The following is a 57,671-nucleotide window of genomic DNA, read 5'->3' as shown; positions in this document are numbered from 1 at the left end:
TTAATAAACTGCCGCAATTTTCCGTTGAAGCAGGCTTTACAGATGCCGACTCGTTTATAAACCATCTGCAACACCACCCCACCGACCTTGCCATTACCGATATTCAAATGCCGGAACTGAACGGGTATGATTTTCTGCAATATTTAAAAAAGCCGCCGGAACTGATTGTTATTGCCGATACCATCGAGTTTTCCGTAAACGGATATGACCACAATGTCGTTGCGTATCTGCTAAAACCACTATCAGCAGCAAATTTGATAAAAGCTCTCCAAAAAACCGAAACCAAAATTAAAACACTTAAGCTCGCCGAAAAAAGACCGGAATCTCATCAATTCCTGTTCATTCGCGCGGAATACAAATTGATGAAAATTAACTTCGATGATATTCTTTACATTGAGGGGTTAAAAGATTATTCCAAAATATACACAAAAGCATCGGTGGGTAAAGCCATTATCACATTACAAAATTTAAAATCTTTTGAGGAGAAGCTGCCGGGCGAAGACTTTGTACGCATACACCGTTCTTACATCGTATCGCTTCACAAAATTGATATGATTCATAAAAACAGTGTGCTCATTGGTAAGAACGAAATTCCCATAAGCGACGGATTTAAAAATCAATTGCACAATCTTATTTCAAAATATACATAAAGTTCCCTACTTTTGTCCGCGAAATTATTTCATTAGTCGATACAAAAAACCTTATTATCAATAAAAACAAAGCGAAAATCCATTTTAACTAATAAAAGCACTTTGCAACAAATACTTTCACACTCCACTAAATATTACATAACCCAATCAGAATTATGAAGAAACTGAATTTGATAGTTTTAATAGGAGCGGCAGCGCTCTTTCTGGCTTCTTGTAACTCAAGTTCCTCGACAGACACAAGCACCGAAGGCAACTGGGTAAAAAGGTCTTCTTTGGATGGCGATGCGCGCTTTTACGCGACTTCTTTTGTTATCGGGAATTATGCTTACGTAGCTACCGGACGGGCAGTTAACAACTCCACTTATTATAACCTGGGCGATTTATGGAGATATGACCCAAGTTCCGATTCATGGACACAAGAGACTTCTTTACCAGACGGTAAAACACTCGAAGGGGGCGTAGGTTTTAGCATTGGCGATAACGGTTATGTAGGTACAGGTACAGATGGTAAAGGAAATTATTACAGCGATTTTTATCAGTACAGCAGCACATCCAATACATGGACGAAAATAGCAGATTTTCCAGGAACAGCAAGATTTCGTGCCACAGGATTCTCTGTGGGAGACAAAGGATATGTAGTTTTTGGTGCAGCCGGTTCTGCCTATTTCAAAGATATGTATGCTTACGACCCTAATTCAGACAGCTGGACAAATATATCAACTCCTTTCATTGACAAGAAATATGGCGGTACATCATTTGTTATAGGTGATGATGCTTATTTAGTTGGCGGCACTATCGGAGATGGTTCTGGTTCTGGTGAATTTTGGAAATACAATCCCTCTTCTGGCTTCACACAACTTCGCCGGGTAGAAAATGCTACCGACTCTTCTTTTGATGACGACTATGGCACCGTACGTGCATCCCTCATTTCCCGTACAGACGGCGTTGCATTTGCAATCGGTTCTAAAGGCTATATTACAGGTGGGAAATCCTCCGATGGCGGGTCATTCAGTTCGCAAACATGGTGCTATGACCCAACCGGAGACAAGGGACTTGGAACATGGGAACAAAGAACATCTTATGAGCGCCATTCTTTTTACGGTGGTGTAGGCTTCAATGTAAATGGTCGCGGGTTTGCAGGTTTGGGTTTCGCAGGAAGTTCATTGCCTTACGACAATTTAGATGAATTTCTTCCTACAGAAGACTATAATGTGAATGACTAATAATTATTTTAAAATAATGACTAAATTAAAAATGCCGGCTTACATCGCCGGCTTTTCTTTGTTAGCATTGTGCTTTAGTATTGCCTCGTGCAGAAATGGAAGCAGTAGAAAAACTGCGGGCTACAACGATTCTATGGTGCTTCTTACCATAAAACCAATACAGTTGCAAAACGGCTGGGGCTACGAAATTTTTGCTGGTAACAAACTCTTCATTAAACAAGACAAAGTGCCGCAGATAACAGGTACACACTATTTCCTATCCAGAGAAGACGCTAAAAAAGCAGCCAAGCTTGTGATTGAAAAATTGAAGAATAACGAACTTCCTTCCATAGATACTTTGGAATTGCAAAAAGCAGGCGCGAGATATAATTAAAATTATTGCTCATTTTCATAGTTCTTTTCCGCAGCCTGCGCCTTTTCAAAATCAAGCACCACACCGTTAATACAGTAGCGCAAACCTGTCGGTGGCGGACCATCCTCAAACACGTGTCCGAGATGCGAATGGCAACGACCGCATTCAACTTCGATGCGGTTCATCCCGAGACTTGTATCTCTTAAATAAATAACCGAAGTCTTGGAAATGGGTTCATAAAAGCTGGGCCAGCCGCAACCGCTTTCAAACTTTGTATCACTCATGAACAAAGGATTGCCACAGACTGCACAATAATATGTGCCAACCTCTTTTGAGGTTTCAAACTTGCTTGTGAATGGCCGCTCCGTGCCTTTTTGCCGAGCAACATAGTACACATTGGCTGGAAGCATTTTTTTCAATTCATTATCATCGACATCGATTTTCGAGGTATCAGTATGCGAATAATAAGATGGTTTGTTTTCTTCATTCATAGTTTGACTATTTATATCAGTAAAGTTACGATGCCTAGCGGAATGGAATGTGCAAAATTTGTAATTATATCATTTATAGTTTTACAAGTTTAATAAAGAGCATAAATGCTATAACTGATAATGCTTGCACGTATTCCGTAAGATGGAAGTTCATCCAAATCTTTAAAGGATTGCTCGCTCTTGAACAATCCTTTTTCAATATTATGTGCAAAGAGGAGGGGGTTAATTATGGTGTTCTAAAACCACTTTTGAGATACAAAAAAGAATACCTCTGAACTTGCACCATTTTTTGTACGTGCCAAAGATACCGGCGATTGGCAAGAGAAGACCGTTACTTCTGAACAAGTGATGTAATTATTAACAGAAAAAAATAGCATCTGTTTCATTTGCCGGCATAAAAGAAGACTGTTTATACCAAATGATGATAAATTAGCTATTTGGGACACACAATATTTTACGGATTTAATCAGTAAAATGAAGTTTGATTAATGATATTATTCCTTCATTGCAAGGTATTTGTGAATATATAAGCGTAGATACATCTGCGAATTGAAAAACAAAAATGAGACAATCCAATCTCCATTATATAAATGTATAAAGTCGCAAACAAACGGCTTATTTCTTATCCTGTTTATTACAGCTCTGATTTTGCAATCAATCAAAATCGTTGCTAAGTCATGAAGTTTACAACCAAATGAATTATCTTTAAAACTTGTTTACCTTCCACTAAAGTTTTTATTGAATGAAAAAAGCACTCTTTTATTTTATCGGCATCCTGTTGCTCGCGAGTTGTAACAATGCCTCTGATAATGAGGCTCGGGAAGCATACGTGAATATACCGGGCATTGATTCCTCTCTGAATCCGGGCGATGATTTTTTCAGGTATGTCAATCATATCTGGTATGACACGGCACAAATACCGCCTTCGCAGGCAGGCGTCGGTGCGTATATGTTTATGAATTATCCGCAGCGTCTGCGTCTGCAAGGCATATTGGACAGCGTATCAAAAGCAAATAATCCGGCAGGAAGTATTGAACAAAAACTTGGAGATTTTTACGCATCGGGCATGGATACAAATACCGTTAACCAACGCGGTTATGAACCTGTAAAACCCTTGCTGGCGCGCATCGATAGTATCAGTAATACAACTGCATTATTAAAATTTGTGGCAGATGAAGCAAAAGTCTATAACAATTCTATTATAGGTTTGTATGTAGGACCTGATAATAAAAACAGCAGCATGAATATTGCGCATGTTTCGCAAGCGGGAATCGGTTTGCCTCAGCGTGATTATTATTTCAGTACGGATTCGCAAAGCGTTGCTATACAAAATGCGTATAAAAAATATCTTTCAACATTATTTCAACTGACAGGAACTGACGCTGCGACTGCTGCGAAGAATGCTGATATAGTCTATGGAATCGAAAAACAAATTGCCGCATCTCATAGAACAAATATTGAACTGCGTGATATAAATGCGAATTACAACAAGATGCCTGTTTCAGCACTCGCGAAAAAAGAACCGAATATTGACTGGAATAATTTACTGAATAATCTCGGCGCTAAAACGGATTCGATTGATGTATCGCAACCTGCTTATTATGACAAACTCAATTCACTTTTAAAATCTGTTCCAACAAGTGATTGGAAAATTTATCTGAAAGCATTTACACTCAACAATTATGCGGATATTTTGAGCCAACCTTTTGTAGATGCGGGTTTTGAGTTTAATAAAGTAGTGAGCGGACAAGCAGTGCAAAAAACACGCGGCGAGAAAATAGCGAATGCTATTGACAATTCTTTGGGCGAAGCTTTGGGGCAATTGTATGTAAAAAAATATTTTACGGAAAGTGCAAAAAAGCGTGCGCTGGAACTGGTTAATAATATACAGAAGGCGTATGCCGTTAGAATAGATAAGCTCGACTGGATGAGTGACAGCACAAAGCAAAAGGCAAAAGAGAAACTCTTTGCCATTACCAAGAAAATCGGTTACCCTGATAAGTGGAGAGATTACAGTAAAGTAACTGTTGAAAAAAACAAATATTTTGAAAATACGGTTTCTACCGCTGCTGATAATTACCAATTCAACCTGGCAAAACTGAACAAGCCGGTGGATAAAACGGAATGGTTTACGACACCGTCCACCGTTACCGCTTATAATAACCCTTCTGCCAATGAGATTGTTTTTCCGGCGGCTATATTGCAACCGCCTTACTTTGACGATGCAGCCGATGATGCGCTCAATTACGGCGGTATCGGTATGGTAATCGGTCATGAAATGACACATACTTTCGATGACCAGGGCGCGCAATTCGATAAAGACGGCAATGTAAAAAACTGGTGGACAAAAGAGGATTACGCGAAGTTCAAAGCAAAGACACAGCAGGTAATTGATTTATACAGTTCGTTTACTGTATTGGACACTTTGCATATAAAAGGCGCTATGACTGTTGGAGAAAACACGGCAGATGTAAGCGGCGTTGCAGTAGCTTACGATGCTTTCAAAATGACCAAAGAAGGACATGATACGGCAAAAATCGGCGGTTTTACACCCGATCAACGATTCTTTATTTCCGTTGCGAAAATATGGCGCGTAAAAATGAAAAATGAGTTTCTGCGCTTATGGATAAACAACAACCCGCATTCGCCCCCGATGTGGCGCGTAAACGGACCTTTGATGAATTGTCCTTATTTCTATGAAGCATTTCATGTGCAGCCCGGCGATAAAATGTATTTGCCCGATGATGAGCGGATAAAAATCTGGTAGCGATAACCCGGCAACATCCGTTATTTGTAACGCCCGATTAAAAAAATTTATCCCATATTTTCATGTCTAAGACTTATACATGGGGCATTATCGGTCCCGGAAAAATCGCGAAGAAATTCGCAGAATCGTTACAACTAACAGAACGTGTACGGTTAAGCGCTGTTGCATCAAGGGATATCAATAAAGCAAAACAATTTGCTGCAACATTCAACTGTCCTACAACTTATCACAGCTACGAAGCGCTGGTGCAAGATCCGGATATTGATGTGGTTTATATTGCCACACCGCACGCGTTCCATTGCAAGCAAACTATTTTATGCCTTCAACATAACAAAGCGGTACTCTGTGAAAAGCCGATGGCGCTCAATGCAACGCAGGTACGCAAAATGATACAGGCTTCCAAAGACAATCAGTGTTTTTTAATGGAAGCTTTATGGACAAGGTTCCTGCCTTGGATGCAAGCTGTCAAGGAGATTACAGATAATGGCTTAATAGGAGACGTCAAATATGTTCGGGCGGATTTCGGATTCAAGGCGGAATATAACCCTGAAAGCAGATTATTCGATATTAATCTCGGCGGCGGTTCTTTATTGGACATCGGTATTTATCCTTTATTTCTCTGCCAACAGATTTTAGGCAAACCGAAACATATTGTCGTATCAGGAAATACAGACAAAGGCGGAGCGGATATATCCTGCCACGCCGTATTGCAATATGAGAACGGCGCTGCGGGTATTATTACCAGCATGCTGGATTGCGACACGCCCCAGACGGCAGAGATAGCCGGGACGGAAGGAATGATCCGCATTCCTTCGAGATGGCACAGAGTAAGTCAATTTGAATGGCGAAGAACAAACAAGGATTGGCAAACCGTAACACTGCCACAGCTTGTCAACGGTTTTGAGTTCCAGATAGCTGAAGTTGTCAAATGCCTTGATAACAATTTGATTGAAAGTCCTTCGCTTCCTCACGCTTTCAGTTTGCAACTCAGTGAAACCATGGATGAAATCAGAAAGCAAATCGGCGTTACCTATCCGGGAGAAAATTAATCGGTTGTTATTTTTACTGTTTCTTACCAATAACCATCCAATCCTCATTGCCGTGTCCTTCGGCAATTAATGTATCCATTCGTTTTGCAATGGCGGGAATTACCGTAAAGGATTGCCCTGCTTCATTAACTGCATTCATAAACAGTTGCGTATCTTTTCTCGCCATGTTCAACTCCCAGGAAGGATTGGAAAAATCTGTTCCGCTCATTTTCTTCAAGCGGTCGGGAATGCTTGAAGCCGCAGGATTCCATTCATTTAATAAGGATAAAATATCTTCTGTGGAAATATCTTGCGCTTCGGCTAAGCTGAGCACATCGGACAACCCTGCGGTAAATGTAATCAGGAATAAATTCCCGATCAGTTTCATGCTTGCCGCTTTGCCGACAGTTTCCCCGAAGTTGAGCAACTTACCGGTCATGGCAGACAAATCAGGTTGCAAATTTGCAATCAATTTCCGATCGCCCGACACCAGCATATAACCCGTTGCATCCAACGCATTCTGCGGCCCCATAAACACCGGTGCGTGTTGGTAAACAAATCCTTTCTCCTTCCAGTATGCGGTTCTCTTGACGGCACCTGAAGCTGAAGTCGTGGTATGATCGATAATGATAACTCCCTTTTTAAAAGCAGCAGATGCTTTCTCCAGGACTTCATCCACCGAAGCATCATCTTTTAATGTCAGATGGATAACCGAAGCGTTCTCTACCGCTTTGGTAACATCTTCAAAAGCTTTGGCACCGTACTGTTCCAAAGCAAAAGCTTTTTCGGATGTGCGATTCCACACCTGCACTTCCACACCTCTTTTCAACATAGCACGGGTAAAATTTGCGCCGAGTAACCCTGTTCCTAAATATGCGACCATGATTTTTATTTTTTGTAGGTTAAAGATAATAAGATGTTTTTTAAGGATAGCCCTAAAATGTGAAAGGGTGTAAATTTGAGGTGAATGCTGAAAAATAACAAGAACATACCGCTGAACTCAATGGCTGACGATTTCAGCCAAGGTATTGCTGTTGACAAAATCAGTATTAAACAATCCGACTATACAACCGAAGAACAATATGAACAAGCAATTCAATCGCATCGGGACGAGGGATATACGTTTCATATACTTGAAAAAGACTCTCTTGTTATTGAAATTGATTTTCAGAAATACAAAATCAAAGCCCCGGCAGTTGTTTATATGCATCCAAATCAAGTACATCGGATTTTAGACTTTACCAATATGGTTGTTTGTTCTTTGTTACTTTAATTAAAAAAGCCATTTTCTGTAATTATTTGGACTTTTCACGACACTGAATTTGGACTTCTTACGAAAGCTGTTGGGGAATTTTATGCTCAATTTTGCAGTACAAAAATTTCAGACAATGGAAAGTCAAAAAGCATACATCATCACGGGACCAACTTCGGGAATCGGATATGAAACTGCATTAGAACTTGCGAAACACGGAACTGTTATTCTTGTGGGACGAAATCGCGATAAATTAAATCAGGTACAAAAAACGATTGAGCAAAACGGACGAAAAGCAATATCTGTTGTTTGTGATATTTCCGATATTACAAGTGTGAAACACACTGCGCAACAAATCATTTCGCTTAATCTTCCGATTGCAGGCTTGCTAAACAACGCAGGCATTATGTCGCAAAAAGCAACCAAAAGTGCGCAAGGTTTTGATATGGTTTTTGCAACAAATTATCTCGGTGCGTTTGCATTCACAGAAGCGCTTGTACCGCATCTTCCAATCGGCGCAAACGTAGTGTTTATAGGCTCTGCTATTGAAGACCCCGAACGCAAACCGGCAAAAATGATGGGTATGAAAGGTGGTCGTTACATTTCTGCCGAAGCGAGTGCGCGTGGCGAATGGAAAGAAGGCGGCGCAAAAATGGCGGGCATTGATGCTTACGCCACTTCAAAACAATGCGTACTTGCTGCTGCAATGTTTCTTTCAAAAGAAAATCCGCGTTTGAATTTCAATGTGGTAGAGCCCGGAATTATGGGCGGCAGCACAAATCTCGGAAGCGACGCCAATATCAATCCTTTCGTGCGCTTTCTGATGAGCAATATAATGAAGCTGATGATGCTGCTGCCGGCTTTCTTCCGATTCAAAAGCACACCTCAAAAAGCCGCAAAAATTATCACAGAAGTTTTGACCGATACATCAGGAAAAACGGGAATCTATTTTGATGAAAAAGGCATGCCTATGCAAGGCTCCGAACTTGCACACGATGCAAAATTTCAGGAACGTGTTGCCACGGAAACACGTGCTTTATTAGCGAGGATTTGATAAAGTATTTTACCGGGCAATTATTAAATTTTATTCAATGGAATTATCAGACAGTACCATTTTAATCACGGGCGGAACAAGCGGAATCGGTTTGGAATTTGCGAAACAATTATTGCTGCAAGGCGCAAAAATTATTGTTACGGCTCGGGATATTGCGAAGCTGAACCAAACAAAAAAGCAATTTTCGCAAATCAATATTATTCAAAGCGACATTAATAATTTGAAAGATATTGAACAGCTTTATGAGCAGGTTACACAACAGTTTCCCGGCTTGAATATCATCATTAACAACGCGGGAATTATGCAGAATGCAGATTTGCAAAATCCGCATTTAGATTTAGAAAATTGTACACGAGAAATTGAAACAAATTTTGCAGGAACAGTCCGGATGATTCATCAGTTTTTACCGCATTTGCAAACCAAAAAATCTTCGGCAATCATCAATATTTCATCAGGCTTGGCATTCATTCCGTTTACGGTTTCGCCTATATATTGCGGCACAAAAGCGGGCATCCACATTTATTCACAGGCATTGCGTCTTCAATTAGAAAACACCAATGTGAAAGTGTTTGAAATTGCACCACCGAAAACCGATAACCCTATGCAAAAAGCAATTCCCGAAACCAACGGAAAAGGAATGATGAAAGTCGATAAAATGGTAAGTATTGCAGTCAAAGGGATATTGAAGGATAAGTTTGAAATAAGGCCGGGCTTAGCTAACATAATGAAATGGATGAGCCGGATTGCACCGGATTTTTTCGCAAAGCTGGTAGATAGAAATATTAAAAAGCGAAGGCAAAAGTTGATAAATTCGTTGCAGTAAAATGAAAGATTCTACAACACAAATGCACTATGTGGGCAAAGAAATTTCGCCCGAACAATTTATTGCGGAGCATACTTTCGCTTATGTGATAAAAGGAATAATGAATGTGTATGACGGAAGTAAAACCTATACATTCAAAACAGGCGATTGTGGACTTGCACGAAAAAATCGTTTGGCGCGTTACAACAAAGAAAAAGTGAATAACGAACTTGAAAAAGTATTTGTATTTTTCGATGAAATCTTTCTTAAACAATTTCAGAAAAAGTATAACATACAGGCGACAATATTCAAATCAAACGAAACATTGATTCCTATAAAGAAAAATGATTTACTGCCGAATTTTATTCAATCGTTATTACCTTATTACGACCACGCCAAAATCGCAAAACCCTTTGCTGACGTAAAGCGTGAAGAATTGTTGCTGATTTTATTACAAGCGCAGCCCGAACTCGCAGGTTTGTTTTTTGATTACGGCATTCCCGAAAAAATAAACCTTGAAGAATTTATGAACCGCAACTTTAAATTCAATGTGAGCGTTGCACGTTTCGCATATTTGACAGGACGAAGTTTATCTGCATTTAAACGTGATTTCAAAGAAACCTTTAATGAAACGCCAAATCGTTGGCTTGTGCGGAAACGCTTGCAGGAAGCCCATTTTCTTCTTGAAAAGAAAAAACAAAAACCATCAGATATTTATTTGGAATTGGGCTTTGAAACGTTATCACATTTTTCCTATGCATTTAAAAGGCAATTCGGACTGACCCCGACCGAACTTTCCAACTGAAAGACCAAGACCAATAACTGACAAACATCATCATTGCTTTACCCTCCTTTCTTAGAAACTTACAATTAACCGGTCCAGTTTGAGCAAAACGATTGTAAAGGATTTCAATTCGGAAATTTCAATTTCCGAGTCGAAGGTCAAAAATGGAAAATCCATTGAAATGCTTAAAAATTATACTTTTATGCATATTTTCACGAATAGCAAAATTTTATGCCGGATTATAAATCTTACAATGATATGGAGCTGTTGTCGTTCATTGCAAAAAATGATGAAACGGCATTTAATGAAATTTACAACCGGCATTGGGCTTCTATTTACGGCAATGCAATGAAAATACTTAAATCGGAAAGTGACGCAGAAGATGTTGTTCAGGAAGTTTTCAGCACTTTATGGCAAAAAAGAAATTCAATCGTAATAAAAAATACTTTAGCCGGATATTTATACATGGTTGCCCGTTATATCAGCTTACGGATTATTGAAAAAAATATAGAAAAATATACTGATATAACGTCAATGTCGGAGTATTATCAAAGCTCCATGATTACGAATGTTGAATCAAATATCGACTTAACAAAAATGGAATTTGCCATTGAAAAAGCAATAAACTCTTTGCCGAAGAAGATGAGGGAAATATTTAATTTAAGCAGAAAGAACAATCTGACCCATCGACAAATTGCAGAAAAACTCAATATTTCTGAAGGAACGGTAAAAAAGCAAGTTTATAATGCTTTAAAGATAATTAAAGAACATTTGAATGACAAAATACCTCTGATTTTAATCGTTTTTTATGTTTATGATATAGTATTTTAAAAAAGAATTAAATTTTTTCTACCACCAACTGCTGTTTTTCTACACTTATATATAGAACATATACGCTTTATGTTAAAAATAGATGAGATAAGATTGATGTTATACAAGTACCGTATGGGTATTTGTGATGACGCAGAAAAAGAAACCATAGAATCGTGGTATCAAAATGTATTGGATAAAACCGAATGGAATATTGATGAAGCTACCGCAGAGCTGATTAAAATAAATATTAAAAATAAGTTAGACCGGGAATTAAATCTGGGTAGTAAAACTAAAATTTTTAAAATCAATTGGTATAAAGTTGCAATATCAATTGCTGCATTGTTTATCATAATGTTTGGTATTCGCCAAGCGGTTATGCACCAAGCCGGAAAAAATGAAAAAGCAATAGCCGCGTCGGTAGCAGAACATGACATAGCGCCCGGTGGCAACAAAGCAATATTGACTTTAGCTGACGGGAGTAAGGTAATGTTGGATAGTGTCCGGAAGGGACTGGTAGTTAATCAAATTGGATGTAACATTGTAAAGACTGATAGCGGTTTATTGACTTATCAGCGTAATAATAAAGATGGAAATCTTGCTTCTGTGGGATATAATATTTTATCCACGCCGAGAGGCGGGCAGTATAAATTGATACTACCGGACGGTTCAAAAGTTTGGCTGAATGCAGCATCGTCTATACGTTACCCGGTTGCATTTGCCGGGAAAGAAAGAGTCGTGGAAATAACGGGCGAAGCGTATTTTGAAGTTATCCATAACGACAAATTGCCGTTTCGTGTGAAAACGGGAAATAGTATTGTTGAAGATGTGGGAACACATTTTAATATCAATGCATATTCAGATGAACCAAATATGAAAGTGTCCCTGCTCGAAGGAAAAGTGAGAATAAATACGAATAAAGCAAGCACAATATTAGTTCCCGGGCAGCAGGGGCAAATAAACAATATCGGCATTGTTAAAGTTACGACCGACACTGATATAGAATCTTCCGTAGCCTGGAAGAACGGCTACTTTGATTTTGAAGACGGAGAAAACCTGCAAGGCATTATGCGCCAAATCAGCAGGTGGTATGACGTGAATGTTGAATATGAAGGAAATGTCCCCGATATGCATTTCGGCGGAAAAATTACCCGGGATTGTAACTTATCCGAAGTTTTGAAAATATTGTCTTACAGCAATATTCGCTATCGTATGGAAGATAAAAATCTGATTATTATGAAATAGAAATACTAAAAAGTTATTTATAACAAAACCGCCCTGCGGTGAGAGGCAGAGCGGCAAATATGTTTGAATGACTTAAAAATACAAACGGTTAGAATGCTTTTTATTTATCACACAAACAATGCAAAACTATGCAATTAAATGCAACAAAACTCCCTGCCTTGCGGCGACGGTTACTGCTAAAAAAAATCCCGATATGTATTATGAAAATTATTACAACTATATTGATTATCGGTTGCTTGCAGGTAAGCGCTAAAGGATTGTCACAGACAATCACTTTATCTGTAAAAAAAGCTCCTCTGACCGATGTTTTCAGAAAAATAGAGGCCCAAAGCGGGTATGCATTTTTTTATAATTATGCCTTATTCAATAAGGCAACTCCGGTAACCTTAAATCTGAAAGAAGTTCCCTTAAAAAAGGCGCTGGACAAATGCTTTGCCAACCAACCGTTACAGTATAAAATTGTCAACAAAAATATTGTTGTACAACTTAAAGATGAGCATACTGAGATTCGAAAAGATGCAGTTGCAATTCAAAAAACATATCAGGTTTCTGTTCACGGTCATATAACCGATTCTGCCGGAAAACCACTGCAAGGTGTAAGTATTGTTATTGACAGGAAGGGTGAGTTTGAATCTGTCATATACACAGTGTCAAATGAAAATGGAGATTTTGAAATTGCTGCGCAAAAAGGCGAAAAACTATTATTTTCTTATATAGGCTATAAGCAAAAAATAATTGAAATAGGAAATGATTCTGAAGTCAATGTTGTATTAGAAGCACAGGTTCATGAATTAGAATCACTGTCAATAGGTTCGATAAATACAGGTTATCAAAGAATTAAGCCGGAACAAAGTACGGGTGCCGTTTCGCAAATAACCACAAAAGACTATGAATCGAGAATCAGTACGAGTTTTATAGACGGCTTGGTCAATAAAATACCGGGGTTAATGATTAACCCTAATGTGCAATTTAATTTTCAGGACGCGAATGGCAATCAATCTTCCCACAGTCTTTTCAATATTCGCGGCATTTCTACTATCTCTGCAAATTCGCAACCATTGATTGTGGTGGATGGCTATCCTACGGAACTTACGATGGACATGATTGATCCTAACGAAATCAAATCCGTTACCGTATTAAAAGATGCCGCAGCCGCAGCCATATACGGAGTGCGGGCTTCAAATGGTGTGATTGTGATAGAAAGAAAACAAGCGAAGGTTGGAAAACCTTTGATTTCGTTTCGTGCTACGGTAGGGATTACGCCTAAAGAAAATTATACGCGATACCGTTGGGCAGATGATGCTTCAGCTATTGTTACAAACTATCAGAAAAATAATTACGTAGTTAATGCTGACACATGGGGGCAACTTTCAACGAAAACGCGTAGTTCTTCTTTTTCTCCTGTGTATTATATTTTGGCGCAGCAGATGGCAAATGTAATTACACCTTATCAGGCCCAACAGTCGTATGCAGCACTTGAAGAATATAACAACGCCAAAGATTATGGAAAATATTTCCTGCGTACAGCCGTAACGCAAACTTATAATGTAGATGTTTCCGGCGGAAATCCTAATGCGCTTTATTATTTTACTGCAAACTATACAGGCAACAGAGCTGAACAAATTAAGAACAATGATTACAAGCTTTTGCTGACCGGACGAACAACCTTAAAGTTCTCCAAAAAACTTTCGTTGGAACTGACAACCAATTATCAGGAATCATATATCAATGGTGCTCCGGTACCTGATATCACTTCTCTTTATCCTTATGAACATTTAAAAGATGTAAACGGAAATCCATTGTCTGTTTCTCAGGGATCAAATGCGAATCCGTTTTATAATAATTACATAATGTCTTTAGGATTGGAAGACGCGCGTTATTATCCATTAAGTGAAATTAACGAAGTAACCGATAGAACACACACTATCAGCAATAGCGTTACTGCCAACTTTGATTATATTATTGGCAGCGGTTTTGATTTGTCTTTCGGTGGTATATATGAAAGATCCGTTACAGATATGAGACATTATGCTTCCGGAAATTCATCTGAGGCGAGACAATATATTAATAGTGCAGTTACTCAAGACAATACGGGAAAACTTACATTCAATATTCCGGAAGGAGGTTTTCTTAAACAACAACACGACAATCTTTCAAGTTATACACTCAGGGCCCAATTGAATTATAATAAGGTTATCGGTTCTCAACATTCTTTTAATGCAATATTGGGAACGGAGGTAAGACAGGTAATAGATGAGGGAAACATAGCTTCCTATTTCGGTTACGATGATCAAACATTGTTACAGCAGCCTGTTGATTACGGTGGCCTTTTTAGTGGAAATATAACAGGTGCGTTTTTCGGTTCCTCATTTGGTTCATACAATTATTCCGATTTTTTCGACCAGTCCTATTCAAAAGACAGGTATTTATCGGGCTATACCAATATTGTTTATTCATTTAGAAATACTTATTCCGTTACAGGAAGTGTGCGTATAGACCAGTCCAATCTTTTTGGCACAGATCCTAAATATAAATACAAACCTTTGTGGTCGGTTGGTGCAGCATGGAACATTAATAAAGAAAAATTTATGGAAAATGTTTCATGGATAAAAATGCTGAAGCTGCGCATAGCCGATGGCTTCAACGGGAATGTGGCAAAATCATCGCTGCCTGAGGTAATTGCAGAATCTCAAACAAATATTTATACATCTCCATATACTTCTTCCTTAGTATTGAAATCTAATGCCAACAGGAGTTTGCGTTGGGAGCAAACTAATAATTTCAATATAGGCCTGGACTATGCTTTGTTTAAACACATTTACGGAAGTGTAGATTTTTACAATAAAAAAACTACTGATGCTATGAGTAGTGCGCAGATTGACCCAACCATCGGCACCAGCCCTTCGATAATAAATAGTGCAGACATTAACAATAAAGGAATAGAAATAAGCTTACATGCCGACTGGATTAGCAATGAAAAATTTAACTGGAACACAGGATTTATTTTAGCGCGCAATACCAGTAAAGTACAGAAAGTATATCGGGATTATTTAATTCCGGGTCTTAACAGAAAGGAGTATTCTCCTATGGAAATCAATAATCTGGGCTTTGTGCAAGGAGCGCCTGTCGGAGCACTTTTTGCTTACCGTTATGCAGGCTTGGATAGTTTAGGATACCCGACCGTAAAAAATACAAAAGGAACAATATATCATACAGAAGATAATACAACGGGTTCTCCGACTTATTATACATTCAGTAACGATACATCAAATATTGTCCGAGACATGGGGTCATCCATTCCTACCATCAATGCGGGCATAAGCAATCGCTGGGATATAGGCAGCTTTTATATTTATTGCATGCTCAATTATTACGGCGGGTTCAAAGTATTTGTGCCACGTCCGAATCCTGCGGCAACAAGACCACTGAAAGGAGCCGGCGATTACTGGAAACAACCCGGCGACGAAACAAAAACAGATGTAATGGCATTGAGTGCTTATAGCAATTATTATGCAAACGGGGTGTACAACTATGCAGACAAATATCTGGTAAACGGGGATTATATAACGCTGGGAGATATAGTTGTTTCTTACAGCATGGATAAGAACAAGTTTATAAAGAAAATAGGATTCTCGCATTTTGAAATAAAGTTGCAAGCCTCTAATGTATGGACAGTCGGGCTGAACAAATATAATTATAGTGCGGCAACAGGCGGGTATCAAAAATCGTATGTAACACCTACCTATACCCTCGGGATATTTACCAATTTTTAAATTCAAATAACAATGAAATATTCTAAATATATTATAAACGCTTTGGTTATTTGTTGTGTATTACTTTCCGGATGCGACAAATATCTTAATGTACAGCCCAAAGGATATACCTTACTGAAAACCGCTAATGATTATGATTTGTGGCTGAATGATGTCTCACTGGATTATGGTATTGGCACTCTCGGATCTTATTTGGATATTTTTTCAGATTATACTGATTATCCCACCATTACTGTTCCTCCGTCGGCGGTCGGTGAACTTATGTTTACATGGGCGCCTCAATTCTCAACCGATTTAAGTATCTCTCCGCCCTTATGGGGGCAACATTATGCCAATATAAATAAATACAATACGGTATTATTGGGGATAGACAAAGCAACAAATGCTACTGATGAACAAAAAAGAAGCCTCAAAGCAGAAGCGCTCTTAGGGCGTGCGTTTGAATATTTTTACCTCGTAAATGAATACGGAAATGAGTACGACTCATCTACCGCTGATAAAGACCTGGGTGTTCCATTTGTTACATCAAACGATGTAAGTCAAAAAACTCCGGCACGAAGTACAATACAAGAAATTTATACTCAAATAATTTCCGATTTAAACGCAGCCATTCCCGATTTACCGGTTGATAACAGTAACAATCGTTTTCGCGGGTCTACTGCAGCTGCGTATAGTGTTTTGGCAAGAATTTATTTTTATGCCGGTAATTACACCGATGCGCGAAAGAATGCAGAGTTGGCTTTAGAAAAAAGCTCGGCAACCATGCTTGATTTTAACGGAGCACCGCCCACTACGGCTAACATCAGCATTCAGCCAGACGTTATTTATGGAAGAATGGTCATTGGTTATAATACTGCTGCGCTGGATTTTATGCGGTCTTTTGCTACAAATGATTTGCGTGTCAGTGAGCTTTATTACAGCACCGATGCTTATACCTATGCGATAAGAGGCGCTACATTATACTATCCTGCCGGTAGAACACCTTCTTTGCAATATGTAAACACAGGTACATCCGTACAAGAAATGAAATTAATAATAGCCGAAGCGGCAGCGCGTTCCAATGATTTATCTACCGCTTTGCAACAATTGGACGATATACGTAGAGACCGATTCTCGGCAAGCAGTTATGAACCCTATCAATCGGATAATAAAGACAGCGTATTGGAAAATGTTTTGGTTGAAAGAAAACATGAATTGGCATTTAGCGGATTGCGATGGTTTGATATGCGCAGGCTTGATAAAGAGGGTAGAATGGATACGGTGTATCGATACGACGCGCAAGAAAATGTTATCGCTACATTGCCGCCGCATAGTACAAAATATACTTTACAAATACCGGTGCAGGTATTGCAATTCAATCCCGGCATGCAACAAAACCCGTAATGATAAGCATTTGCTAAGAAAAAATTCAATTTAAATATTATTAAAATGAAATTACAATACAGGCTTTTATTTTGTTTACTCATTCTGTTTTCGGCATGTTCTAAAGACAATATAAAATCCGTTTTGCCGGCGGACAATATTTCTATACAAGCAAGTTCGGGAACCGATACACTTGTAACCGCTATGCCGGTTCTGAAAGATTCTGTCATCGTTGTAGGACTGAAGGCTAAATTATCCGGCGGCACATCAACCGGCGATCATTGGATTACCTTTGCTGTAGATACAACTAAGGTTAGCGACTATAATTCTACTTATGGCAATGGAACTTTATTGCCTTCAAATGCATACTTATTTTATAAACCTATGTGTCATATTGTTGCAGGTTCCGATATGTCGGACTCTGTACAAATTAATATAATACAAGAATCGAAGTTGGACGGCTATATCGATTATGTAGTTCCGATAGTAATTCAATCTATTGACGGCAATGTGCAAGATATAGCAAAAGAGCAAGTGTTTTATGTAGTGTTTAAAGCAGGTAAACCTACATTTATTCGTAAAACCAAATGGACTATCGCCGGAGTATCTTCAAGTTATAGCACCTATGTAGCAACCAATATATTGGACGACAACCCGGCTACCTATTGGACATCGAATATAACACAATCAATGCCTCAATGGATTGCCATCAATTTCAATCAGGAAATTTCATTTAGTGCTGTTACATATCGTTTACCTACAAGTTTGTATTATCCAAACTATGGCGGCTATCCTACTTCTATAAAAATTGAAACAAGTATGGACGGAACCAATTGGATAGATAATGGAACGTTTGCAGGAGATATTAGCAATAATATGCAGACACTCAATACAGGAGAGGTTACTGCAAACTATTTGCGCTTTACATCCTTGTCTTGTGTGCCATACGCAAGCGCATATAATGCAATATTTATTAGTGAAATTGGATTGGTACCATAAAATTTAAACCTGTAGAAAAAACAAATTATACGAATTATGAAAACAAAAAAAATAATATTCATTCTCTCACTCATTCCCTTTGGCGGATTTGCCCAAAAAGGTTACACTATTCAAGGGAAAATTCCGTACGTTCTAAAACAACCGACAAAAATTTTTCTTGAATATAGAGATGATACGACTCATGTTTTAGATTCCACAGTTTTGGATAACGGTAATTTTATATTTAAAGGACATTTATCTTCTCCCTCCGCAGTAACATTAACGGTTCAAAATAATCCGAACGAGCCTTTATATAAACAAAAAGACGGACTGTATTTTTATATAGAGAATTCAGATATTAGTATTGTTTCTCCCGATTCATTGAAAGACGCAATCGTAAAGGGATCGCAAACGAATGATGATGACATAGTGCTTCACAAAATTCAAAGACCCTATCGACAAGTTGCCGATTCTATTACAAAAGTTTATTATACACTTACTCCCGAGCAAAGAAAAGACAGCGCATTTAAGGCAAATGCGGGTAAGATAATGGCTATTACCCAGCATGACTATGACAGCGCCACCAGGAAATTTATTTACAGCCATTTAAATTCTTATGTATCACTGGAAGCTTTTAAGGAAGTAGAGCTTGCTTATAATTTTAATCCCGATACAGCGCAACCGAAATTCGACAAATTTTCTACTACACTTAAAGAATCTTCTTTAGGGAAAAAAATTCAGACCATTATTAATAAGAACAAAGCAACAATGATGGGCAGAATTGCTCCAGATTTTGCAGAAAAAGATACGCTCGGAAATCTTGTAAGGCTTTCCGATTTTCGAGGGCATTATGTTTTACTCGATTTCTGGGCTTCGTGGTGCCATCCTTGTCGCGCAGAAAATCCCAACTTAATAGCAGCCTATAAAAAATACAAGGACGATAACTTTACCATACTCAGCGTCTCCCTCGATGAAGCCAAAACTCGATCTGCTTGGGTAAATGCAGTTCGCTATGATAGTTTGCCTTGGACACAAATTTCCGAGTTGACAGGATTCAAAAGTAAAGCCGCTGTTTTATATGCCGTAGAAGCTATTCCTGTAAATTTTCTTTTAGACCCTTCCGGAAAAATCATTGCAAGAAATCTTCGCGGCGAAGGTTTGGACGAAAAACTGTCAACACTATTCATTAAAAAATAAGAAGCGATTTATTTATAAAAATTGGAATAAAAATCATATCATGAAAAGAATACTCTTTGTAATATCGGCAATATTAATTGTCACAACAGTCTTCGGGCAAGAGGAATTTGAAATTAAAGGAACTATACAGTCAAAAGACCCATCGGTAATGCTGTATTTAAGTTATCCTATCAATGAAAAAGAAATTCAAACGGACTCTATCAAGCCTCAAAACGGAAAATTTGAATTTAAAGGAAAACTTTACTCATCCCCCTCAAATGCAAGTATTCAAATGAGACACGCAGGAGACAAAGTAATAAGGTGGTATTTAAGGGATGATTTAAGCGTATATCTGGAGAATAAACCTATGCAAATAGTAGTAAAAGATTCGGTCAAATATGCGAAAATTTTAAATTCAAAAATAAATGCCGATAATGAACTGCTCGAATCGCGTATAAAGCCTTATAGAGATATTCTCAATTTTTATATAAGAAAATACGGACATTCATCAGACACTACTGATCCCGGATTTTTAAGAGCAAGGGACAGTTGTAAGGCTGGGATAGCGGCTCAAATGCAAATTCGTAAATCGTTTATAGATTCTAACAGAAATTCTTATATTTCTTTAGTGGCGTTTCAGTTAACTGATTTAGGGTATTCTTTCAATCCCGATACGGCTGAAAAAAATTTTGTAAAATTTACTCCTGAATTAAAAGAAACTAAATTAGGAGTAGCATATCGACAAAAAATCGATATCGCTAAGAAAAGGCAAGTGGGGCGGAAAGTAATGGATTTTATACAAAACGATACAGCGGGTCATCCAATAAAATTGTCTGACTTTCGTGGTAGATATGTACTAGTAGATTTTTGGGCAAGCTGGTGCGGACCTTGCCGTGCAGAGAATCCCAACCTTGTGGCTGCCTATAAGAAGTTGAGACAAAATAATAAAGACTTACAAATTATAAGTGTTTCACTCGACGAAAGTAAAGTATCATGGCTAAATGCAGTTCATCATGATAGTTTGCCTTGGACACAAGTAAGCGATTTGAAAGGATTTAAAAACGAAGTTGCTGTTCAGTATGGTATTGATGCTATTCCGCAGAATGTTTTGATAAGCCCGAATGGTACTATACTGGCAACTAATTTGAGAGGACAAGGGCTCTACGAAAAATTTTTACAGTATATGCGCTAAGTCTTATAAACCGGCTGTTTCGGTAAGCTGCTTTTTCCGGAATGGTCGGTTACCTGAATATTTTTGCATTTGGAATACGTAAAATAAAGAAGTAACTTTTTCTCTGTCTTATGTGATAGTATTTTATAGTGAACCAAGACTATCTGCTACTAATATCATAAAGGATTTTATTTCAATTGCTCATATTTCTTTTTTGAGAAAAACGAGCGTGATACCGTGAGGCGTACTTTGGACAAAATCAATATTTGCACACACTTTACCTGCCTTCAGCAGTGCTGTATTCTTCTTGATTTTCTTGTATTGCAATTTGAACAGCACATGTTCTTTTTCTTCGTCACTCAATGAAATGTGCATTGCAAAATTGTCAAGAATAAGCCCGTGCATTTTATCTTTATTATTGTTGAAGTAGTATCCTGGAAGTTAATTTTTTAAAAGGAGTCCAAGTTATTATAGATCCCTTTATTTTTTTGTACTATTATTGAACAATGATAAATGACAAATATTTTATGCGAGCTATAACATTATTATCTATTAGTTTATTCATTTGTTCAATAAGGTTACCTGCCCAGACGAACGACCATATATTTCCTGCTTCTACAGCAGCCAAGAAATATATAGACATGGATTCCCACGGATTTATCATAAACGGAAAACGGACGTTCCTTGTATCTGCAGGCTTAGAGTATGCACGTATGCCGAGGGCACAATGGAAGGACAGGTTGCTGCGGTTAAAACGCGGTGGTTTTAATTGTGTAGAGTTTTATACGTTCTGGAACTTTCACGAAGCGCAAGAAGGGAAATTTGATTTCAGTGGCGACCATGATTTGAACGCATTTCTCCAATTGGTAAAACAAATGGGAATGTATGCGATAGCTCGTGTTGGACCGTACTACTGTGCGGAGTGGGACTTCGGAGGTTATCCGCATTGGCTCAGGCAGAAGGAAGGAATGGTTGTAAGATATCCGGATACACAATTTGAACAATACGTGGACCACTTCTTTGGAAAATTGATTCCCATTATAGCGGCAAACCAAATCAATCACGGCGGCTCGGTAATTATGGTGCAATTGGAAAATGAACATCCTGCTTCTTGGGGCACATATATTCCGAATGAATATTTCAGCCACTTGCAAAGAACGGCTTTATCTCTTGGTATAGAAGTCCCCTATTTTTTTAGCGGACTGCACCATGGCAGCGATCCCGCCGGAAATACTCCGGAGCTCTATGATCCGAAAAGACCGAATCCTTGGTTTACTACGGAATTTTGGAGCGTTTGGTTTGACAAGTACGGTTCGGACCAGAAAGATGCAGACGAATACGGTCGCAGGACATGGAAAATAATTTCGCGCGGCGGTGGCGGTTATAACTATTACATGGCTTATGGCGGCAGCAACTTCGGCTATACCAATGACGATGAAGATGCCGCCTCTTATGACTACGGCGCTGCCGTAGGGCAAACAGGTGATTTACGTCCGCTTTATTATCAGTTCAAACGCAACGCGTTATTCGCAGAAAGTTTCCGGAATATTTTAGAGAATTGTACGACCACAGCCGCATACAATAATATTTCTACCGACAGTTCTATCCACATTAATGCACGTACAAATGAGCAAGGCACCCTTGTTTTTCTTGACAACAAAGGAAAAGAACCGAAAACAACGCAGATAAGAACTCATGATGGCATATTGCTGCCCGAAGAAGGAGGTATACATCTTGCATCCGGAGAGATCTTTCCTATTGTACACCGCTTCAAACTGACAAATGACGTTGCTATTGACTGGGCTATAACAAGAATATTGGGCATTGAACATTCAGGCATGGTTACAACGATAGTTGTGTATGGTAATGCGGCTACTCCGGGAGAAATATATTTTATTGCAAACCAAGATATGCGGGTTACAAAAGGGAAGGGAAATTTTGAGCAACAAGAGAAGAAACTCCGGCTTCATTTTTCTTTTGACGAAGCAACGCCCACCATATATGAATTTACATCGGATAATGAAACAATTCGTATAGTGGCCGTCGATACACAATTATCTGATCGGACCTGGTTTATCAATGAAAATAATATACATTCGGTTATCGTCGGACCTGAATACTTAGGAGATATCCAAAAAAGCGAAGAAGGCTATGCATTGAATACGGAACATTTTTGGACTCAAAAAAAGATATTTCCGCATATTTGGGCATTTGACGAAAAAGTGAAGGAAACTGATTACCAGGTTCCTGATGTTTATCATCCCGATTCATTAGTGTTTACGACAGTATGGCAAATGAAAGATGCTTCTATTGCGGCCGAAACAACGTTTGATGACAGTAAGTGGCTGAAAAGTGAAAATCCCTTACAAATGGGCGCAGATGGCGATACCACGGCTTATGCTTGGTACAGGACACGCATCAGTGCGCCGTTAGATGATATTTATTCTCTGGACATAAGCAAGGGCAACGGCAGGTATATTGTATTCATTGACGGGAAAAAAACAACTTCAGATAATATACACCATTTACAGTTTTCTCTTTCAAAAGGCGAGCACACATTAGCCATTTTTGCGACTCATGACGGAAGAAATAAATTGGTAAGTTATGTGGGCAAACTGGATCTGGACGAAAAAGGTATAGCGGGAGAAGCACTTTTGCACAAAGGTGTACTGCCAAACCTTAATCATTGGCAATTTGTAAAAGCTGAAAGTCCGGCAGACTCTGCAAATACTCCTTCTTTTGCCGATGGCAAAAACTATTTTGCAGGAGGGGATGCTTTTCACGGCGAAAAAGGTTTCGGATGGTTTCAGACAACGTTCCCGAAAGCAATTACGCCTGACTCGATTTACTTCAGCGATATAGACGACAATGCAATTGTGTATATCAACGGTGTAAGAGCGGGGGTACATAAAGGCTGGGGAAAATCTTTTTCCGTACCTTTTGTCAAAGGCAATGCCGACAGCAATATCATTACGCTTTTTGTAGAGAATACAGACGGGAGTGGTGGAATAGGCAAAATTGTAAAAGCCGTTTTTAACAATGATAAAAAAATCAAAGGATGGCGTATGAAAGGCGGTCTCCAGATATATAGCCTGAAAGGATGGACAAATGCAATTGCCGGCAATACGGGCGTACCGACATTCTTCAGAAATTACTTCACTATAAAAGACACTGCGCCGAATGTAAAAGCAATGTGGAGAGTATCTTTTAAAGGGCTCAGCCATGGATTTATTTGGGTCAATGGTCATAACCTCGGACGCTATCCTGAAAAGATACCAATTGACGGATTATATATTCCTGAATGTTGGTTAAAAGAAGGGAAAAACGAGATAATGGTATTTGATGAATTTGGCAACACTCCCGACAATATAAGTATATATCCTGAACAGCAGGCAAGCAGAGACAAAGCACGTATCATAATCAAGTAATATCTTATCCAACGATGAATATCCGAATATTGTGCACGAATAAATATTTTCTATGATTCGGCTGGCTGCTTTTGTCAGCATAAACAAATAATTATGTAGAAGTATTCGGCATCGAAATCAAAGACGTGACAAGAGAATGTGAAAAAACAGTCTGATAATTATTCAAATCCGGGAATAGTTTATTGGAGTATCTCTTCATTATCATTCAAATAATAATTCCTTATTTCACAAATTGTCGTTTTGATTTACCGGTAGTATACTACATTAGTCCCTTTATGTTTTTAAGAAAATGCTGATGTACCAAAAACGTTTGCCTTATCCATTTAATGTAGGTTAGACCGAATTTTACCTCATAAAAACAATATGCCAAAACAACTTGGGTGGAGGTCATGATACCTTCTTCAATCAGGAAATTACACTACATTCAAAATTGCCCCTACTGCTGAATGTAAATTCCAATGAGATTCAAGACTTAATAAATTGGTCAGGATAAATAGCTGCTTTACAGCACAGCACATAACAGTAAATAACAAACAAGTGTTTACTTTAGCATTTTCAACTTATTGAGCAAAAATATTTATGCAAGTCATTCTCGGCATCATTTATCATTTTCTCGGCGGCTTTGCTTCGGGTAGTTTTTATATTCCGTATAAAAAAGTAAAAGGCTGGGCATGGGAATCTCTTTGGATTGCCGGCGGCATTTTTTCATGGTTGTTCATTCCGTTTTTGGCAGCGTGGCTTACCATTCCGCATTTTATGCAAATTATTGCGCACACGCAGCACAGCATTTTGTGGCTTACTTTCATGTTTGGCGCGCTGTGGGGCATCGGCGGATTGACTTACGGATTGGGCGTACGCTATCTCGGCGTATCGCTTGGAAGTACCATTATACTTGGGCTTTGCTCGGTTTTCGGTTCGCTCGTTCCGTCGGTTTATTACAATTTTTTTCCTTCTGCCGGGCACGATACTTTTACCGATTTGCTCACGCATAAATGGGGCGAAATTATTCTTGCAGGAATTATTATTTGCATCATCGGCATCATTGTTTGCGGTAAAGCCGGCATGATGAAAGAAAAAGATTTGCCCGCATCGGCGCAAAAGCAAGACGCCGCAAGTGAATATAAAATCGGTATCGGGTTAGTCGTTGCCATTATCTCCGGCATTCTCAGCGCTTGCTTTGCTTTCGGCATTGATGCGGGCAAAGACATGGCGAACGAAGCCAATGCTTTGTGGAAAGCGGCGCATCCCAATCAAGGCGAATTTTTATTTCAGAATAATGTAACCTACATTATAATTTTATTGGGCGGATTGACAACAAATTTGATTTGGTGCATGATTTTAAACGCGCGCAACAAAACATTCGGCGATTATACCAATGCAAAAACGCCCTTGCTGAAAAATTATATTTTCTGCGCAATTGCAGGCACCACTTGGTTTTTACAGTTTTTCTTTTACGGCATGGGCGAAAGCAGATTAGGAAACGGCGCAAGCTCGTGGATTTTGCACATGGCGTTTATCATTATCGTCGCCAATTTGTGGGGATTATTTTTAAAAGAGTGGAAAGGCGTGCGAAAGAAAACTTTTGCAACAGTATTGGCGGGCATCATCATTATTATTATATCGGTTTTGGTTGTAGGATATGGTAATTCGTTGAAATAGAAGCCTTCGTTTTCTATGAAACTAAAAATTTTATTTTTTTTAATTATCAATAAAATGAACCACATAGGCACAATAGTTTTTTACATAGATGATAGAAGCGAAAATAAAAGCGGCACATAGTTTTTCATCTAAGATGAAAAACTATGGTTTTCTATTTATCACAATATCAAACGAACTTCAACCATCTTTCTTCTACTTATAAATTCTATGTTTCTATGTTGTTGTATAATAACACAAACTATTTAAAAGAAAAATATGTCAGTACAAAAAACACAATTTAAGCACGTAAGTTATTTATGGGACGAAGCGGAAGCTGCGAAGCTCGCCGGCGATGAAGTAGCATTGCTGGTCTATCGTTCCAATTTGCTGGGCGCAGATTTAAGATTGACCAATTACGGCGGCGGCAACACCTCTTGCAAAGTGTCTGCAAAAGACCCGCTCACAGGAAATGAAGTTGAAGTAATGTGGGTAAAAGGCAGCGGCGGCGATTTGGGAACGATGAAAAGAAGTGGGCTTGCAGCGTTGTATGTTGATAGATTAAGAAGTCTGAAAAATGTATACCGCGGCATTGAACATGAAGACGAAATGGTTGCTTTATTCAACCATTGCATTTACGATTTGGCGAGCAAAGCGCCGAGCATCGATACGCCTTTGCATGGTTTTTTGCCTTTCAAACATATTGACCATTTGCATCCCGATGCGGCGATTGCCATCGCTGCTGCAAAAGATGGTAAACACATTACGCAGGAATTATTTAAAGGAAAAATAGGTTGGGTAGAATGGCAGCGCCCGGGTTTTGATTTAGGATTAAAAATGAAACAATGTCTGGATGAAAATCCCGGCATTCGCGGTATTATGTTGGGTTCGCATGGATTGTTTACCTGGGGCGACACGGCATATGAAAGTTATCTCAACACATTGGAAGTTATCGAAACCTGCGCGGAATATCTGGAACAACATATCGGTAAAGACAAACCTGTTTTCGGCGGACAAAAAATTCAATCATTACCCAAAGAAGAAAGGCTGAAACAAGCGGCAGCATTGGCTCCCATGCTGCGCGGCTTTTGTTCTTCCAAAACAAAAATGCTCGGTCATTTTATGGATGATTACAGAGTTTTGGAATTTATTAATTCAAATGATTTGGACAGATTAGCTCCGTTAGGAACAAGTTGCCCCGACCATTTTTTGCGTACAAAAATTTCTCCGTTGGTGTTGAATCTTGCGCCAAATGAAGATTTAAGCGATGTGAAAAATCTCAAAGAAAAATTGCAGCCTTTGTTTGAAGCGTACAGAAAAATGTACACGGAATATTATGAAACCTGCAAGCATCCGAACAGTCCTGCGATACGTGATGCAAATCCTGTGGTGATTTTATATCCCGGCGTGGGTATGTTTACTTTTTCAAAGAATAAACAAACGGCAAGAGTGGCGGCAGAATTTTATATCAACGCCATCAACGTAATGAAAGGCGCGGAAGCTGTGAGCGAATACACTTCCTTGCCAAGACAAGAAGCATTCGACATTGAATACTGGTTGCTGGAAGAAGCGAAGTTGCAACGTATGCCGAAACCAAAATCATTAAGCGGAAAAATTGCTTTGGTTACAGGCAGCGCCGGCGGCATAGGTAAAGCCATTGCCAAAAAGTTTGCGGAAGAAGGCGCTTGTGTTATTTTAAATGATATTAACGAAGAAAGATTGAACAGCGCTGTGGATGAATTTAAAAAACAATTCGGCAAAGACGTTGTGGCATCAACAATATTAAATGTTACAGATTATGATAATATTGAAAAAGCCTTTGCCGCAACGGCGCTTGCTTTCGGCGGCGTGGATATTGTTGTAAACAACGCGGGCATCAGCATTTCAAAAGCCATCGCGGAGCACACGATTGAAGAATGGGACAGGCTCTACAATATTTTGGTAAAAGGTCAGTTTCTTGTTTCCAAAGCGGCGGTTAATATTTTGCGTAAGCAAGATTTGGGCGGCGACATTATCAATATTGTTTCCAAAAATTCCATTGTTGCCGGTCCGAACAATTCCGGTTACGGCAGCGCAAAAGCCGCACAGGCGCATCTCACAAGACTGCTCGCGGCAGAACTCGGCGGCGATAAAATAAGAGTGAACACAGTGAACCCCGATGCAGTCATCAGCGACAGCAATATTTGGGCTGGCGGCTGGGCGGAAGGTCGCGCAAAAGCATACGGAATTTCGGTGGAAGAATTGCCTGCGTTTTATGCGAAGCGTACCATTTTGAATGAAGTGATTTTGCCGGAAGATATTGCAAACGCCTGCTTCGCTTTTGTCGGCGGATTGCTGAATAAATCTACCGGAAATATTTTGAATGTGGACGGTGGCGTGGCGAGTGGATTTGTGCGATAGTCTGAACCATGATTTGGAAAGATTAGAAGGATTGATGGATTTGTTAAGAGCCTATTAAGTTAATAAATTTAATTTTTGTAATGAGCATATTTGAGGCTGCATTTTGTTCCGTAAGGAACATTTGCTTGGTAGAGAATAGATTTCGTGCTCATCAAGCGTTCCTTCGGAACGCCTGAATCATCATTTTGAACCGGCTACCAACCAGATGTTCCCATGGAACAGAGAATGTTCTTTATTTAGTTTTTTACAATTAACTTAAACAGAGTCTTAATTTTAAAAGATAGAACATTCTGTTTCGTCCGCGTTGTCAGTGGTTGTGATTAAAACAAAATAATGAAAAGAATCGCTTTCAAAATGCAGTTGTACAAAGGGTTTGAAGCTGAATACAAAAAACGGCATGATGAAATTTGGGCTGAACTGAAAGACTTATTAAAGGAGCATTGTGTGAGCGATTATTCAATTTTTTTAGATGAAACCACAAACGATTTATTCGGAATATTATCACTAAGTAACGAGGCGAAATTTAATGATTTGCCCAATCATCCTGTGATGAAAAAATGGTGGGCATACATGAAAGGCATTATGCCGACAAATGAAGATAATTCGCCCGTAAGCATTCCGTTGAAAGAAATATTTTATTTACCTTAATAAAAAAATAATGCACATAGACAAACAACAAATCGAATCCTTTAACGAAAGTTTGTTATCCAAACACCAAAAGCAATTTGATTATACATCGTCTTCTGTTCCGAATGTTGAGGAAATTATTCAAAAGCTGCAAGCCTTTCAAATCGGTATTCCGAGTTGGGCTTTGGGCGCAGGCGGCACACGCTTCGGGCGTTTTCATTTCGGCGGCGCGCCGCGTACGTTGGAAGAAAAAATTGAAGACGTTGGCTTGTTGCAAGCATTAACCAAAAACAACGGCGCCATTTCTTTACACATTCCCTGGGATATTCCGCAGGATTACCATGCAATAAAAGAACTTGCAAAAGAAAATGATTTGAAGTTCGATGCGGTAAATTCCAATACGTTTCAAGACCAGCCAAACCAAAAACTAAGTTATAAGTTTGGTTCGTTACAACACGTGGATAAAGCCGTGCGCAAGCAAGCTATTGAACACAATATCGAAGTTATCAAACACGGCGTTAAACTCGGCTCAAACGCGCTCACAGTGTGGCTTGCAGACGGTTCTTGCTTTCCCGGACAACTGAATTTCCGCAAAGCATTTGAAAATACTTTGGAGAGTTTGCAGGAAATTTATGAAGCATTGCCAAGCGACTGGAAAGTCTTTGTCGAGTACAAAGCATTCGAGCCGAATTTTTATTCCATGACGGTGGGCGATTGGGGACAATCCTATTTGTATGCAAGCAAATTGGGCGACAAAGCATATACGTTGGTCGATTTGGGACATCATTTGCCCAATGCCAATATTGAACAAATTGTTGCTTTATTATTAAATGAAAAAAAACTCGGCGGCTTTCATTTCAACGATTCAAAATACGGCGATGACGATTTAACCACAGGCAGCATCAAGCCCTACCAACTCTTTTTAATTTTTAAAGAATTGGTCGAAGGCATGGATGCGCGCGGCATGAACCACACAAGCGATTTGGCTTGGATGATTGATGCTTCGCATAATGTGAAAGACCCGCTGGAAGATTTGCTGCAAAGCGTTGAAGCAATCATGTTGGCTTATGCGCAGGCGTTGTTGGTTGATAAAAATTCTTTGAACGATGCACAACAAAATAATGATGTAACGCAAGCACAGAATATTTTACAAAATGCTTTTCGCACCGATGTGCGCCCGTTGGTTGCCGAAGCAAGATTGAGAAACGGCGGGGCTTTGCAGCCGATTGCATTGTATCGTGAGTTGAAAGTAAGAGAGCAATTAATTAAAGAAAGAGGCGAAAACGCACAAACTACGGGGCTTTAAATGATGAACAAAATTCCTGTCATAGCCATCTTTGATGTAGGAAAAACCAATAAAAAAATTTTCCTGTTTGATGAACATTATCGCATTGTTTACGAGAAATCTGCGCGCTTTCTCGAAACAAGCGATGAAGACGGCTTTGCCTGCGAAAACATAGACAGTCTGCGGCTTTCGGTGTTTGAATCGCTCAACGAAGTGTTGCGCGATGCGCGTTTTGACATTCGCGCCATCAACTTCACGACTTACGGCGCCAGCCTTGTATATGTGGATGAAAACGGCAAACCTCTTGCGCCGTTGTATAATTATCTCAAACCTTTTCCCGGAAAATTACAGGAAGAATTTTACAGTAAATATGGCGGTTGCGAAGCATTGTCTTTGACAACTGCATCGCCATGTTCGGGCAGTTTAAATTCGGGTTTGCAATTGTATCGCATCAAATATGAGCAACCTGAATTGTATGAGAAAATAAAATACGCTTTGCATTTGCCGCAGTTTATGAGTTCGCTCATTACGGGAAAATTTTATTCCGATATTACGAGCATCGGTTGTCATACGCACTTGTGGAATTTTGAAAAAAATGATTATCACGATTGGGTAAGAAAAGAAAATTTAGATAAAAAACTTGCTCCCGTTTTTCCTTCGGATGAAGTGAGCAAAAGTTGTTTTATGGGGCGCGATTATTTGGTGGGCGTTGGCTTGCACGATAGTTCCGCTGCGCTCATTCCTTATCTCATCAATTTTAAAGAACCTTTTATTTTACTATCGACAGGAACTTGGTGCATCAGCCTGAACCCCTTTAACCACGCGCCTTTGACGCAGGATGAAGTGAGCAATAATTGTCTTTGCTATCTCAGCTTCAAAGGCAATCCTGTCAAGGCTTCGCGCTTGTTTGCAGGCTATGAACACGAACAGCAAATGCGCCGCATCGCCGAACATTTTCATACCAATATCTCCGTTTGCAGGAATATGATTTTTGATGTAGAGATTGTAGAAAAATTAAAAGCAAAACACAAAGAAAATATTTCTTTTGAACAAAGAGATTTGAATGAATTTGAAAATGTGGAAGAAGCTTATCATCAGCTGATGATGGATATTACGGCGCAACAATGTATCTCAACAAACCATGTATTGCAAAAAGGCATTACTACGAAAATTTTCGTAGATGGCGGTTTCGGCAAGAACAATATTTATATGAATTTGCTGGCATTATCTTTTTCCGAAATTGAAGTGTATGCTGCGTCGATGGCGCAGGCAACGGCTTTGGGAACGGCGATGGCTATTCATCAACATTGGAACAAGCATCCATTGCCAAATGATATTATCGATTTGAAATATTATTCTGCGTTAAATGAAATGCATCGTTGAAAAAAATAAATTTGTCTGCGCTATCACGATAATAATTCTTTTTTAAAAAGAAACGTGGAGAGTAAAATATGTATGGACTATTTTTTTAAACATATCGAAATAGACGAGTATTCGGTAACTCCTAAATATTTGCAATTAGCCAACTCTATTATAAAAGCTATTACCGACGGCAAATTACAGGATAGCGACCAGTTGCCTTCGCTGAATAATTTCAGCACGCAGTTCGAAATATCCCGCGACACAGTAGTTAAATCCTTTAATTATCTCAAGAATATAGGCATTTTGGGTACGGTTCCGGGAAAAGGATTTTTTATCAGAAACGCAGACTCCTTGCAGTTTCACAAAGTATTTCTCTTATTTAATAAACTGAGTGCGCATAAAAAAATTATTTATGATTCTTTTGTAGCGAGCTTAGGCGCCTCCGCCATTATTGACTTTTATATCTATAATAATGACTTTCATTTATTCAAAAATCTGATAGAAAAAAGTATTGATAATTACACGCATTATGTAATCATTCCACACCTGACACAGGAAGAGTCTGCATTTGCGAAAGTGTTGCAATTAATTCCACCGGGAAAATTGATTCTTTTGGATAAAGCAATACCCTCATTATCCGATAAGTGCAGCATGGTTTTCGAAGATTTCAAGAATGATATTTATAATGCATTGGATAGTATTAGTGAGCGTCTTCAAAAATACCATACACTGAAGATTATCTTTCCCGATTATGCTTATCATCCAAAAGAAATATTGGAAGGGTTTAACGATTTCTGTATTGAGCATTGCTTTAATCACGGAATTATAGAAAATATAAAAAACGAGATTGTCCGGGATGGAACTGTATATATTTCTTTAATGGAAGATGACCTCGTTGTGTTATTGGAAAAAATAATGGAGAATGAAAAAGGAATAGGTAAAGATGTAGGCGTTATATCTTACAATGAAACGCCAATAAAAAAAATTCTTCTTAATGGCATCACAACCATCTCTACAGATTTTAAGATGATGGGACAAAGCGCAGCTCAGATTATTATGGATAAAACGGTAATTCAGTCTGCCATTCCGTTCAGTTGCAAATTGAGAAATTCTTTATAGTCGGATTTCATTCTGCTCGTAACTAAAGAGCATGAAGCAGCATTTTAAAAATTAATTAGCCTGCAAATCATTTTCTCAAATAAGTGTAAACGCATCATACCGGCGCTGTTTATATATCATAATAAGTTTATTTGTTAATAATCTTATTGATATAGAGGTTTTTGTCCTGTTATGTTTCTTAAAAAGGGAAAGTCCTGAATTATTGATGAAAAACAATTCTCGTAAATGAAACAAACAAAAACAATTCTTCTCTTCTTTTTCTTACTTATTATTCAATATTCATCAAAAGCCGCGACGGTAGATACCGTTTCCGTTTACAGCGCTGCCATGGAACGAAATATAAAATCTGTGGTTATATTACCTGACAGTTATGACCGAAAAAAGCCGCTTCCGGTCGTTTACCTATTGCATGGATTTTCGGGCAGCTATGCTGATTGGGTTACAAAAGTCCCGGCCATAAAAACGTATGCCGATGAGTATAATTTCATTATCGTTTGCCCGGACGGGGGATTTGCCGGCTGGTATTTTGATAGCCCTGTGGATAAAAGCAGTCAGTATGAAACATTTGTATCTAAAGAATTAGTGCAATGGACGGATAGCCATTTTTCCACTATTAATAACAGAAAAGGAAGAGTAATTTTAGGATTGAGTATGGGCGGACACGGCGCGTTATTTCTTGCTTTCAAACATCAGGATGAATACGGCGCGGCTGGCAGCATGAGCGGAGCGGTAGATATTACAGGGTTGGCAAGCTCGTTTGGCATTTCAAAGCTTTTAGGTTCGTATGCCGAATTTCCGGAAAGATGGGTTAATCATAGCGTAATCGGTTTAATTCCTTTGCTGACGAATGATTCTTTAAAGCTGATTATTGACTGCGGTTCCGATGATTTTTTATATCAGCAGAATTTAGCGTTGCACAACAAATTGTTGTATGATAAAATTGACCACGATTTTATTACCCGTCCCGGCGCGCACACATGGGAATACTGGGCAAATTCGGTTCAGTATGAACTTCTTTTTATGCACAATTTCTTTTTAAATAAATAAATTTAAAATACACAAATGAAAAGGTTTTTTATTTCGCTAAGCTTCCTGTCGGCATTATGTTGCTTATCGGCAAATGCACAGGATATACCACAGTTTAAAACGGGAGACAGGGTTGCTTTTGTAGGCAACAGCATCACGCATGGAGGTCATTATCATTCTTATGTGTGGTTGTATTATATGACACATTTCCCTGACAGGAAAATCCAGGTATTTAATTGCGGTATCGGCGGCGATGTGGCAGGGCAAATGTATAACCGGCTGGACAGCGATGTTTTCACGAAAAAGCCTACTGTTATTTTTCTTACTTTCGGTATGAACGATGCAGGTTATTATGAATATTTACAGCCTGATTCTGTGGAACAGGCTGCAAAAAAAGTCGCAAAGTCTTATGAAGATTATAAGAAAATAGAAAAGCGTTTCCAAAATTATACGCAGGCGAAAAAAGTGATTATGTCTTCGCCGCCGTTCGATGAAACTGCAAAACTGAAAAGCCAGAATTTCCCCGGGAAAAATAAAGCAATGCTGCGGATTGACAGCTTTCAGCAAGCATCTGCCGAACAAAATCATTGGGGCTTTATCGACCTTAACCGCCCGATGACCGCAATCAATGAAAGAGAACAAAAACGAGATTCTTCTTTCACGCTGGAAGGCTCCGGCAGAATACATCCCGATGAAGACGGGCATCTGGTAATGGCTTCTCTGATTTTAAAAAAACAAGGGCTTGCCGGTAAAGATGTTGCAAATATTAACATTGACGCAAAAGCGGGAAAAATAAGCAAAGAGGAAAATTGCACCATATCTCAGTTGAACGTTTCCCCCAAAGCTTTAAAATTCAGTTATCTCGCTAAATCATTGCCATTTCCTGTTGATACAATTGTGCGCGGCTGGGATGAAACAAAACCGGCTTCGGCAGCATTGTCTGTTATTCCGTTTATGAAAGAATTTGACAATGAGCTGTTAGCTGTTAATAATCTCCCGGAAGCAAATTATGTTTTAAAAATAGACGGGCAGAAAATAGGAGAATGGCCTGCAGATGCGCTTGCTAAAGGAATAAATCTTGCGGAACAAAAAAATACGCCCGAATATCAGCAGGCATTAGAAGTGATGGAACTGAATGAAGAACGCTGGGAAATAGAGAGAAAATTCCGGGATTATTTGTGGGTGGAATATTCTTTCTTGCAAGACAAAGGAATGCTATTCCACGATGACATAGCAGCTTTGGATACCGTAAGCGAAGGCGCTAAAACCAATCCTTTTGTTCGTGGAAACCTTAATGCTTTTGTTGCGGGTCACTATAAAAATGTTCGTGAGATATGGCAAAATCAAATGAATCAGCTTGTAGATAAAATATATGCCATCAACAAACCGGTAACACATGAAATCGAGTTGGAGGCGATACAATGATATCGGCTGTATTTGCAAAAAAGTATTCTCGTTGTATAATTTTTACGCGTTTGGTTTTATTGGTTTTATTCTTATGGCAGAAACCGATGGCGAATGCACAGCAGGCTTATTTTGCAGATGGATTTCATGGTGGTATTTACGGGCATTTTCCCGACGGACAAACAGGGTTTATAGTAAAGATGCTGAACAAATATCCCGATTGGAAAATCAATCTGGAAATAGAGCCTGCAACCTGGGACAGTGTGGCAAAAAAATATCCCGAAGATTACGAGGCTTTTAAAAAGTTGTTCGCCAATCAAACAACCGAAGGAAGAATTGAATACGTGAATCCCGCTTATGCACAAAGTTATCTGTGGAATATTTCGGGCGAAAGTGTTATTCGCCAGTTCCAATATGGTATGGAAAAATTGAAAGAGCATTTTCCCAATATTGTTTTTACTACTTATTCTTCGGAAGAGCCTTGTTTTACAAGTTGTTTGCCGCAGGTGCTTACTTCTTTCGGTTTGAAGTATGCGGTATTAAAAAATCCTGACACCGATTGGGGCGGTTATGTTGCCGCTTCGGGCGGAGAGCTTGTGAACTGGCGCGGTTCTGATGGGAGCGAAGTCATAGCTGTGCCTCGCTATAATTGCGAAGCACTTCAACCGAATTCTGCTTGGCAAACTATTGCATGGGATAATTCGGAAAAGTACATACAGGCATGTTTTGATAACGGCATTCAGCATCCCGTTGGAATGTGTTATCAGGATGCTATGTGGTCGAGAGGCTGGAACGGCGGTCCGTGGTTGGGCGGAACAATCAAAAATTATTACAAACCATATCAGTACGTTACGTGGCGCAACTATATTCAAAATATTGCCGAGAATCATTCCTTGAAAGATTATCATCTTAGCCAGGAAGATGTACGTGTAAGCTTGGTTTGGGGAGCGCAAGTACTGCAAAAGATAGCACAGGAAGTGCGCAGCGCAGAAAACGATATTATTCTTGCAGAAAAAATGGCTTCGATGGCAAAGGCGTATCAAAATGCTTCTTGGTCGCAGGGTGCCTTTGATATTGCATGGAAAAATTTATTATTGTCGCAGCACCACGATTGTTGGATTACGCCTTACAATCGTTCATGGAATTCCGATAAAACTTGGGGGGAGCACGTGGTAGATTGGACGGGCTTGACAAAAAGGAAAAGTGATAGCATTATCAATGCTTCCGTTCAGTCGCTTGCTCAAAATAATGGCAAAAAAAACGATACGAAATATATAAGAGTTTTTAACGGCTTAGGTTATTCACGAAATGAAACGGTTACAATTAAATTGCCGACCTCATTGCAAAATAAACAGCTAATTGTTACTGATGCGGTTCATCATAAATTATTGACACAGACAACAAAAAATGAACTGATGTTTAGGGCAAATGTTCCTGCTTTCGGATACAATACTTTTGAGTTGAAAGAAGAAAATGTTCAAGGGCATTCTGGCGCGCATATCATCAAGCTTCAGGACGGAAAATATCAGTTGGAAACAGAATTTTTACAAGATGATTATTGATGCAAAGCATGGCGGTATTATAAAACATCTTATTGCAAAAAACATAGACAATAAAGACTTTGTTGATTCAGCGAATCGTTTTGCTTTCAACGAAATCAGAGGAAATTTTTATAAAGACGGCGGTTATCATTCCAACAAAGAAAATCCCGCTGAAATTAAAATATTGGAGAACGGTCCGTTGCGTATTCGGCTACAGTTAAAAAATACGATTGCATCTCAAGCATACACGCAAACCATCACTTTACAACAAGGACAACCTGTTATTGATTTCGATGTAAAATTCGATTGGCAGGGAAATCCCGGAATCGGAGCGTATGCGCATAACGATGATTTGAAAGCGCCGGAAAAAGGTTTTTATAATGATAGCAGCAAATTGTTGGTGCTGTTTCCTTTAAAATTAAAAGGGCAACAAGTATATAAAGATGCTCCGTTCGATGTTTGTAAAAGCGAATTGGCGAATACTTTTTTCAGTCGTTGGGACAGTATCAAAAACAATATCATTTTGCATTGGGTCGATGTAACGGATTCGTCCGGCAAATATGGCGTAGCTTTGTTCAGCGACCATACTACATCTTATGTTCATGGCGCTCATTATCCTTTGGGTTTGAATTTGCAATATTCCGGTTATGGTTTGTGGGGGGGAAATTATACAATTTCGGGTCCTTCGGAAATTCATTACGCTATCATGCCACACAAAGGAAATTATAAAAGCGGCAACGTAACCGAAGCAAATGATGAATGGAATGAACAGATGCCTCTTGTGTTGATGAATATAAAATCGAAACAAGATAATAGCCACTCTTTAATCCAGCTTGAACAACAAGGAATGAAAATATCTGCTGTTAATTTTCATGGAAATGATTTATGGGTAAGATTGTACAACGAATCCGGTTCTGCGGGAATAAAGCAAATTTCTTTCGACTGTAAAGCAACGAAAATAACATCGGTGCAACTTAATGGTCAAGAAGTTGAAAACCTGAAGATGCACAAGGATAAGAAAAACAGAACTGTTGTAGATGTGTATATTCCGAAATTTGGTATCAGAACTATTCAACTTGAAAATGTGCAATCTTTATAAAGCTGTTGCAGACTAATATTATTTTATTCATGAGATATCTTACTTCATTCTTGTTAAGTATTTTACTGTTGTTCTTCACAAAGAACAACGGTTGCGCTCAGACCAATATTTCATTACAGAGTGAAAGACCCTGGAACGCGAGTTGGATTGCCGCGCCAAATGATGCAGGAACAGAATATGGTGTTTATTATTTCCGAAAAAATATTGATTTGGCAACGAAGCCGCATTCTTTCATCATTCATGTTTCGGCGGACAATCGTTACAAGTTGTATGTGAACGGAACATTGGTTTCACTTGGACCTACACGCAGCGATACCTATTACTGGAATTATGAAACGGTTGATTTATCGCCTTATTTGAAAGTAGGCAAAAATATAATAGCTGCATTAGTTTGGAACGAAGCGCAGTATAAACCCGCAGCGCAAATAACGATAAGAACTGCTTTTATTGTTCAGGGAAATTCTTCAACCGAAGAAATATTAAATACAAACGACTCGTGGAAATGTATAAAAGATAACGGACATCAGCCTGTTCCCGGTTATTTCTTTGCAGCAAGCAAAGGCGAAATGGTTAATATGAACGAAGCCGTTAAAGGGGATTGGACAGCATCGGATTTTAATGACAGCAATTGGGCGTCTGCTGCTAAAATCGGCGACGGAAAATTAAAAGGAATGTCTTGGGGCGGAGATTGGAATTTAGTTCCTTCTCCGTTGCCGCCGAGAGAAATGACGTATCAGCGTATTCCTGTATTGCGCTATGCAACAGGTGTAAAAGTTCCTTCTGAATTTCCTGCAAAAAAATCTTCGTTTACGGTTCCTGCAAATACTACGGTCGTTTTATTGCTCGACCAAACCGTTGAAACAAATGCTTATGTAACCTTGAATTTCAGCGGCGGGAAAGACGCAGGCATTTCATTAGGCTACGCCGAAGCGTTGTATGAAAAAGGAACAAACGGCACGCGCAAAGGAAATCGAAACGATGTGGACGGAAAAGAATTTATAGGAAGAATAGACAGCTTGATTTCTGACGGACAAAACAATCAAGCCTTTACAACATTGAACTTTCGCACTTATCGCTATATCCGATTAATCGTGCATACAAAAGATGAACCATTAACCGTTAATGATTTGTATGGAACATTCACGGCTTATCCTTTTAAAAGAGTTTCGGTTTTTAATTCTACAGACACGACTATAAAACAAATGCTCGACATCGGTTGGCGTACAGCTCGTCTAAACGCTTGGGAATCTTATACCGATTGTCCGTATTATGAACAACTCCAATATATTGGCGATACACGCATTCAGGCTTTGATTTCTTATTACAATACAAGCGATGACAGATTGGCTCGCAATGCAATTACACAAATGGACCACTCACGCTTGGCAGAAGGTGTTACGAGAAGTTGCTATCCGTCAAACGGTTCGCAAATAATTTCAACATTTTCGCTGTGGTATATTTGTATGCTGCATGATTACTGGATGTATCGCGGCGACAGTGATTTTATAAAAAGTAAGTTGATTGGCGAAAGAGATATACTGGATTTTTTCAGTAAGTACGAACAACCTGACGGTTCCATAAAAAATATGCCCTATTGGGCGTTTGTAGATTGGTCGGGCAATTTTGCAGGCGGCAGTAATGGCGCTGACGGATGCGCTGCTATATTCGATTTGCAATTGTTGCTGGCTTACCAAAGCGCGGCGCAAATGGAAAACGAAATCGGGCTAAAAGATTATGCAAGAATGTACACTGCGAAGGCTTTACAATTAAAAAATACGATTAATAAAAAGTATTGGGTTGCAAATAAAAAATTGTACGCCGATAATATTGATAAAAACAGTTTTTCGCAGCACGTGAATTCTTTGGCAATACTTGCCGGTGTTGCAGATAAAGCGGATGTTCCTGAAATCTGTCATCAAATGCTTTCTGATAAATCGCTTACACAATGCAGCATTTATTTTAAATATTATTTGCATCAGGCTTTGATAAAAGGCGGATTGGGAAATGATTATATGAACTGGCTGGGTATATGGCGCGATAATATCAAAATGGGATTGACAACTTGGGCGGAATATTCTGATTTGGCAACCACACGTTCCGATTGCCATGCGTGGGCGAGTAGCCCGAACATTGAATTTTACAGAACAGTATTGGGCATCGATAGTTATGCACCGGGATTTAAGAAGATAAAAATTGAACCGCATTTGGGAACATTAACGAATGTAAGCGGAGAAATCCCGCATCCGAACGGAAGAGTTTCTGTTCAATATATGCTTGAAAAAAAGCGATGGAAAATTATTATCAATCTGCCGCAACAAACATCCGGAACATTGGTTTGGAAAGCAAAAACATATATGCTTAAAGCAGGATATAATTCGTTAACATTATAGTCTTTTATCCGGTAGTTTTTTATCGTAATATTGAGGAACAAATTACAGTTATGAACAGAAAGAAATTTTATTATACGTTGCTCGTTTGCTTTTGTTTGCCGCTACTTTCCCGGGAACAAATAAACATTGTAAAAAAACAACCCGCAGATTATATCAATCCGTTTATCGGTGCGAGTACAAGCGAGGGCAAAGCAGGTATTTATCATGGTTTAGGAAAAACTTTTCCCGGTGCAGCAACGCCTTTCGGAATGGTACAAGTTAGTCCGAATACAATCACGGGCGGCGATAACGGTTCGGGTTACAGCTATGAAAATTCTACGATAGAAGGTTTTGCTTTTACGCAAATGAGCGGTATCGGTTGGTACGGCGACTTGGGAAATTTTTTGGTAATGCCAACGATAGGCACGCTCAAAACATCTGCAGGAAAACCCGAACATCCAGAAAGAGGTTATCGTTCACGATATTCAAAGAAAGATGAAAAAGCTTCGGCGGGTTATTATGCCGCAACGCTTACTGATTATAATATTCGCGCGGAAATGACGGCTGCACCGCACAGCGGTATTTTGCGTTTTACTTTTCCCGAAAACAGGCAATCGCGCATTCAGATAGATTTGGCAAGGCGCGTGGGCGGAACGGCAACGAAAGAATATGTAAAAGTTGTAAACGAAAACACGATTGAAGGTTGGATGCAATGCACGCCCGACGGCGGCGGTTGGGGCGATGGCGCAGGCAAGGCAAATTATACCGTTTATTTCTATGCGCAGTTTGATAAGCCTTTAAAAGATTACGGCGTTTGGAGCGCAGATATTCCCGATGATTGGAGCAGGAAAAGGGAAGATGTAGAAAGCGACCGTTATCAACAAAAAATTGCTGATGCAACTGTTCTGAAAAATGCTAAAGAAAAGGAAGGAAAGCATATTGGTTTTTATACAGCGTTCGCAACTTCAGAGCAGGAAAAAGTTCTGATGAAAGCGGGAATATCATTCGTCAGTATGGATAACGCAAAAGAAAATTTGCAAGCAGAAATTCCCGATTGGAACTTCGATAAAGTTCATCAACAAGCACGTGAGTTGTGGAATAACGCGCTTTCCAAAATGACGGTGCAAGGCGGAACGGAAGAAGAAAAAACTGTTTTTTATACAGCGTTATACCATGCAATGATTGACCCGCGCAATGTGCAGGACGTGAATAAGCAATGCCTCGACGGCGACGGGAAAATTTATACAACAGATTCATTTTCCAAGCGAACCTTCTTCAGCGGTTGGGATGTATTCCGCAGCGAATTTCCGTTGCTGACAATCATTGAACCTAAAGTGGTTAATGATGAAATTAATTCTTTAACCAAACTTGCCGAGCGGACGGATTCACAATATTTCTCACGCTGGGAATTACTCAACGCTTATACGGGATGCATGCTCGGCAATCCTGCGGTAGTTGTGTTAGCTGATGCGTATGCGAAAAATATCAGGCATTATGATGTAAACAAAGCTTATCAATATGCGCTGAATACTTGCAAAAAATTTGATAACGGTAAAAACGGTTATACCGATAACAGCATTTCCGAAACATTGGAATATGCTTATGATGATTGGTGCTTATCGACATTGGCAAAAGCATTAGGAAAGAAAGATATAGTCGAAGAATATTTTAATAAATCGAAAGATTATAAAAATATTTTTGATGCATCCACGCATTGGTTTCGTCCGCGCGATGCGAACGGCAATTGGTTGCCTTTGCCCGAAGACGGGCGTTTGGCGCAGGGCTATGGCTGCGTGGAAAGCAATCCTTATCAGCAAGGCTGGTTTGTTCCGCAGGATGTAGCAGGGATGATTCAATTGATGGGCGGCAAAGAAAAAACGATTGCCGATTTGCAGAACTTTTTTGAAAAAACACCGCAGGATATGATGTGGAATAATTATTATAATCATGCCAATGAACCGGTGCATCATGCAGCGTTTTTATTCAACAGAATCGGAGCGCCTTGGCTCACACAGAAATGGTCGAGGGCAATATGCGAAAGAGCTTATCATAATTCGGTAGAAGGCTTGGTGGGTAATGATGATGTAGGGCAAATGTCCGCATGGTACGTATTGGCGGCAAGCGGTTTGTATCAGTTGTGCCCGGGCGATACGCGTTTTGAAATCACAAGCCCTGTTTTTGATAAGATGAATATTAAAACAGGAGAGAATGGCGCAAATGTTTTTACCGTTATCGCTCAAAAAAATTCTTCCGAAAATATTTATATACAAAGCGCGCGGCTAAACGGAAAGCCTTACAACAAGTGCTGTATCGATTATAAAGATATTGTTGCAGGCGGAACACTTGAATTGCAAATGGGCAGTAAACCGAATATTAATTGGGGAGCGGAGTGATAAATTTTAAATAATTGACTGATGCGAATATTGATTTTTGTTTGTGCAATATTAATTACTTTAAAGGTATCGGCATTTCACAGCGTACAGAAAAAAGATTCGTTGCCTGATTTACTGAAATATGTCAATGGATTGCAGGGAACAAATTCCAATCCCGATTATTCAAACGGAAATATATATCCTGCGATTGCGCTGCCTTTCGGCATGAATTTCTGGTCGCCGCAAACGGGAGAAAATGGAAACGGCTGGAAATATCAATATTCGGCAACAACCATACGCGGCTTCGGGGAAACGCATCAATGCAGCCCCTGGATGAACGATTACGGCGTATTTTCTTTAATGCCTGTGTCGGGGAAATTATCTGTGGATGAAAATCAGCGCGCGGCAACTTTCAGTCATCAAAATGAAATTGCAAAACCGAATTATTACAGAGTAAAATTTGATAACGGCATTACAACGGAAATTGCGCCGACCGTTCGGGGCGCGCATTTTCGCTTTCGTTTTCCTAAACAAAAATCATACATTGTTTTGGATGGCTACACAGGTTTGAGCGAAGTAAAAATTTATCCGAAAGAACATAAAATCACGGGCTTTGTGCATAACGGAATATTTATACCGGGCGATTTTAAAAATTATTTTGAACTCGTTTTTAATCAGCCTTTTGTTGCTTACGGAACATGGAATAAAAATGGAACAATAACTGCAAACAGCGATTCCACGCAAGGTACAGGCACAGGCGCTTATATAGAATTTAAAAAAGGCGCAACAGTTGAAGCAAAAGTTGCTTCATCTTACATCAGTCCGCAACAAGCAGATTTGAATTTACAAAGAGAACTTGGCAGGTTTAAAAATTTCGATGCAACAAAAAATGCGGCTGCGCAAATCTGGAATAAATTATTAAATCGGATTTTAGTGGAAGGCGGCAGCGAAAAAGATAAAGCAACTTTTTATTCATGTCTTTACAGAGCCAATTTATTTCCCTGCAAATTTTATGAATACAATAAAGACAACAAGCCTTATTATTACGACCCCAACGACGGAAAAATTTACCAAGGCTATTTTTATACCGATGAAGGTTATTGGGATACTTTTCGCGCGCAATTTCCATTAAGTAATATTTTGCATCCGCAAATGCAGGGACGATATATGCAATCAATCCTTGCCGTTTACGAGCATTGCGGCTGGTTGCCGTCTTGGTCTTTTCCTGCGGAAACAGGCGGCGTGATGATTGGCAATCATGCTATTTCGTTATTGGCAGATGCTTGGGCAAAAGGCATTCGCACATTTAATCCCGATACCGCTTTGAAAGCTTATTTTCACGAAGCGACAAACACCGGTAATGGACGTTTCGGACGGAGCGGCTGGAAAGATTATTTTACATTGGGCTATGTGCCTTATCCGCAAGGTGGTATAGGCGCGACAGCCAAAACTCTGGAGTATGCTTATGATGATTTTTGCGGCTATCAATTGGCAAAAATGACACATAATCATTTTTATGAAAAAATCTTTGCGAAGCAAATGTATAATTACAGGAATGTGTTTGATACGGCAACCAATTTTGTGCGCGGCAGAGACAGCAATGGAAAATGGAACGAACCCTTTAACCCTTATGAATGGGGCGGACCTTTTGTAGAAGGCAACGCATGGCATTATACATGGTCCGTTTTTCAAAATGTACAAGACCTGATAAATTTGATAGGCGGGAAGCAACAGTTTATAAAGAAACTTGATTCCGTTTTTGATGTTTCCGATTCCGTTGTTACCGGTACATATCATCATACAATTCATGAGATGCGCGAAATGCAATCGGCGCACATGGGACAATATGCGCAAGGCAATGAACCGATTCATCACATGATTTATTTGTATGATTATGCAGGCGAGCCCTGGAAAACGCAGCAGCATATACGAGAGGTGATGAGTAAACTTTATAATGCTACGGAAAACGGCTATCCCGGCGACGAAGATGAAGGCGAAATGTCTTCGTGGTATGTGCTGAGCGCATTGGGAATTTATAGCGTGTGTCCGGGAACAAACCAATACGTCATCGGCAGCCCGGTTTTTCAAAAAGCGACAATTACTTTAGAAAACGGGAAGCAATTTATTATAGAAGCAAATCATAATGATTCGGCAAGTGTGTACATCCAAAATGCCACTTTAAATGGCAAATCTTACAGTCATAATTGGATAACTTATGACGATATTACAAACGGCGGCGTGCTGCATTTTGATATGGGAAACCGCCCGAACTTTCAAAGAGGGATTCAGGTAAATGATCTTCCGTTTTCTTTATTAAATGAAAAGTAATTGATGGATTTTTTCTTGTTAAGATTTTTTCGTTTTTATTTTGCTAAATCGATTTAGTTACTTAGGTTTGTGTTAACTTTTTTGGGTTATTGAAGTCGGTTTATCAGAAGTGGGTTTCTTTTTTGTTTATTAAAAATTATTAATGTTAGTTATTTTAAATGAGTTGAATAAATAATTACTGAAAACTTTAAACGGCATATTGATGAAAACGTTAGTATATACTTCCGACGAAGAATTATTTCAATCTTTCAGGTTTGGCGATACCGATGCTCTTGAGCAGATTTATGTCCGCTATTGGAACAGCCTCATGCGGGAGGCGTGTCGTCAAATGGGAACATTTGTGGAATCAAAAGACATTGTACAGGACGTGTTTATTTCCCTGATCCAGAAAGCTGCTAACATAAACATTAATGTATCCTTAAAAGCATACCTGTTTCAAATGTTGCGCCACAGAATAATCAATAATAAACGCAACAAGCGGATACATATTTGCTGCCACGATGAAATATTCCATATGAATAAAGGGAGAAACATTTATGCAAATGATTATGAAACGAAAGAGCTAAATGAGTATGTGAACAGCGTGATATATTCTCTCCCGGAGAAATGTAAAGAGGTTTTCCTGTTAAGCCGGGAAAAAGACTACTCTTATAAAGACATTTCCCGGGAACTAAAGATTTCTGTTTCAACAGTGGAAAAACATATTATAAAAGCACTTAAAATCATCAAGTGTAAATTGCAGTACCGTTATGAATTGAATTAGAAAGATATTTGAAAACAGGCTCTAATGGTTTGGTGCCGGTGGATAAAAAAATATTTCAATCAAAGGTTTCATGCGTAAATATTTAAGCATTAAAAAATATACATGAGAAAAGTATTGATAGCATTGGTAATTTGCTGTTTATCAACTGTATTCTGCCGGGCGCAAACCTCAACGGTGCTTACTGCGGAAGCAGGTTTTAAACAGGTTCCCGACAGTATTCGCATTGGTTGTTACTGGTATTGGCTTTCGGATAATATTTCCAAAGAAGGTGTTATCAAAGATTTACAGGCGATGAAAAAAGCGGGCATCACACGCGCATATATCGGCAATATTGGTCTTGGCGAACCTTACGGAAAAGTAAAATTTGAGTCTCCGGAATGGTGGGACATTCTGCATACTGCATTAAAAACGGCAACCAAGCTCAATATCGAAATCGGCATATTCAACAGCCCGGGTTGGAGTCAATCGGGCGGACCTTGGATAAAACCTAATCAAAGTATGCGCTATCTCGCATCAACAGATACTTTGGTCAACGGCGCTCAGCAATTAATATGGAATATCCCAAATTTTTCGGATTCTGCTCAATTGGTAAAAATTATCGCTTTTCCCGCGCGGAAAAATTTTTATCAAAAAGAATATCAATTAAAAGATTTCGGCACGCAGTCCGATACCTTGAATATGCCTGTGGATGAAAACCAAACCATCCGCAGTTTTTCATTGAAGACGGAAAATTATATACGAACAAATGCGGAGTTACAGGCAAAAATCGAAGGCAGATATAAGATCATCCGCAAATTTGAAATTGACAGAACCAATTATCAAAAAATCGTCGGCTTTATTCCCGATGCGCCGGTTGTATTGTCCTTGCCTGCGACCGAAGCAACGGCTTTCCGCTTAGTACTCGCCGAAACAAATGATTCGCATGGAAAAGCAAAGGCAACCGTAACATTGTCTTCCCGACAAATTGTAGAACGTTATCCGGAACAATCTTTTGCAAAAATGTTTCAGCGTCCGCATCCGATGTGGGGAACATATATGTGGCAAAGACAAGATTGGTACGATGAAAAATCTGCCGATATTATTTCGCCTGACAAAGTACTCGATATAACATCTTCACTTTCTCCCGCCGGAAAATTACAATGGAATGTTCCCGCAGGCGATTGGACAATTGCTGTCTTGGAAATGAAACCTACAGGAACAACCAATAGCCCCGCAACACCCGAAGCAACAGGATTGGAAGTGGACAAGATGAGCAAAAAGCACGTGGCATCTCACTTTGACGCATATCTCGGTGAAATTCTTCGACGTATTCCCGCAGCTGACAGAAAAAGTTTTAAGATAACCGTTGAGGATAGTTACGAAACAGGCGGACAAAACTGGACGGATGATATGCTCGAAGTGTTTCAAAAAACGTACGGTTATAATCCGTTGCCATATTTACCGGTGTTGCAGGGAAAAGTCGTAGGCAACGAGGATATTTCTTCGCGCTTTTTATGGGATTTACGCCGCCTTGTTGCCGATAGAGTTGCTTATGATTATGTAGGCGGTTTGCGCGATGTAAGCCATCAGCATGGATTAACAACGTGGCTGGAAAATTACGGGCATTGGGGATTTCCCGGAGAGTTTCTGCAATACGGCGGGCAATCGGACGAAGTAGCGGGCGAGTTTTGGCTCGCAGGCGATTTAGGCGATATTGAGAACCGCGCAGCATCTTCCTGTGCGCACATTTATGGGAAACAACGTACTTGGGCAGAATCGGTTACGAGCGGAGGATCTAACTATACGCATTATCCTTCGGAATTTAAACCGCGCATTGACAGGTTTTTTACGGAAGGTATTAACGCGACTTTGTTTCATGTATATATTCATCAGCCGTACGAAGATAAAAATCCCGGCGTGAGCGCATGGTTCGGAAACGATTTCCAGCGTAAGAATACCTGGTTTAGTCAAATGGATGTATTTACTGATTATATACATCGAGCAAACTGGATGTTACAGCAAGGAAAATATATTGCCGATGTTGCTTATTTCATCGGCGAAGACGCCCCGAAAATGACGGGCGTTGAAGATCCGATGTTGCCCAAAGGTTATTCGTTCGATTATATCAATGCCGAAGTGTTGTTGCAAAGAGCAACTGTAAAAGACGGTTATCTTGTGTTGCCCGGCGGAATGCGTTATCGGTTGCTGGTATTGCCAAATCAACAGTCTATGCGTCCCGAATTGTTGAAGAAAATATGCCAATTGGTAAATGACGGCTTGGCTGTTTACGGAGAGCCGCCAACGTATTCGCCCGGCTTAACCAATTATCCCGAAGCAGATAATGAAGTTAAAAGTTTAGGACAGAAATTATTTGCTGCCAATACTTTCGGCAAAGGAAAAGTTTTTCATCGTACGACAAATTTACAACAGGCGTTGAATGATTTGGGCATTGAACCCGACTTTACAACTTCGCAGGATTCCGTTTTATTTATTCATCGGAAATTGAACGACGGCGATATTTATTTTATCTCAAATCAAACCAACAGGAAGATAGATTTTGACGGAGTATTCAGAGTTGATGCAGGTCTGTCGCCGGAACTTTGGAATGCGCTTACAGGCGAAATTCGTTCGCTGCCAAATTTCAAAAGAGCAGGAAACAGAACTTTACTTCCGTTGGAATTGGATAAATATGGAAGTGCATTCATCGTGTTTCGCAAGGGACATAAATCTGATAATGATAAAACTAATTTTAATACTAAACAATTAGTTTATACAATAAATACACCTTGGTTAGTCTCTTTTGAAAAAGGAAAACGAGGTCCTGCAAATGCCGTTACTTTCAACACGTTAACCGATTGGAAAGATGCAGCAAACGACAGCATCAAATATTTTTCGGGCAGTGCAGTTTACACGACAACTTTTACTTTACATAATTTATCAAAACAGGAATTGTATATCGATTTGGGCAAAGTAATGGTCATGGCTAAAGTGAAACTAAATGGGCAATATGTTGGTGGTGTTTGGACTGCGCCTTATCGTTTAAACATAACAAAATTCTTGAAAGCGGGAGAAAATAAATTAGAAATTACCGTAGTGAATAATTGGCGAAACCGCCTGATCGGCGACCAAAAACTGCCTGAAAAAGAACGCCGGACATGGACAACTGTAAATCCCTGGAAAGCCGATTCTCCGCTACAATCTTCCGGGTTGCTCGGTCCTGTTGAAATCCGGGCGTATGATTATACAATTGAAAAATAAATTCTAAGCCGATATAAAAACAGTCTATTGTTTTGTCGTCATTTTGGAGCAGAATGACTACATAAAATTTTTGTTGACGGATTCTTTGTCTAAAATCAAAGTATATCTGAAAATATTGACCATCAACGCCATTACGAGCAAAGCTGCATTGCCATGAACAAAACCGGGAAAAGAAGTCAAAAGATTTGCCTTAAAAAATTTATATAGTAGAGGTGCAATTTACTTTATGTGTCATAGTATATGATGTTTAACAAACTTTGGTAAGTTAGTATTTAAGCGTATTGAAAATATAAGAGATGGTTCACATTAGCATACATCTGTGAATACCCATTTTTTTATGATAAACAATTTCGCTTCATCAATAAAAATATACTTTTTTAAAAAATATGAAAAAACGATTCTATTATCCATTATTCTTAGTGCCGATTGCTTTTTGGTTCAGCTGCCAGAAAAATGGTTTTTTAGACCAAACTGCTACATCAAGTCTGAATGAGACAAGTACTTTTTCGGACAGCGCCAATGCTATGGATTTTTTAAATAACATCTATACTAATATTGGATTTGCCAGCGATCCCAGGCGTTTTAGCGGCGGCAATTATGCAGCAGGTTTAGACGCGTCCTGCGATGAAGCTGAAAGCCCGAATGCTTCCAGCACAAATGGTTTTATTGAATTTGCAACGGGAACAGTCAATCCGACAATAGTTCCGGATGATGCCTGGCGAATACCTTACGCTAACATTCGCGCGGTAAACCAGTTTTTGAAACATTTGTCCACAATACCTTTTTCTTCATCTTTAAAAACAGAAACCAAAGCTGAAGCTCGCTTTTTAAGGGCATGGTATTATTTTATGCTTTTGGAACACTATGGCGGCATTCCACTCATCGGGGATACCATTTATACGGCAAGCGACCAGGTGGCTCAGAAAAGAAATTCTTTTGAAAGTTGTGTGAACTACATTGCTGATGAATGCGACAGCGCGGCACAGGACTTACCCGTAACACAGTCCGGCTCTAATTACGGAAGAGCAAGCAAGGGAGCTTGCCTGGCATTAAAAGCCAGATTGTATCTCTATGCTGCAAGTCCTCTGTTTAACAATGGCGGTATAGGAAAAGACCAAGGCAATGGTTTGGATACGATTGTTGCATATCCCGATGCTGACCCCAATCGCTGGCAAAGAGCGGCAAATGCTGCCGAGCAGGTTATACTGTTGAATGCTTATTCGTTATATGTTGATTCTACAAGTAAACCGGGCGAGCCCGGGTATGGTTTTCAGGAATTATTTACCCAACGTTATAATACCGAATACATTCTGGCAAGAATGATGGATGGCAATAAATACCTGGAAAGCTTATGGGATGTTCCTTCACGGGGCGGTTCGGGCGGACCATTCCCCTATCAGGAAATGGTGGATGCGTTTCCTATGAGCAACGGCAAAGACATTACCGACCCGACCTCCGGTTACGACCCGCAAAATCCGTATAAAAACAGAGACCCGCGTCTGGATTATTCCATCATTCATGATTCAACTTTAAGAACCACTTTCGGCGCCAACCAGCCGACACCGGTCAAGCTTTATTGGAATACAAAAGTTTCGCCCGCGACGGCCGCCAGCGGCGATGCAGTTTACAAAGGTACGCCTACCGGCTATTACATTTTTAAAATGATAGACCCTGCAGTTATTAATAACGGATTGGGTACAACAGCAAGATGCCTGCCGTTAATAAGATATGCTGAAATATTACTCGACTATGCTGAAGCGCAAAATGAATATGCGGGACCTGATGAAAATGTTTATCAGGCAGTAGAGGCTATCCGGCAAAGGGCGGGACTTCGACCTTACACGTTGCCGCAAGGGCTTTCCCAAACCGAGATGCGCCAAGTGATACGAAGGGAAAGACAAGTGGAATTGGCTTATGAAGGTCAGCGGTTTTTTGATGTAAGAAGATGGATGATTGCAGACTCTACACAAAACCAGGAAATGCACGGTATGGAAGTCGATAGAGGCAATACGGTAACGTATAAAGTGTTTAATGTGCGTAAACACAATTTTAAAAAAGCGATGTATCTGTGGCCACTTCCTTTGTCGGAAATATCCAAGCTACGGGAATTACAGCAAAATCCATTGTATTAAAAATTTATACTAATGAAATGCCCATAAATATTTTACATATCCAAAGCGATGAATCGAAGATCGACGAAGTCAAATGTAGCGAAGCGGAATTCACGAACGCAAAAATTAAAATAAATAACCCGTTCGTAATATTTCAAGGCATTCCATCTGACAATTAAAAAACAATAAAAATAAACAGATGAAATTGATTAAGATATTTTCTTTTTTGTTTGTCCTGATGCTGTTTAGCAACTGTCATCGGGAAGACATCCTTCAGTATAAGCAAGAGCCGGTAAAATCCATTGCCGGTACATGGAAAATAATAGGCGCAACCCGAAACGGTACAGATTTAATAAACCGTTTCGATTTTTCGCATTTCAAAATAACCTTTACCGACAGTTCTTATACCATTGACAGCCTGGTTCCGTTCATCGTTACCCAAAATGGAAAGTATCACTTGGACGACCCTCAATATCCTTTTAAAATTTATTTTGAAACGCAGGATAATTCTTCCAAAGAATTAGACCTTAAATACCCTTCGACTAACGGAGTAAGAAATATTGTATTGACTTTTTCTCCCGGTTGCAGCTCGAACAGTTATACATATACTCTTCAAAAAGTTAATTAGAAATCCATATGCGCAAAAGCCTCAATTATATTAAGAGAAAAATCCGGTGGCAACTTATAGCAGTTGGCGTAGTAATAGCGCTGGTTGTTGTCGCGTGCAGTATTACTATTGACAGCATTGACCAGCCTGACAGCGTTAACGGCGGAGAAACGCTGCAATCTACGTTGCACGTAACAATCTCCACAAATGCAGAGGAAGATAATTCAAAATTAATGGTAGCTGTATTAGTGCCGAAGGTATGGAATGTAGCCAGTAACGCATCAATTAGTTTTACCAGTAGTATTACCGACGGGGAACAGAAAATGTCGGTTATTCCTGCCGGAACAGCTGCGCCGCAAGGCAACGGTTTGGATTGGCCAACGCTTATCAGCAACAAAATAGGTCATGGGGGCAATTTATTGCCCGGTTGGGAATGGGTCGCTTTTTATTCGAACAATGCTTATAACGTAGGTGGAAATGTAAATGTTAGTGTAACAGTAAATATTAAAATCAAGACAAGCCAGGATAATATCTCGTTTAAACTCGGCTATGTTGTCGCCGAAAGCGTTGACGGACTCTCTGACCCGCAATATTATAATGCAGCTTTTCCCGGATGTTTCAGGGTCTTCGGTACAGGCGACTTAATTGATTTTTGCAATCCTCAACTTTCAACGGTAGACCCGCTGAATTCACTTGATAACGACATCGTTACCCTGAGCTTTGATGGTGGCATTATAGACAATGCTTTGGCGAATGAATCCAATATTTTCTTATGCGCAAAAGGCATTACTACAGATGGCGATACGCTTGAAGTATGTCGCCAGGACAGTACAACCAAGTTAGTTGCTGATGGAATAAAGAAGTGGCGTATTGATATATGGCCCAGGGGGCTTTTTAATCTGTCTGCCGATAAGCAATTGGCAAGCCTTCAGTATTATTTTACAGATGCATCCGGTAATGTCAAAGTCGGCAGTACGGGCGATGATTCTACGCCTTTCACTTATACTTTTAAATGTCAATAATAAACATCAACTCAACGATATTTATGAGCAAACATTATTTGAAAATATATGTATTATTCACCATCCTGTTCTTATCAACTTCGGTTTGTGTAACAGCTCAAGTGGATTCAAGTAATCTTGAGAATAATAATGATACATCTTCTGTTCTCGGTGGAATTATAGTGGATGATTGGGGCAAGCCGTTAAGCAAAGTAAACGTAGTGAATAAAAATGGAGATCTGTTATCTGTAACGGATGTTCAGGGAAAATTTGATTTGCCGGCTGGCAGTTATCAAAAAGTGTATGCTATTCACGCAGGATTTGATAAAGCTGTTATTCATATTGGTAGCGAAAAGAATATTGTCTTTAGAATGCATCAGTCTTATTTATCCGAATATCAAATCCGCAACAATATCGTTTATGATAACAGCCTCGATTCGCTGATGAGCGGGAAACTAAAAGTGCTGTATGGCGATGAGAATGCATCCGGTTTTCTCGGTGCAACCTCTACAGTTTATGGAAATGAAATAAGCAATACGCCGGCTCCGCAATATACTTATGCTTTGCCGGGAAGGCTTTCGGGGTTGAGCGTAATTCAGCAACAGGGATTTTATTTGCCGCCGCTTGGTGCTCAAACGACACAAGATATTTTTGTCGGAAATATACCTAACAATAATAGTGGTGCAGGACCAACCGATAACAATCAGTTTAATATTCAGTTGAGGGGTCATGCCGGCAGCGCAGGACAATCACCGATAGTGGTTATTGACGGCGTACAGAGAGAAATGTATTCGCTCGACCCGGAAGAAATTCAATCGGTCTCCATTTTGAAAGATGCATTGTCGAATATATTATTAGGACAAAACAGTTCAAGAGGCGCATTGGTAGTAACTACGTTACAACCCAAAATCGGCAAGCCCCATTTGACTTTTTCTGCGGAAACCGGTATTCAAAATTCTCCCGGATTACCCAATCCTTTGCCCGCGTATAAATATGCTTATTTATTAAACGAAGCTTTGCTGAACGATGGCAAAAATGCCGCTTATACGGCGGACGATTTTACTGCATACCGCGATGGTTCAGACCCCTACGGGCATCCTGACGTGGATTGGTACAAAACGATTATAGATAAGAATGCGATAATGAACCGTTATAATCTCAACGTTACAGGAGGTACTAATACAGCCCGGTATCTGGTTTCACTTGGTTATCTTAATCAGGATGGATTTTTTAAAACATCGCCGGACAACAGTTACAATACCAATCTGAACTTAAAGAGATACACCATTGATTCAAAAATATTTTTCAAAATCAATAAGGACTTTGACTTAGGATTAAATATCATCGGTCGGCTTCAAAATCACAACCAACCCGGTGCGGGAGCATCAAGTATTTTAAGCGCCTTACTCACAACGCCGAACAACGCCTATCCCGTTTATAATCCCGATGGTTCATTCGGAGGCACGACAAATTATTCAACTAATCTCTTAGCACAAACTACAGGTTCCGGTTATCTCAGCGAACAGGAGCGGGATATTCTTGTTAATCTCGACCTGAATTACAGGCTTGACCGCTGGATTAAAGGATGGTGGTTCAAAGCCAATGGCAATGTCTCTGTGCAGTCTGCAAGTTATCTTAATCGCAGCAAGCAGGTTCCTGTATATGCTATGACGGTTAAAGACGGCGATACTACTTATCAAAGATATGGCAGCACGGTAAACCAGAACAACACTTATACCACTACTTCGTGGGCAAGATATTGGTATGCGAGAGCGCAAACCGGTTATGATACGCACATTGGAGATAACGCTTTCGGTGCATTATTAATGTACGACCAAAGACAAACATTACTCAATTACGATTTGCCGACTGTTCAAACTAACTATGCCTTTAAGGGATATTACAATTATGCTGAAAAATATTTTGCAGAAGCAGCTGCAGATTATGGCGGGTATGACAGATACGAAAGTGGTCATCGGTACGGCTTGTTCTACGCAGGTGGACTTGGATGGGATATTGCAAAAGAAAATTTTGTTCGGAATAATATCAAGTGGATTGACAAATTTAAAATCAGAGCGACTTATGGTAAAACCGGAAACGCCAATGTAGATGATTACGGATATTATATTTGGCTGGCGCACTTTTCTCAATATGTTCCGTCTTATCAAATCGGAAGCTCCTATCCTGCGCCCACGGGAAGCCAGGAAAATGCAACACTTCCCAATGTGAATGCTACCTGGGAAAAGGCAAAGAAATTAGACATCGGCACAGACATTTCTTTGTTTGATAAACATCTCCAATTCACTTATGATTATTATCACGAAAGATATTATGATGTAATGCAAACGAGAGGCAAAAGCATTGCTTTGATAGGTGCTAATTATCCTGCGGAAAACATCGGTGTTGATTTATATACAGGTCACGAATTTTCGCTGACCTATCAGAATGCTGCTAAAGATTTCAATTATTTTGTTACAGGCAATGCCTCTATACAGCAATCGAAGGTTGTGTATATGGATGAGCAGTATGAAAAATATGCATGGAACGTACATACAGGGTTACCTGTCGGCGAAAGGTTTGGGTTAATGACAGACGGATTTATCCAGTCGGCAACCGAAGCAAGTAATACGGCAACTATTGCAGGTTATACGCTTGTACCGGGAGATGTAAAATACAAAGATTTGAACAATGACGGCGTTATCGATGCTTTTGATATTGCGCCTATTGGTACAACTAAGCCAAAGATTTTCTGGGGACTGACATTCGGCTTTTCTTATAAAGGAATTGAATTCAGCACCTTGTTGCAAGGTATTTTGAACAACGAAATCTATGCAGACAATTTACCGATTGACGCCGGCTTCCAATCACAAAACAATGGTTACGGGCAAGCGTATGAACAGACAGAAACGCGCTGGACTCCCGAAACAGCAACAACTGCAATTTACCCGAGATTAACTGCCGGTGGCAATGGATATAATTATGCTCCGCTATACACATCCAGTGCTTTGTTTTTACACAAGGATAATTATTTCCGTATAAAAAATATAAGCCTCGCTTACAATCTGCCTTATAAATGGATTAAACATTTAGGCGGAATAGGCGGCATCAAAATATTTGTCAATGCACTCAATCTGTACACTTATGCGCAGTATAATTTAGTTGATCCGGAAATTTCATTGACAAATTATCCGCTGCAAAGAGTGTTTAATACAGGCATCAATATAAAATTATAATCTTATGCTTCAGAATAAATATAGCACGAAAAAAATTTTATTAAACTCAATAGCCGGAATTTTACTCATAGGCTTATGTATAGGATTTTCTTCCTGCGCCAAAGATTATGAAAAAATTCCTTTGGGTCAGGAACAGTCTATCGATTTAACTTTTGACTCCCATGATTCGGCAGGAACTTATGCTATTGAATTTCTAAATACAGTTTATAATGATGCGCTGTTTAGTGGTCACAACAGAGTTGGCGGCGATTATTTGGATGCTGCTTCGGACGATGCCATATCTTCTTACAATGGCTTGTCTGCCGTAGAGCAAATAGCAACAGGTGCTTATACGGCAACTCAGCCGAACAGTGATGATATTTGGACACAAAGCTATAAAGCTATCAGGGCAGCAACTATATTCATTGTAAATATAGATAGAGTGCCGATTATCGAAAAATTGCCCGATGGAAGGTCTGCCCGTTCGGCTTATAAAGCGGAAGCCCGTTTTCTCCGTGCATGGACATATTTTGAATTGATAAGGCGTTATGGAGGCGTTCCCTTGCTGGGCAATACTGTTTATGAAATAACGGATAATGTGGAATTACCAAGAGCGAGCTTTCAGCGATGTATTGATTACGTGGTAAGTGAATTGGATGCAGCCAAAGATAGTTTGAGAACACAACCACAGGTAAATAGCACCAACTATGGACGCATTACTCAAGGTGCTGCAATGGCTTTGAAAGCAAAAGTACTGTTATATGCCGCAAGCCCTCTTTTCAACGGCGGCAATATAGATGACGGCGATTCTCTTACGGGATATGCGGATTATGATAAAAACAGGTGGAAGCTTGCCAAAGATGCAGCCCAAGCTGTTATTAATCTGGGTACTTACGCTTTGATGCCCAATTATTCCGATGTGTTTACAACACAGGCAGAACCTATTGCCGGGAATACCGAAACAATCTTTTGGAGACAAAACGGCAATAATACTTCGGTTGAAACGGTCAACGGTCCTATAGGATATACTTCTGCGGGCGGTTCGGGAAGAACAAGCCCTACGCAAAATTTGGTAGATGCATTTCCAATGAATAACGGGCTTGCAATTACCGATGTCAATTCGGGCTATGATGAAGCTAATCCTTATACCAACAGAGACCCGCGTTTGAGCGCGACGGTCTTTTACAACGGAATGCTTTGGTTAAACCGTGCAATAGAAACTTTTGATGGTGGGCTTGATAAGCCGGGCGGAACATTACAGCAAACAAAAACCGCTTATTACATGCGCAAGTTTATGGGAAATTTTGAGAGTGTCAGCGGCAGTCCTGTTTATTCAAATACCAATCATGACTGGATATATTTAAGATATGCCGATGTTTTATTGGAATATGCCGAAGCCGCCAATGAGTATGAAGGACCAACCTCAGATGTTTATAATGTACTTTATTCTTTAAGGCAAAGAGCGGGAATTACAGCGGGAGATAATCAATCCTACGGATTGCAACAAGGAATGAATCAAGACCAGATGCGCGAAGCCATAAGAAATGAAAGAAGAATAGAAATGGCATTTGAAGAGCAGCGTTACTGGGACATCAGAAGATGGAAAATCGCCGACAGTCTGTATGCAAAGCCATTACGGGGAATGGACATACAGCAGTCAAGCAACGGACAGCTTTTTTATAATGAAATACAGGTTTTAACGCCAAGTTTCAGCAGCCCGAAAATGTATTTTTATCCGATACCATATACTGAATTTGTTAAGGATGAAAACATGAAACAGAACCCGGGATGGTAGCAATATTTTGTACAAAATAATTATAACACAGT

40 protein-coding genes (1 of these 40 running past the window's edge) are annotated in these 57,671 nt (G+C 39.5%); 37 read left to right on the top strand and 3 right to left on the bottom strand.

What is annotated here, in order from left to right:
- The 3 genes from A9P82_RS10485 to A9P82_RS10475 all read left to right on the top strand — a co-directional run.
- A protein-coding gene (locus tag A9P82_RS10485; protein ID WP_066207614.1) for a LytR/AlgR family response regulator transcription factor crosses the window boundary here: on the top strand, positions 1-650 show its 3' portion. The gene continues 61 nt to the left of window position 1, outside the view; 650 of the gene's 711 nt are visible here — the last part of the coding sequence; its start codon lies beyond the left edge, outside the window; the stop codon is at positions 648-650.
- Between the two features lie 155 nt (positions 651-805).
- Positions 806-1,873, top strand: coding sequence for a Kelch repeat-containing protein (locus tag A9P82_RS10480; RefSeq protein WP_066207612.1), 1,068 nt, complete (start codon positions 806-808; stop codon positions 1,871-1,873).
- A gap of 16 nt (positions 1,874-1,889) precedes the next feature.
- Positions 1,890-2,246 (top strand): DUF4907 domain-containing protein, encoded by a 357-nt coding sequence (locus A9P82_RS10475; RefSeq protein WP_197492150.1) that lies wholly within the window; start codon positions 1,890-1,892, stop codon positions 2,244-2,246.
- Positions 2,247-2,248: 2 nt separating this feature from the next.
- On the opposite strand, the gene msrB is transcribed toward A9P82_RS10475, so the two are convergent.
- On the bottom strand, positions 2,249-2,716 hold the full coding sequence (msrB, locus tag A9P82_RS10470) for a peptide-methionine (R)-S-oxide reductase MsrB (protein WP_066207608.1): 468 nt from the start codon (positions 2,714-2,716) through the stop codon (positions 2,249-2,251).
- 742 nt (positions 2,717-3,458) lie between these two features.
- Between msrB and A9P82_RS10460 the strand changes: the two genes are divergently transcribed.
- Both A9P82_RS10460 and A9P82_RS10455 read left to right on the top strand, forming a co-directional pair.
- Positions 3,459-5,483 carry a M13 family metallopeptidase gene (locus tag A9P82_RS10460; RefSeq protein WP_066207604.1) on the top strand — a complete coding sequence of 675 codons (2,025 nt, stop codon included), beginning with the start codon at positions 3,459-3,461 and terminating at the stop codon, positions 5,481-5,483.
- Between the two features lie 62 nt (positions 5,484-5,545).
- Complete coding sequence (locus A9P82_RS10455; protein ID WP_066207602.1) at positions 5,546-6,532, top strand: Gfo/Idh/MocA family protein; 987 nt, start codon at positions 5,546-5,548, stop codon at positions 6,530-6,532.
- Positions 6,533-6,545: 13 nt separating this feature from the next.
- On the opposite strand, the gene A9P82_RS10450 is transcribed toward A9P82_RS10455, so the two are convergent.
- Positions 6,546-7,394 carry an NAD(P)-dependent oxidoreductase gene (locus A9P82_RS10450; RefSeq protein ID WP_066207600.1) on the bottom strand — a complete coding sequence of 283 codons (849 nt, stop codon included), beginning with the start codon at positions 7,392-7,394 and terminating at the stop codon, positions 6,546-6,548.
- A gap of 84 nt (positions 7,395-7,478) precedes the next feature.
- Here A9P82_RS10450 and A9P82_RS10445 point away from each other — a divergent pair, with 84 nt between their 5' ends.
- The 11 genes from A9P82_RS10445 to A9P82_RS10395 all read left to right on the top strand — a co-directional run bounded on the left by A9P82_RS10445 (position 7,479) and on the right by A9P82_RS10395 (position 20,939).
- A complete protein-coding gene (locus A9P82_RS10445; protein ID WP_066207597.1) occupies positions 7,479-7,784 on the top strand; it encodes a hypothetical protein in 306 nt (101 codons plus the stop codon).
- Between the two features lie 115 nt (positions 7,785-7,899).
- Positions 7,900-8,817 (top strand): SDR family NAD(P)-dependent oxidoreductase, encoded by a 918-nt coding sequence (locus tag A9P82_RS10440; protein ID WP_066209838.1) that lies wholly within the window; start codon positions 7,900-7,902, stop codon positions 8,815-8,817.
- A gap of 37 nt (positions 8,818-8,854) precedes the next feature.
- A complete protein-coding gene (locus tag A9P82_RS10435) occupies positions 8,855-9,640 on the top strand; it encodes an SDR family oxidoreductase (protein WP_066207595.1) in 786 nt (261 codons plus the stop codon).
- A 1-nt stretch (position 9,641) separates the two neighbouring features.
- Entirely contained in the window at positions 9,642-10,424 is a 783-nt protein-coding gene (locus tag A9P82_RS10430) for a helix-turn-helix domain-containing protein (protein WP_066207593.1), read from the top strand.
- 210 nt (positions 10,425-10,634) lie between these two features.
- Positions 10,635-11,234 (top strand): RNA polymerase sigma factor, encoded by a 600-nt coding sequence (locus A9P82_RS10425; protein WP_066207592.1) that lies wholly within the window; start codon positions 10,635-10,637, stop codon positions 11,232-11,234.
- Between the two features lie 69 nt (positions 11,235-11,303).
- The gene (locus tag A9P82_RS10420) at positions 11,304-12,458 is read left to right on the top strand and encodes a FecR family protein (protein ID WP_066207590.1); all 1,155 of its coding nucleotides are present in this window, start codon (positions 11,304-11,306) and stop codon (positions 12,456-12,458) included.
- A 200-nt stretch (positions 12,459-12,658) separates the two neighbouring features.
- Complete coding sequence (locus tag A9P82_RS10415) at positions 12,659-16,231, top strand: SusC/RagA family TonB-linked outer membrane protein (protein WP_197492149.1); 3,573 nt, start codon at positions 12,659-12,661, stop codon at positions 16,229-16,231.
- Positions 16,232-16,243: 12 nt separating this feature from the next.
- Positions 16,244-17,614, top strand: a complete 1,371-nt coding sequence (locus A9P82_RS10410; protein WP_066207586.1) for a RagB/SusD family nutrient uptake outer membrane protein — start codon at positions 16,244-16,246, stop codon at positions 17,612-17,614.
- A gap of 45 nt (positions 17,615-17,659) precedes the next feature.
- Positions 17,660-18,592, top strand: coding sequence for a discoidin domain-containing protein (locus A9P82_RS10405; RefSeq protein WP_066207584.1), 933 nt, complete (start codon positions 17,660-17,662; stop codon positions 18,590-18,592).
- Positions 18,593-18,628: 36 nt separating this feature from the next.
- Entirely contained in the window at positions 18,629-19,768 is a 1,140-nt protein-coding gene (locus A9P82_RS10400; RefSeq protein ID WP_066207582.1) for a TlpA disulfide reductase family protein, read from the top strand.
- Between the two features lie 40 nt (positions 19,769-19,808).
- Positions 19,809-20,939 carry a TlpA disulfide reductase family protein gene (locus tag A9P82_RS10395; protein WP_066209836.1) on the top strand — a complete coding sequence of 377 codons (1,131 nt, stop codon included), beginning with the start codon at positions 19,809-19,811 and terminating at the stop codon, positions 20,937-20,939.
- Between the two features lie 180 nt (positions 20,940-21,119).
- Here the strand turns inward: A9P82_RS10395 and A9P82_RS10390 are convergent, their stop codons facing one another.
- Complete coding sequence (locus A9P82_RS10390; protein WP_066207580.1) at positions 21,120-21,323, bottom strand: hypothetical protein; 204 nt, start codon at positions 21,321-21,323, stop codon at positions 21,120-21,122.
- A gap of 236 nt (positions 21,324-21,559) precedes the next feature.
- Here A9P82_RS10390 and A9P82_RS10385 point away from each other — a divergent pair, with 236 nt between their 5' ends.
- The 21 genes from A9P82_RS10385 (at position 21,560) to A9P82_RS10290 (ending at position 57,639) form a co-directional block, all read left to right on the top strand.
- Positions 21,560-24,346, top strand: a complete 2,787-nt coding sequence (locus A9P82_RS10385) for a beta-galactosidase (RefSeq protein ID WP_066207576.1) — start codon at positions 21,560-21,562, stop codon at positions 24,344-24,346.
- A gap of 579 nt (positions 24,347-24,925) precedes the next feature.
- Positions 24,926-26,005, top strand: a complete 1,080-nt coding sequence (gene rhaT / locus A9P82_RS10380) for an L-rhamnose/proton symporter RhaT (protein ID WP_066207575.1) — start codon at positions 24,926-24,928, stop codon at positions 26,003-26,005.
- Positions 26,006-26,260: 255 nt separating this feature from the next.
- The gene (locus A9P82_RS10375; protein ID WP_066207573.1) at positions 26,261-28,381 is read left to right on the top strand and encodes a bifunctional aldolase/short-chain dehydrogenase; all 2,121 of its coding nucleotides are present in this window, start codon (positions 26,261-26,263) and stop codon (positions 28,379-28,381) included.
- 333 nt (positions 28,382-28,714) lie between these two features.
- On the top strand, positions 28,715-29,029 hold the full coding sequence (gene rhaM, locus A9P82_RS10370; protein ID WP_066207572.1) for an L-rhamnose mutarotase: 315 nt from the start codon (positions 28,715-28,717) through the stop codon (positions 29,027-29,029).
- Between the two features lie 10 nt (positions 29,030-29,039).
- Complete coding sequence (locus A9P82_RS10365) at positions 29,040-30,314, top strand: TIM barrel protein (protein WP_066207571.1); 1,275 nt, start codon at positions 29,040-29,042, stop codon at positions 30,312-30,314.
- Positions 30,315-31,676 carry an FGGY-family carbohydrate kinase gene (locus A9P82_RS10360; protein WP_231891138.1) on the top strand — a complete coding sequence of 454 codons (1,362 nt, stop codon included), beginning with the start codon at positions 30,315-30,317 and terminating at the stop codon, positions 31,674-31,676.
- 72 nt (positions 31,677-31,748) lie between these two features.
- On the top strand, positions 31,749-32,774 hold the full coding sequence (locus A9P82_RS10355; RefSeq protein WP_066207566.1) for a GntR family transcriptional regulator: 1,026 nt from the start codon (positions 31,749-31,751) through the stop codon (positions 32,772-32,774).
- Positions 32,775-32,999: 225 nt separating this feature from the next.
- On the top strand, positions 33,000-33,821 hold the full coding sequence (locus A9P82_RS10350; protein WP_066207564.1) for an alpha/beta hydrolase: 822 nt from the start codon (positions 33,000-33,002) through the stop codon (positions 33,819-33,821).
- Between the two features lie 15 nt (positions 33,822-33,836).
- The gene (locus A9P82_RS10345) at positions 33,837-35,225 is read left to right on the top strand and encodes an SGNH/GDSL hydrolase family protein (RefSeq protein ID WP_066207562.1); all 1,389 of its coding nucleotides are present in this window, start codon (positions 33,837-33,839) and stop codon (positions 35,223-35,225) included.
- 50 nt (positions 35,226-35,275) lie between these two features.
- Positions 35,276-36,766: a glycoside hydrolase family 38 N-terminal domain-containing protein gene (locus A9P82_RS15450; protein ID WP_197492148.1), complete on the top strand. Its 1,491-nt coding sequence runs from the start codon at positions 35,276-35,278 to the stop codon at positions 36,764-36,766.
- Positions 36,756-37,844 carry a glycoside hydrolase family 38 C-terminal domain-containing protein gene (locus tag A9P82_RS15445; RefSeq protein WP_197492147.1) on the top strand — a complete coding sequence of 363 codons (1,089 nt, stop codon included), beginning with the start codon at positions 36,756-36,758 and terminating at the stop codon, positions 37,842-37,844. The genes A9P82_RS15450 and A9P82_RS15445 overlap by 11 nt, the downstream gene beginning before the upstream one ends.
- A gap of 29 nt (positions 37,845-37,873) precedes the next feature.
- Positions 37,874-40,234 carry an alpha-L-rhamnosidase-related protein gene (locus tag A9P82_RS10335; RefSeq protein WP_066207561.1) on the top strand — a complete coding sequence of 787 codons (2,361 nt, stop codon included), beginning with the start codon at positions 37,874-37,876 and terminating at the stop codon, positions 40,232-40,234.
- 50 nt (positions 40,235-40,284) lie between these two features.
- On the top strand, positions 40,285-42,606 hold the full coding sequence (locus tag A9P82_RS10330) for a GH92 family glycosyl hydrolase (RefSeq protein ID WP_066207559.1): 2,322 nt from the start codon (positions 40,285-40,287) through the stop codon (positions 42,604-42,606).
- 21 nt (positions 42,607-42,627) lie between these two features.
- Positions 42,628-44,913, top strand: coding sequence for a GH92 family glycosyl hydrolase (locus A9P82_RS10325; RefSeq protein ID WP_066207557.1), 2,286 nt, complete (start codon positions 42,628-42,630; stop codon positions 44,911-44,913).
- Between the two features lie 202 nt (positions 44,914-45,115).
- Positions 45,116-45,676 (top strand): RNA polymerase sigma factor, encoded by a 561-nt coding sequence (locus tag A9P82_RS15300; RefSeq protein WP_082915317.1) that lies wholly within the window; start codon positions 45,116-45,118, stop codon positions 45,674-45,676.
- A 102-nt stretch (positions 45,677-45,778) separates the two neighbouring features.
- The gene (locus A9P82_RS10315) at positions 45,779-48,913 is read left to right on the top strand and encodes a glycosyl hydrolase (protein ID WP_066207553.1); all 3,135 of its coding nucleotides are present in this window, start codon (positions 45,779-45,781) and stop codon (positions 48,911-48,913) included.
- 386 nt (positions 48,914-49,299) lie between these two features.
- The gene (locus A9P82_RS10310) at positions 49,300-51,045 is read left to right on the top strand and encodes a RagB/SusD family nutrient uptake outer membrane protein (RefSeq protein ID WP_066207552.1); all 1,746 of its coding nucleotides are present in this window, start codon (positions 49,300-49,302) and stop codon (positions 51,043-51,045) included.
- A 178-nt stretch (positions 51,046-51,223) separates the two neighbouring features.
- Positions 51,224-51,652, top strand: coding sequence for a DUF5004 domain-containing protein (locus tag A9P82_RS10305; protein WP_066207551.1), 429 nt, complete (start codon positions 51,224-51,226; stop codon positions 51,650-51,652).
- An 8-nt stretch (positions 51,653-51,660) separates the two neighbouring features.
- On the top strand, positions 51,661-52,653 hold the full coding sequence (locus A9P82_RS10300) for a DUF4961 domain-containing protein (protein ID WP_066207549.1): 993 nt from the start codon (positions 51,661-51,663) through the stop codon (positions 52,651-52,653).
- Between the two features lie 23 nt (positions 52,654-52,676).
- On the top strand, positions 52,677-55,865 hold the full coding sequence (locus A9P82_RS10295) for a SusC/RagA family TonB-linked outer membrane protein (protein ID WP_066207547.1): 3,189 nt from the start codon (positions 52,677-52,679) through the stop codon (positions 55,863-55,865).
- 4 nt (positions 55,866-55,869) lie between these two features.
- The gene (locus tag A9P82_RS10290) at positions 55,870-57,639 is read left to right on the top strand and encodes a RagB/SusD family nutrient uptake outer membrane protein (RefSeq protein ID WP_066207545.1); all 1,770 of its coding nucleotides are present in this window, start codon (positions 55,870-55,872) and stop codon (positions 57,637-57,639) included.
- The last annotated feature ends 32 nt before the right edge of the window (positions 57,640-57,671 follow it).

This window comes from Arachidicoccus sp. BS20, from assembly GCF_001659705.1.
Taxonomy (GTDB): Bacteria; Bacteroidota; Bacteroidia; order Chitinophagales; family Chitinophagaceae; genus Arachidicoccus.
Note: the sequence above shows the minus strand (reverse complement) of the source record. Positions and strands in the feature narration are given on the sequence as shown.

What these genes read in the sequence shown, in the direction of transcription:
- A9P82_RS10480 (WP_066207612.1), top strand. Translation starts at nt 806, where the DNA reads ATGAAGAAACTGAATTTGATAGTTTTAATAGGAGCGGCAGCGCTCTTT.
- A9P82_RS10475 (WP_197492150.1), top strand. Translation starts at nt 1,890, where the DNA reads ATGACTAAATTAAAAATGCCGGCTTACATCGCCGGCTTTTCTTTGTTA.
- msrB (WP_066207608.1), bottom strand. Translation starts at nt 2,716, where the DNA reads ATGAATGAAGAAAACAAACCATCTTATTATTCGCATACTGATACCTCG.
- A9P82_RS10460 (WP_066207604.1), top strand. Translation starts at nt 3,459, where the DNA reads ATGAAAAAAGCACTCTTTTATTTTATCGGCATCCTGTTGCTCGCGAGT.
- A9P82_RS10455 (WP_066207602.1), top strand. Translation starts at nt 5,546, where the DNA reads ATGTCTAAGACTTATACATGGGGCATTATCGGTCCCGGAAAAATCGCG.
- A9P82_RS10450 (WP_066207600.1), bottom strand. Translation starts at nt 7,394, where the DNA reads ATGGTCGCATATTTAGGAACAGGGTTACTCGGCGCAAATTTTACCCGT.
- A9P82_RS10445 (WP_066207597.1), top strand. Translation starts at nt 7,479, where the DNA reads ATGCTGAAAAATAACAAGAACATACCGCTGAACTCAATGGCTGACGAT.
- A9P82_RS10440 (WP_066209838.1), top strand. Translation starts at nt 7,900, where the DNA reads ATGGAAAGTCAAAAAGCATACATCATCACGGGACCAACTTCGGGAATC.
- A9P82_RS10435 (WP_066207595.1), top strand. Translation starts at nt 8,855, where the DNA reads ATGGAATTATCAGACAGTACCATTTTAATCACGGGCGGAACAAGCGGA.
- A9P82_RS10430 (WP_066207593.1), top strand. Translation starts at nt 9,642, where the DNA reads ATGAAAGATTCTACAACACAAATGCACTATGTGGGCAAAGAAATTTCG.
- A9P82_RS10425 (WP_066207592.1), top strand. Translation starts at nt 10,635, where the DNA reads ATGCCGGATTATAAATCTTACAATGATATGGAGCTGTTGTCGTTCATT.
- A9P82_RS10420 (WP_066207590.1), top strand. Translation starts at nt 11,304, where the DNA reads ATGTTAAAAATAGATGAGATAAGATTGATGTTATACAAGTACCGTATG.
- A9P82_RS10415 (WP_197492149.1), top strand. Translation starts at nt 12,659, where the DNA reads ATGAAAATTATTACAACTATATTGATTATCGGTTGCTTGCAGGTAAGC.
- A9P82_RS10410 (WP_066207586.1), top strand. Translation starts at nt 16,244, where the DNA reads ATGAAATATTCTAAATATATTATAAACGCTTTGGTTATTTGTTGTGTA.
- A9P82_RS10405 (WP_066207584.1), top strand. Translation starts at nt 17,660, where the DNA reads ATGAAATTACAATACAGGCTTTTATTTTGTTTACTCATTCTGTTTTCG.
- A9P82_RS10400 (WP_066207582.1), top strand. Translation starts at nt 18,629, where the DNA reads ATGAAAACAAAAAAAATAATATTCATTCTCTCACTCATTCCCTTTGGC.
- A9P82_RS10395 (WP_066209836.1), top strand. Translation starts at nt 19,809, where the DNA reads ATGAAAAGAATACTCTTTGTAATATCGGCAATATTAATTGTCACAACA.
- A9P82_RS10390 (WP_066207580.1), bottom strand. Translation starts at nt 21,323, where the DNA reads ATGCACGGGCTTATTCTTGACAATTTTGCAATGCACATTTCATTGAGT.
- A9P82_RS10385 (WP_066207576.1), top strand. Translation starts at nt 21,560, where the DNA reads ATGGATTCCCACGGATTTATCATAAACGGAAAACGGACGTTCCTTGTA.
- rhaT (WP_066207575.1), top strand. Translation starts at nt 24,926, where the DNA reads ATGCAAGTCATTCTCGGCATCATTTATCATTTTCTCGGCGGCTTTGCT.
- A9P82_RS10375 (WP_066207573.1), top strand. Translation starts at nt 26,261, where the DNA reads ATGTCAGTACAAAAAACACAATTTAAGCACGTAAGTTATTTATGGGAC.
- rhaM (WP_066207572.1), top strand. Translation starts at nt 28,715, where the DNA reads ATGAAAAGAATCGCTTTCAAAATGCAGTTGTACAAAGGGTTTGAAGCT.
- A9P82_RS10365 (WP_066207571.1), top strand. Translation starts at nt 29,040, where the DNA reads ATGCACATAGACAAACAACAAATCGAATCCTTTAACGAAAGTTTGTTA.
- A9P82_RS10360 (WP_231891138.1), top strand. Translation starts at nt 30,315, where the DNA reads ATGATGAACAAAATTCCTGTCATAGCCATCTTTGATGTAGGAAAAACC.
- A9P82_RS10355 (WP_066207566.1), top strand. Translation starts at nt 31,749, where the DNA reads ATGGACTATTTTTTTAAACATATCGAAATAGACGAGTATTCGGTAACT.
- A9P82_RS10350 (WP_066207564.1), top strand. Translation starts at nt 33,000, where the DNA reads ATGAAACAAACAAAAACAATTCTTCTCTTCTTTTTCTTACTTATTATT.
- A9P82_RS10345 (WP_066207562.1), top strand. Translation starts at nt 33,837, where the DNA reads ATGAAAAGGTTTTTTATTTCGCTAAGCTTCCTGTCGGCATTATGTTGC.
- A9P82_RS15445 (WP_197492147.1), top strand. Translation starts at nt 36,756, where the DNA reads ATGATTATTGATGCAAAGCATGGCGGTATTATAAAACATCTTATTGCA.
- A9P82_RS10335 (WP_066207561.1), top strand. Translation starts at nt 37,874, where the DNA reads ATGAGATATCTTACTTCATTCTTGTTAAGTATTTTACTGTTGTTCTTC.
- A9P82_RS10330 (WP_066207559.1), top strand. Translation starts at nt 40,285, where the DNA reads ATGAACAGAAAGAAATTTTATTATACGTTGCTCGTTTGCTTTTGTTTG.
- A9P82_RS10325 (WP_066207557.1), top strand. Translation starts at nt 42,628, where the DNA reads ATGCGAATATTGATTTTTGTTTGTGCAATATTAATTACTTTAAAGGTA.
- A9P82_RS15300 (WP_082915317.1), top strand. Translation starts at nt 45,116, where the DNA reads ATGAAAACGTTAGTATATACTTCCGACGAAGAATTATTTCAATCTTTC.
- A9P82_RS10315 (WP_066207553.1), top strand. Translation starts at nt 45,779, where the DNA reads ATGAGAAAAGTATTGATAGCATTGGTAATTTGCTGTTTATCAACTGTA.
- A9P82_RS10310 (WP_066207552.1), top strand. Translation starts at nt 49,300, where the DNA reads ATGAAAAAACGATTCTATTATCCATTATTCTTAGTGCCGATTGCTTTT.
- A9P82_RS10305 (WP_066207551.1), top strand. Translation starts at nt 51,224, where the DNA reads ATGAAATTGATTAAGATATTTTCTTTTTTGTTTGTCCTGATGCTGTTT.
- A9P82_RS10300 (WP_066207549.1), top strand. Translation starts at nt 51,661, where the DNA reads ATGCGCAAAAGCCTCAATTATATTAAGAGAAAAATCCGGTGGCAACTT.
- A9P82_RS10295 (WP_066207547.1), top strand. Translation starts at nt 52,677, where the DNA reads ATGAGCAAACATTATTTGAAAATATATGTATTATTCACCATCCTGTTC.
- A9P82_RS10290 (WP_066207545.1), top strand. Translation starts at nt 55,870, where the DNA reads ATGCTTCAGAATAAATATAGCACGAAAAAAATTTTATTAAACTCAATA.